The 57671-nt window shown below is 32.8% G+C and carries 47 protein-coding genes and 1 pseudogene (2 of these 48 running past the window's edge); 29 read left to right on the plus strand and 19 right to left on the minus strand.

Annotated elements, in window-relative coordinates; genetic code table 11:
- From IEV77_RS06905 to IEV77_RS06940, 9 genes and pseudogenes are all read left to right on the plus strand, one after another.
- On the plus strand, positions 1 to 460 hold the 3' portion of the coding sequence (locus IEV77_RS06905) for a putative metal-binding motif-containing protein (RefSeq protein WP_188463208.1). 215 nt of this gene lie to the left of the window's left edge; the window shows 460 of its 675 coding nt (coding positions 216-675); the start codon falls outside the window, past its left edge; it ends in the stop codon at positions 458 to 460.
- Between the two features lie 102 nt (positions 461 to 562).
- The gene (locus tag IEV77_RS06910) at positions 563 to 997 is read left to right on the plus strand and encodes a hypothetical protein (protein ID WP_188463210.1); all 435 of its coding nucleotides are present in this window, start codon (positions 563 to 565) and stop codon (positions 995 to 997) included.
- A 62-nt stretch (positions 998 to 1059) separates the two neighbouring features.
- Complete coding sequence (locus IEV77_RS06915; RefSeq protein ID WP_188463212.1) at positions 1060 to 2502, plus strand: LVIVD repeat-containing protein; 1443 nt, start codon at positions 1060 to 1062, stop codon at positions 2500 to 2502.
- A 106-nt stretch (positions 2503 to 2608) separates the two neighbouring features.
- Complete coding sequence (locus IEV77_RS06920) at positions 2609 to 2827, plus strand: hypothetical protein (RefSeq protein ID WP_188463214.1); 219 nt, start codon at positions 2609 to 2611, stop codon at positions 2825 to 2827.
- A 282-nt stretch (positions 2828 to 3109) separates the two neighbouring features.
- A pseudogene (locus IEV77_RS17610) lies at positions 3110 to 3169 on the plus strand (hypothetical protein); the annotation flags it as partial.
- A 36-nt stretch (positions 3170 to 3205) separates the two neighbouring features.
- On the plus strand, positions 3206 to 5866 hold the full coding sequence (locus tag IEV77_RS06925; protein ID WP_229736603.1) for a sensor histidine kinase: 2661 nt from the start codon (positions 3206 to 3208) through the stop codon (positions 5864 to 5866).
- On the plus strand, positions 5863 to 6603 hold the full coding sequence (locus tag IEV77_RS06930) for a LytR/AlgR family response regulator transcription factor (RefSeq protein WP_188463218.1): 741 nt from the start codon (positions 5863 to 5865) through the stop codon (positions 6601 to 6603). The genes IEV77_RS06925 and IEV77_RS06930 overlap by 4 nt, the downstream gene beginning before the upstream one ends.
- A gap of 148 nt (positions 6604 to 6751) precedes the next feature.
- Positions 6752 to 8311, plus strand: a complete 1560-nt coding sequence (locus IEV77_RS06935) for an AsmA family protein (protein WP_229736604.1) — start codon at positions 6752 to 6754, stop codon at positions 8309 to 8311.
- Positions 8312 to 8411: 100 nt separating this feature from the next.
- Complete coding sequence (locus IEV77_RS06940) at positions 8412 to 10772, plus strand: ATP-dependent helicase (protein ID WP_188463220.1); 2361 nt, start codon at positions 8412 to 8414, stop codon at positions 10770 to 10772.
- Between the two features lie 3 nt (positions 10773 to 10775).
- Here IEV77_RS06940 and IEV77_RS06945 read toward each other — a convergent pair whose 3' ends face one another.
- On the minus strand, positions 10776 to 11642 hold the full coding sequence (locus IEV77_RS06945) for an alpha/beta hydrolase (protein ID WP_188463222.1): 867 nt from the start codon (positions 11640 to 11642) through the stop codon (positions 10776 to 10778).
- Positions 11643 to 11696: 54 nt separating this feature from the next.
- Between IEV77_RS06945 and IEV77_RS06950 the strand changes: the two genes are divergently transcribed.
- The gene (locus tag IEV77_RS06950; RefSeq protein ID WP_188463224.1) at positions 11697 to 12317 is read left to right on the plus strand and encodes an L-threonylcarbamoyladenylate synthase; all 621 of its coding nucleotides are present in this window, start codon (positions 11697 to 11699) and stop codon (positions 12315 to 12317) included.
- Between the two features lie 82 nt (positions 12318 to 12399).
- Here IEV77_RS06950 and IEV77_RS06955 read toward each other — a convergent pair whose 3' ends face one another.
- The 3 genes from IEV77_RS06955 to IEV77_RS06965 all read right to left on the minus strand — a co-directional run bounded on the left by IEV77_RS06955 (position 12400) and on the right by IEV77_RS06965 (position 14766).
- A complete protein-coding gene (locus tag IEV77_RS06955) occupies positions 12400 to 13239 on the minus strand; it encodes an OmpA/MotB family protein (protein WP_188463226.1) in 840 nt (279 codons plus the stop codon).
- A 94-nt stretch (positions 13240 to 13333) separates the two neighbouring features.
- Positions 13334 to 14323: a glycosyltransferase family 2 protein gene (locus tag IEV77_RS06960; RefSeq protein ID WP_188463228.1), complete on the minus strand. Its 990-nt coding sequence runs from the start codon at positions 14321 to 14323 to the stop codon at positions 13334 to 13336.
- Positions 14320 to 14766: a type I restriction enzyme HsdR N-terminal domain-containing protein gene (locus IEV77_RS06965; RefSeq protein ID WP_188463229.1), complete on the minus strand. Its 447-nt coding sequence runs from the start codon at positions 14764 to 14766 to the stop codon at positions 14320 to 14322. The genes IEV77_RS06960 and IEV77_RS06965 overlap by 4 nt, the downstream gene beginning before the upstream one ends.
- Before the next feature lie 123 nt (positions 14767 to 14889).
- Here IEV77_RS06965 and holA point away from each other — a divergent pair, with 123 nt between their 5' ends.
- Both holA and IEV77_RS06975 read left to right on the plus strand, forming a co-directional pair.
- Complete coding sequence (gene holA, locus IEV77_RS06970; protein WP_188463231.1) at positions 14890 to 15894, plus strand: DNA polymerase III subunit delta; 1005 nt, start codon at positions 14890 to 14892, stop codon at positions 15892 to 15894.
- Positions 15894 to 16259, plus strand: coding sequence for a cupin domain-containing protein (locus IEV77_RS06975; RefSeq protein WP_188463233.1), 366 nt, complete (start codon positions 15894 to 15896; stop codon positions 16257 to 16259). Before holA ends, IEV77_RS06975 begins: the two co-directional genes overlap by 1 nt.
- A 1-nt stretch (position 16260) precedes the next feature.
- Here the strand turns inward: IEV77_RS06975 and IEV77_RS06980 are convergent, their stop codons facing one another.
- The 10 genes from IEV77_RS06980 to uvrA form a co-directional block, all read right to left on the minus strand.
- On the minus strand, positions 16261 to 16737 hold the full coding sequence (locus tag IEV77_RS06980) for a hypothetical protein (protein WP_188463235.1): 477 nt from the start codon (positions 16735 to 16737) through the stop codon (positions 16261 to 16263).
- A 2-nt stretch (positions 16738 to 16739) separates the two neighbouring features.
- Positions 16740 to 18173, minus strand: coding sequence for a hypothetical protein (locus IEV77_RS06985; protein WP_188463237.1), 1434 nt, complete (start codon positions 18171 to 18173; stop codon positions 16740 to 16742).
- A 74-nt stretch (positions 18174 to 18247) separates the two neighbouring features.
- Complete coding sequence (locus IEV77_RS06990) at positions 18248 to 18625, minus strand: DoxX family protein (RefSeq protein ID WP_188463239.1); 378 nt, start codon at positions 18623 to 18625, stop codon at positions 18248 to 18250.
- Between the two features lie 10 nt (positions 18626 to 18635).
- Positions 18636 to 20240 (minus strand): class I SAM-dependent methyltransferase, encoded by a 1605-nt coding sequence (locus tag IEV77_RS06995; protein ID WP_188463241.1) that lies wholly within the window; start codon positions 20238 to 20240, stop codon positions 18636 to 18638.
- Positions 20241 to 20333: 93 nt separating this feature from the next.
- The gene (locus IEV77_RS07000) at positions 20334 to 22745 is read right to left on the minus strand and encodes an alpha-ketoacid dehydrogenase subunit alpha/beta (protein ID WP_188463243.1); all 2412 of its coding nucleotides are present in this window, start codon (positions 22743 to 22745) and stop codon (positions 20334 to 20336) included.
- A 217-nt stretch (positions 22746 to 22962) separates the two neighbouring features.
- Entirely contained in the window at positions 22963 to 25701 is a 2739-nt protein-coding gene (locus IEV77_RS07005; RefSeq protein WP_229736605.1) for a metalloprotease, read from the minus strand.
- 93 nt (positions 25702 to 25794) lie between these two features.
- Positions 25795 to 26976 carry a T9SS type A sorting domain-containing protein gene (locus tag IEV77_RS07010; RefSeq protein WP_188463246.1) on the minus strand — a complete coding sequence of 394 codons (1182 nt, stop codon included), beginning with the start codon at positions 26974 to 26976 and terminating at the stop codon, positions 25795 to 25797.
- A gap of 105 nt (positions 26977 to 27081) precedes the next feature.
- On the minus strand, positions 27082 to 27771 hold the full coding sequence (locus IEV77_RS07015) for an LOG family protein (RefSeq protein WP_188463248.1): 690 nt from the start codon (positions 27769 to 27771) through the stop codon (positions 27082 to 27084).
- A 254-nt stretch (positions 27772 to 28025) separates the two neighbouring features.
- Positions 28026 to 28196 (minus strand): lmo0937 family membrane protein, encoded by a 171-nt coding sequence (locus IEV77_RS07020; RefSeq protein WP_188463251.1) that lies wholly within the window; start codon positions 28194 to 28196, stop codon positions 28026 to 28028.
- A gap of 55 nt (positions 28197 to 28251) precedes the next feature.
- The gene (uvrA, locus tag IEV77_RS07025) at positions 28252 to 31086 is read right to left on the minus strand and encodes an excinuclease ABC subunit UvrA (RefSeq protein ID WP_188463253.1); all 2835 of its coding nucleotides are present in this window, start codon (positions 31084 to 31086) and stop codon (positions 28252 to 28254) included.
- A 232-nt stretch (positions 31087 to 31318) separates the two neighbouring features.
- On the opposite strand from uvrA, the gene IEV77_RS07030 reads away from it, so the two are divergent.
- From IEV77_RS07030 to IEV77_RS07055, 6 genes are all read left to right on the plus strand, one after another.
- Complete coding sequence (locus IEV77_RS07030) at positions 31319 to 32044, plus strand: lipocalin family protein (protein WP_188463255.1); 726 nt, start codon at positions 31319 to 31321, stop codon at positions 32042 to 32044.
- A 517-nt stretch (positions 32045 to 32561) separates the two neighbouring features.
- Positions 32562 to 33992 (plus strand): SDR family oxidoreductase, encoded by a 1431-nt coding sequence (locus tag IEV77_RS07035; RefSeq protein ID WP_188463257.1) that lies wholly within the window; start codon positions 32562 to 32564, stop codon positions 33990 to 33992.
- 171 nt (positions 33993 to 34163) lie between these two features.
- A complete protein-coding gene (locus tag IEV77_RS07040; protein WP_188463259.1) occupies positions 34164 to 34970 on the plus strand; it encodes an alpha/beta fold hydrolase in 807 nt (268 codons plus the stop codon).
- A gap of 10 nt (positions 34971 to 34980) precedes the next feature.
- The gene (locus IEV77_RS07045; RefSeq protein WP_373282345.1) at positions 34981 to 36189 is read left to right on the plus strand and encodes an ATP-binding protein; all 1209 of its coding nucleotides are present in this window, start codon (positions 34981 to 34983) and stop codon (positions 36187 to 36189) included.
- A gap of 31 nt (positions 36190 to 36220) precedes the next feature.
- The gene (locus IEV77_RS07050) at positions 36221 to 37525 is read left to right on the plus strand and encodes an amidohydrolase family protein (RefSeq protein WP_188463263.1); all 1305 of its coding nucleotides are present in this window, start codon (positions 36221 to 36223) and stop codon (positions 37523 to 37525) included.
- 69 nt (positions 37526 to 37594) lie between these two features.
- Entirely contained in the window at positions 37595 to 38776 is a 1182-nt protein-coding gene (locus IEV77_RS07055) for a serine hydrolase domain-containing protein (RefSeq protein WP_188463265.1), read from the plus strand.
- A 77-nt stretch (positions 38777 to 38853) separates the two neighbouring features.
- Here the strand turns inward: IEV77_RS07055 and IEV77_RS07060 are convergent, their stop codons facing one another.
- On the minus strand, positions 38854 to 39531 hold the full coding sequence (locus tag IEV77_RS07060; RefSeq protein ID WP_188463267.1) for a class I SAM-dependent methyltransferase: 678 nt from the start codon (positions 39529 to 39531) through the stop codon (positions 38854 to 38856).
- A gap of 271 nt (positions 39532 to 39802) precedes the next feature.
- On the opposite strand from IEV77_RS07060, the gene IEV77_RS07065 reads away from it, so the two are divergent.
- Complete coding sequence (locus IEV77_RS07065; RefSeq protein WP_188463269.1) at positions 39803 to 40324, plus strand: DUF8685 domain-containing protein; 522 nt, start codon at positions 39803 to 39805, stop codon at positions 40322 to 40324.
- A gap of 97 nt (positions 40325 to 40421) precedes the next feature.
- Here the strand turns inward: IEV77_RS07065 and IEV77_RS07070 are convergent, their stop codons facing one another.
- Together IEV77_RS07070 and IEV77_RS07075 are read right to left on the minus strand one after the other, a co-directional pair.
- Positions 40422 to 41144, minus strand: a complete 723-nt coding sequence (locus tag IEV77_RS07070; protein WP_188463271.1) for a hypothetical protein — start codon at positions 41142 to 41144, stop codon at positions 40422 to 40424.
- A 105-nt stretch (positions 41145 to 41249) separates the two neighbouring features.
- A complete protein-coding gene (locus IEV77_RS07075; protein WP_188463273.1) occupies positions 41250 to 41858 on the minus strand; it encodes an acyl carrier protein phosphodiesterase in 609 nt (202 codons plus the stop codon).
- An 87-nt stretch (positions 41859 to 41945) separates the two neighbouring features.
- Between IEV77_RS07075 and glmM the strand changes: the two genes are divergently transcribed.
- Positions 41946 to 43331, plus strand: coding sequence for a phosphoglucosamine mutase (gene glmM / locus IEV77_RS07080; protein WP_188463275.1), 1386 nt, complete (start codon positions 41946 to 41948; stop codon positions 43329 to 43331).
- Positions 43332 to 43653: 322 nt separating this feature from the next.
- Here glmM and IEV77_RS07085 read toward each other — a convergent pair whose 3' ends face one another.
- Positions 43654 to 44544, minus strand: a complete 891-nt coding sequence (locus IEV77_RS07085; RefSeq protein WP_188463277.1) for a lysophospholipid acyltransferase family protein — start codon at positions 44542 to 44544, stop codon at positions 43654 to 43656.
- Between the two features lie 62 nt (positions 44545 to 44606).
- Here IEV77_RS07085 and IEV77_RS07090 point away from each other — a divergent pair, with 62 nt between their 5' ends.
- On the plus strand, positions 44607 to 45257 hold the full coding sequence (locus tag IEV77_RS07090) for a rhomboid family intramembrane serine protease (RefSeq protein ID WP_188463279.1): 651 nt from the start codon (positions 44607 to 44609) through the stop codon (positions 45255 to 45257).
- A gap of 52 nt (positions 45258 to 45309) precedes the next feature.
- Here the strand turns inward: IEV77_RS07090 and IEV77_RS07095 are convergent, their stop codons facing one another.
- Positions 45310 to 46437 (minus strand): TlpA disulfide reductase family protein, encoded by a 1128-nt coding sequence (locus IEV77_RS07095; RefSeq protein ID WP_188463281.1) that lies wholly within the window; start codon positions 46435 to 46437, stop codon positions 45310 to 45312.
- A 117-nt stretch (positions 46438 to 46554) separates the two neighbouring features.
- Here IEV77_RS07095 and mnmE point away from each other — a divergent pair, with 117 nt between their 5' ends.
- The 8 genes from mnmE to IEV77_RS07135 all read left to right on the plus strand — a co-directional run.
- Entirely contained in the window at positions 46555 to 47943 is a 1389-nt protein-coding gene (mnmE, locus tag IEV77_RS07100) for a tRNA uridine-5-carboxymethylaminomethyl(34) synthesis GTPase MnmE (RefSeq protein WP_188463283.1), read from the plus strand.
- A 68-nt stretch (positions 47944 to 48011) separates the two neighbouring features.
- Complete coding sequence (locus tag IEV77_RS07105) at positions 48012 to 48425, plus strand: HYC_CC_PP family protein (RefSeq protein ID WP_188463285.1); 414 nt, start codon at positions 48012 to 48014, stop codon at positions 48423 to 48425.
- Positions 48426 to 48696: 271 nt separating this feature from the next.
- On the plus strand, positions 48697 to 52608 hold the full coding sequence (locus IEV77_RS07110; protein ID WP_188463287.1) for an efflux RND transporter permease subunit: 3912 nt from the start codon (positions 48697 to 48699) through the stop codon (positions 52606 to 52608).
- Between the two features lie 2 nt (positions 52609 to 52610).
- On the plus strand, positions 52611 to 53852 hold the full coding sequence (locus tag IEV77_RS07115; RefSeq protein ID WP_188463289.1) for a TolC family protein: 1242 nt from the start codon (positions 52611 to 52613) through the stop codon (positions 53850 to 53852).
- Between the two features lie 28 nt (positions 53853 to 53880).
- Positions 53881 to 56238, plus strand: coding sequence for a multicopper oxidase domain-containing protein (locus IEV77_RS07120; protein ID WP_188463291.1), 2358 nt, complete (start codon positions 53881 to 53883; stop codon positions 56236 to 56238).
- Between the two features lie 37 nt (positions 56239 to 56275).
- Positions 56276 to 56905 carry a DUF3347 domain-containing protein gene (locus IEV77_RS07125; RefSeq protein WP_188463293.1) on the plus strand — a complete coding sequence of 210 codons (630 nt, stop codon included), beginning with the start codon at positions 56276 to 56278 and terminating at the stop codon, positions 56903 to 56905.
- A gap of 66 nt (positions 56906 to 56971) precedes the next feature.
- The gene (locus tag IEV77_RS07130; protein ID WP_188463295.1) at positions 56972 to 57430 is read left to right on the plus strand and encodes a heme-binding domain-containing protein; all 459 of its coding nucleotides are present in this window, start codon (positions 56972 to 56974) and stop codon (positions 57428 to 57430) included.
- Positions 57431 to 57513: 83 nt separating this feature from the next.
- Positions 57514 to 57671, plus strand: the 5' portion of a protein-coding gene (locus tag IEV77_RS07135) for a helix-turn-helix domain-containing protein (protein WP_188463297.1). It continues 400 nt past the right edge of the window; the window shows 158 of its 558 coding nt (coding positions 1-158); its start codon is at positions 57514 to 57516; its stop codon lies off the right edge, out of view.

Below are 57671 nucleotides of genomic sequence, written 5' to 3' on the forward strand. Positions count from 1 at the left end.
TATTTATCCGAATGCCATAGAAATTCCAGATAACGACATTGACGAAAACTGTAACGGACTTTTCGGAATTACTTTTTATAAAGATTCTGATAATGATGGTTTCGGAGACCCAAATTCTGGTTCTTTTCATGAGATCAATTTTGGAGATGAAGCTCCAGATGGTATGGTCTATAATAGTGCGGATTGTGATGATACCAATGATATGATAAATCCTTTAGCAGATGAGATTGTTGGTAATAATATAGATGATAATTGCGATGGAGATGTAGACATTTTTGAATATTATACAGACGCAGATGGCGATGGTTATGGTTCTGGGTCCGCTTTACCTCCTCCAGCAGTAGGTGTTCATAATAACTTAGACTGTGATGATACAAATCCTGAAGTGCATCCTTATGCTATAGAAGTTGAAAATGGTATTGATGATGATTGTGATGGAATCACTGATGAAATTATCTAAAAAAGCATCATAAAAATAAAAATATCCAATTAAGGGGTAACAATTTCCTAGTTATTTGATATAAGGGAAATACATAAATAATATAAAATCAAATTAATGATTATGAAAACAACTATCAAATCTCTATGTCTACTAGTTTTGACACTAATTTTATTTAACTGCGATAACGACGACGACGTCAATGCAGTCAATGAAGATGTATGTAATTATGCTGGATTTACTTTTTTAGATACATCAGATAATACGCAAACCTTAATTCCTGAAGCAGAATTAACAACAGATTTTTACTATACGTCATCCAATGGCCCTGAAGTAGAAATTTATGAAACAGCAAATCCTAGTGATTTTTGGTTTGTAACATTGGTCGTTGCAGACGGTGCAACAGGAACTGGTCAGTTAAACCTGGGAGGAACTATTCACACTGTTAATGTTGCTTGTCAGCGTACAGGAAATGCTGTGGGTGAAGAAATGCGTTACGATATTACTGCAAGCGGGTTAGAAGCTGAGTTTTGCGTTATAATCGATTTGTACCATTAAAAATAAGTAATGTAATTGTGGTGAAAAATTTTATTTCACAACGATCAAAAAAATAATGTAAAATGAAAAAGAGACATTTAATACTATTTCTAATCACTACAATCTTTTTAGGTTGTAGTGATCAGAATGGTGAAGGAGCCTACCAGGATCATCCTTGTGAGGTTGGAGATCAAGGGGTGTATATAAATGAAAGCGATGAAATAAATGAAGCGAATCTACTTTTTGATGATTCGCGGATGGTTATTCAATACGTAACAGGACACCCAGATGGCGATTATTACCATATGTACAGTATGGGGGTTAGCCCCGTAATGGACTTATATACCTTTGCTATAAATGCAGGAGACACCTCAACTTTAGACCAGAATTTTAATGTTACTGCTGGAAGTTATTTAACGGTAGACGGAACACCTTACCCTCAAAACAATAATGTTGTATTAAATACTATTATTGGCGGGTCTCAAGTAGGGGGCGCTGTTAAAATGGATTTTGAAGGAGATTATGATCCCTGGGATGACGGCGCCTTTCGTGTAGTTGGTGAATTATGTGTTGAAATAGACGAGGTTATTAATTATAATGAATTTGTTTATATCACAGATGGTACAAATCTTAAGGTTGTGGATGTTACAAATCCTATCTCTCCTTCTTTGGCAACTAGCGTAAGTTTGCCCTCTAGTCATTATGTTAAAGTTATTAATAGGAGTGTTGCGGTTGTAGGGCAAACCGCTAGTTCAGAACCTTATGTAAGCACTATAAATATAACCGACCCTGAAAGTAGTTATGTAGCGGCTACAACATCAAAAAGTAGTTCGAATACTATTTTAACAGATGCTATTAAGTTAGATAATAAAGTGATTTTAACAGATTTACATTCTAGAAATAAATTGTTTGTAACGGCTACTAATGATATGGAGGAGATTGGAGATGCTCATGGTGGTTTTTGTATAACAAACCTGAATAATGATCATCTAGTTTTATTGGATGGTTTAGGCGTGTCTACTTATAAAATTGGTTTTAATTTTCAACTTACATTTCCTTTTTTACCAAGCAATGTTTCCCTCCTTTGGACATCTTTGGTTGGAAATAGGTTTGATAAAATTGAAAATGATGGGCAGTATGCTTACGTAGCTAACGTAGAAGGTCAAAAATTAATAAAGCTAGAAGTTAATGCTTCAGCAATTAATCAATTAAGCTCGTTAAATATTGGTGGGCATCCATCTGCTTTAGAAATCTATAATAACTATGCATATGTTACGATGTCTCCAACCTTGACAACGCCATATAATGCGGGTTTTGATGGTATTAAAATGATTGATTTAAACACCATGCAGGTTATTGATAGTGTTATGTTAACAAACGCAAGTGGTGTAGTTGTTAAAGGGATTTACGCTTATGTAACGGATGCAAACGGCTTACACATTTATAATATTAGTTCAGGTAGCTTGAATTTAATTTCAACATTCAATCAAGGATTTGGTAATTATATATCCCTATTAAGCTATTAAGATGAAAATAAAATAAAAGTATGTCGTTTTTTCTATTGGTTTGCTTGTTTTTAGTTGTAAAAATGAAAATAATGCCCAAACAATTGAAAAAGAGTCTAAATCTGAAATGGCTAAAACCTTAACTGAAAAAGAAAGGATAGAAATAGTCACCTATTATCTAATCAACGAAAGAAAATTAGACAAAAAGGATTTTCATGAAATCATTTTTTTAAATGATATAGCAGATGGTGTAAACGTCATTCACTATGAAGGTAAAGATGCTTTTTTTAGTTTTAAGTTTTCTGAAGCATTAAAATTTTATAATTTGAATAAAAAACAGAAATGAACTATCCAGAAAATAGCAATTATATTTGTTCAGATACTTAACTTAAATAGAATATCAAAACCATTACTTTTGTAATAATCAATTCCAATTAATCTATTGAAACAAAAAAAACGCCATATCTCAATTTTATCCAATTTGATATGGTGTTTTTTTTATGTTTCAAAGAATCTTTGGAAGAACAGGCAAGAAAGGGGAAACAGGAAATATCTACTTTATACATTTCTGCTAATAAGTACTACTTCTTTTACTCAACAATTTACTAATTACACCACCAAAGACGGGTTGCCTAGTAACCATATATATAAAACAGCACAAGATAATAAAGGTTTTTTGTGGTTTGCAACAGATAAAGGTCTCGTGAAATACAATGGTAATACCATGAGAACTTTCACCACCAAAGATGGTTTAGCAACTAACGATGTTTGGGGAATTTATCCAACTCCAGATGGTAAATTATGGTATCTTTCTAAAGCTTCAAGACTAGGATATATAGAAAACGACAGTGTTTATGCTTTTGAAAGCGAGGAAAAAGGAGAAATTTTCAACCCTATTTTTTCTAGTCAAATTGGAAATGATGTTGTTTTAACAAGTTCAAATAGATTTCATATTCTAGAAGACAAAAAATGGAAGCTTTTAGCAAATTATAAATCTGGAGGTTTAATTGCAGGCGGTTATGTTAAAAACAATGAGTTTTCAAGGTTTAAAACCAATGAAACCTTCGATACTCTTTTGGTTCAGGATGCAAAGAATAATACTATTAAAACACTGGCTTTTAGTAATGTGCTAGAAAGAGTCCATTCAAGAGGTCAAATTGCAGATAGTTTGTTTTATTGGGTAAATGACAAGCAATACTCTATCATCAATTTAAATACTTTGAAATTTTACAGTAGAAGTTTTCAAGAAGAAATTGGTTTAGAAACATCTAAATATTTAAGAATCAATCTAATTAATAATCAAATACAAATTTCAGGAAGTGGTTTTGTAGGCATTTTAGATAGCGATTTACATATTAAAAATACGTATTATATCCCAGAACATTTGAAAGCTCACTTTGGGTTTATAGACAAATCAGGATCCATTTGGATAAGTACGTTTACAAATGGCATTTATCATTTACCTTTAGAAAAACAGAGCATTCAGTATAGCTTTCCTACAGAAACAGTAACCAATATTAACTTTGTAAACAATAAAATTATTGCTAATGTTTCTAATAAAGGGTTTTATGGCTATGATAATTCTATAAGGGAGTTTGTTCCATTTATAATTGAGGAAGATTACATTTTTAATGCCTCCTATATAAAAGAATTAGATACAGAATATTACTTATCCAAATTAAATGTAAGAACAGTTAAAAACAATGTAATAAGGGAGATAGATCTTTCTAATAATTTATATGGTATTAATGATAGAGCCACTCAACTAGTGCTCTATCACAATTTTTTATACGGTCAATTTTCTTTTGGAATCAATAAAATAAATCCAGAAAACTTTAAAATTGAAAGCGAGTATATTCAGCACGGAATTAACCAATTATTAAACTTTAATAATCAGTTATTGGTAGCAACGTCCAACGGATTAAAAGAATTTAAAGATGAAGAATTCGAAAGCTTTAGGTTTGACAATACAGAATTTAATAAACCTATTTTAAGCATTGTTAAACTCTCAGATATAGAGGTTTTAATAAATACAGATGGCTTTGGTACTTATATTTCAGATTTAAAAACGATTAGGCAATTACCAAAGTCTGAATTTTTAATAGTAAATAATGGGTTTGTAGATGGTACTTCTATTTGGTTAGCGACTGAATCTGGTGTTTTAAAATACGCTAAGTTGAAGGATGATTATGTTCTTCAGATGCATTTAGATGTGAGTAATGGTTTGCCCTCCAACAACGTGAATGATTTGCTTGTTCATCAAAATCAGCTCATGGTTTGTACTAATAATGGTATTGCAATTATACCAAAAGACTTAAAAATTAAATCTCAATTATTAGATATTTATTTTGATAAAGCCAGTTATAACAATCAAAATATTACTGCTAATAATTCAATTTTTAGTTATCAAAACAACAACAATTTAAGTTTCACGGTAACTAGCATAGATTTTTCAGAACAACTTACTAACTTATCTTATAATTACAAACTATTCCCATTAGATAAAAACTGGACGGCTACAACTACAAAAAACTTCAACATTAATAATCTTAAACCAGGAAGCTATACTTTCTTTATAGAGTCCAATGGTATAGAAAAGTCATTAGATTTTGTAATAAAACCTCTGTGGTGGCAAAAAATTTGGTTTAAAGCTTTCATGATATTGTTAGGAATTGTTTTTGTGACCTTAGTTTCAAGATATTTTGTAAGACAATCGCAGTTTAAGAAGAATCAAAAAATTTTTCAGGACAAACGTTTGTCAGAATTACAACTAAAAGCATTGCGTTCTCAAATGAATCCTCATTTTGTATTCAATTCTTTGTCTGCTATACAGTATTATATTGGTGAAAATAATTTTGAAACCTCTGAGTTATATTTGGTGAAATTTTCAAAACTCATTCGTCAATTCTTTGAACTTTCTAAAGAAAATGAAATCTCATTATCAAGAGAAGTGAGTTTGCTTAATGGCTATTTGGAAATCGAAAAACTTCGTTTTAAGGAAAAATTAAATTTTAATATTTATGTAGATCCAAAATTAGATACAAAAACCACCAAAATACCAACCATGTTATTACAACCCATTGTCGAAAATGCAGTAAACCATGGTGTTTTTAATAAATTAGAGAATGGATTTATTACCTTAAATTTCGTCTATTTGGATCATCAAACCTTTAAAGTGGAAATTATAGATGATGGAGTAGGTTTTGTAAATACTAAAAAGCGAGAGAATAAAAACGTAAAATCTTCTAATGTTTTAAAAGATAGATTGCATTTTTTAAATTATTCTGAAAAATGGGATATAGATTATAAAACCGAAGAATTAAGTCCTGATTTAGCAGATAGAGGTAATAAAGCGACATTTCTAATTAAGAAAATTCAAAAATGAACAATATAACAGCCATTTTAGTAGACGATGAGATTTCAAACCTAAAAGGCTTACAAAAAAAGATTGTAAGCTTATTTCCTGAAATTCAGATTTTGGGAGCTTACCAAAAACCTGAAGAAGCTATTGTAGCATTAGAGAATCAAGAGGTGAATATCTTGTTTTTAGATATTGAAATGCCGAGAATGAATGGTTTTGAATTACTTTCAAAACTCAAAGAAGTTAATTTTCAGGTCATTTTTGTAACTGCTTACAGTGAATATGCTATAGAAGCCTTTAAAAAATCTGCCATAGATTACATCTTAAAACCAATTGATAATGATGATTTGGTTATTGCCGTAAATAAAGCGGTAGATGTTATTAAGTTAAAGAATGAGAGTGAAAATAATTTAAAATTAGTAAGCATCTTAGAGGAAAGTGTTTCTAAAAACAATAAAATTATTATACCAACCCAAAAGGGAATCTCTTTTATACCAGAAGATGAGGTTTTGCATTTAGAAGGTTATGAAGGCTATACTAAAATTCATATTATAAATAGTGTCACCGTTACTAGCTCTTATAATTTGGGCAAGTTTGAGAAATTGTTGAGTTCTAAATTTTTTAAATGTCATAAATCTCATATTGTTAATTTAGAAAAAGTACGCCATTTTGAAAACGAAGGCTATGTTGTTTTAGATAATGATTATAGAATCCCCATATCAAAAGCTAATAAGAAAGCTTTTCTAAATTTGTTTAATTAGGATCCATATTTATTCTAAATTCATAAGTATTCATATTCAATGCCATCCATTAACTTGCGCTAAAAAAATAAAAACGGTTTTTCATATGTTCGATAAAATGTTGTAAAAATATTTTAAATTTATTTAAAAAATAAGATATCTTTATGACATGGAGAAACAGAAAAAGAAATGGTTAAAGATTGTCGGCATTGTGATTGCCGTTCTCTTTTTAGGGTTTTTTATAACCCAATATGTTGTAAAATCTAAGTTAGAAAATACCTTGTCAACCAAATTACCGGAAACTTTAAAATTGACATACGATGATTTGCATTTTAGTTTGTTACAGGGTCAAGTAACAATAGATAATATAAAACTTACCAGTTTTGGAAAAACGGTTCAAAAACCCAATGCAGAACTTAAACTAGAGCATCTAATTATTAGTGGTTTTGGTTATTGGAATTTTTTAGTCAATAATTTGATTCAAGTTAATGATGTTTATTTTAAAAAACCAGACATTTCTTACTATCACAATGCATCAATTCCAGAGGAAGAGTATCAGGCCTCTCAAAGCAATTCATTCGATAAACGTGTTGAAATTAAACAGTTTAAAATAGATGAAGGTCGAGTTAAAGTTATAAATTCTGAAACAGATTCCTTAAAGCTTCAAACACAAAATATTAATTTAAAGATTAAAAATATTCTTTATAATGAAGAAACAAAAAACCGTAAACTTCCTATTGATTTTGGGAGTTACAGTCTGTTTTTTGATTCGTTCTTCGCGCAAATGGGCGACTATGAGAATGTAACCTTAAAGCAAGCTTCAGTAACAAACAAGACTATAGATTTAACAGAATTTAAATTATATACAAAATATTCAAAAGAAACCTTATCCAAAATTATTCCTTTTCAACGTGATCATTACAATTTAGAGATAGATTCTATTGTTGTAAACCAACCAAAGCTAGATGTTGTAAGAGATTCTGTTTTTAGCTTTGATAGTAATAAGATTGTTGTATATCAGCCCGATTTTAAGGTGTATAGAGATAAGCTTGTTACAGACGATCTACGTTTTAAGCCATTGTTTAGTAGGATGCTTCGCGATTTAAAGTTTGATCTAAATGTGGAAAATCTTATCATTCAGGATGCAGACATAGAGTACTCGGAAAAAGCAAAACTCAATAAAGAAGCCGGAAATATTAATTTTGGAAAACTTAATGCAGATATAAAGCATGTAAGCAACACCTACCAATCGCCCACAAAAACAACCATTCATGTGGAATCTCAATTTATGCAACACGCGCCTTTAAAAGTTGATTGGTCCTTTGATGTGAATGATGAATCTGATCTATTTAAATTTCAAGCGGAAATAGATGATCTGAATGCGAGTTATATGAATCAGTATATGGAACCAAATCTAAATATTCGTTTAGAAGGGGAATTAAATAGAACCTATTTTACAATTTCTGGGACTGATAATTTATCTAGTATAGATTTTAAGGTGAAATTTGAAGAGTTTAATGTAACTGCTCTTAAAGAAGATGGCAATGAAGAAAACCAATTTCTATCTAAGGTTATAAACATATTTGTATCTAAAAATAGTAGTAATAAAAAGAGTGCCTTCAAGGAAGCTACCCGACATGATATAGAACGCCAAAAAACAAAATCGGTGTTTAATTTTATATGGATAAGTACACAAGCAGGTTTATTAAAAGCAATGATTATAGAATAGCTGCTGATTAAAGAACTTTTAAATTGTTTATAATTAATCGTAAATCTTGCCTCGATAAAGTGTAACAATGGTTATTTTTATCCCTTAAAATGAAAGAGATTTGGAGACCTATTTAAGTCAGTTAAACGAAGCACAATTAGCACCTACCATTCAGAAGGATGGCCCCATGATAGTTATTGCTGGAGCAGGTTCTGGAAAAACCAGAGTACTAACCTTTAGAATAGCCTATTTAATGAGTCAGGGTGTGGACTCTTTTAATATTCTAGCTTTAACCTTTACCAATAAAGCCGCTCGTGAAATGAAGGAGCGTATTGCTACTATTGTAGGGACAAGTGAGGCAAAAAATTTGTGGATGGGAACTTTTCACTCAGTTTTTGCTAAAATATTGCGTTTTGAAGCAGATAGATTAGGCTATCCAAGTAATTTTACTATTTACGATACTCAAGATTCAGACAGATTAATTGCCTCTATCATTAAGGAGATGAATTTGGATAAAGAGCTTTATAAATACAAACAGATTCGCTCTAGAATTTCTTCATATAAAAACAATTTAATAACGGTTAAAGCTTATTCACAAAATCCAGAACTAAAGGAAGCAGATGCTATGGCAAGACGTCCAAAAATGGGCGAAATCTATAAAAATTATGTAGACAGATGTTTTAAAGCTGGCGCCATGGATTTTGATGATCTATTATTAAAAACCAACGAGCTCTTAACACGTTTTCCTGAAGTTTTAGCCAAGTATCAAGACAAGTTTCGTTACATTTTAGTGGATGAGTATCAAGATACAAACCATAGTCAGTATTTAATTGTTAGAGCTTTATCAGATCGCTTTCAAAATATTTGTGTGGTTGGAGATGATGCTCAAAGTATTTATGCTTTCCGTGGTGCAAACATTAATAATATTTTGAATTTTCAAAAGGATTATGACGATGTGAAGCTTTTTAGGTTAGAACAAAATTATCGTTCTACAAAAAATATTGTAAATGCCGCCAACTCCATAATTGATAAAAATCAAACAAAATTGGATAAGGTTGTTTGGACAGCCAATGATGATGGAGCAAAAATAAAAGTCAACCGTTCTTTAACAGATGGAGATGAAGGCCGTTTTGTAGCCAGTTCCATTTTTGAGAATAAAATGCAAAATCAATTAAAGAATAGCGATTTTGCCATATTATATAGAACCAATGCACAATCTCGTGCCATGGAGGATGCCTTGAGAAAACGCGATATTCCTTATAGAATTTATGGCGGTTTATCCTTTTATCAACGTAAAGAAATTAAAGATGTCTTGTCCTATTTGCGCTTGGTGATAAATCCAGCCGATGAAGAGGCGTTAAAACGAGTTATTAATTATCCTGCTCGAGGGATTGGTCAAACAACGCTTGATAGATTAATAGTTGCAGCCAATGGTTATGAACGTTCTATTTTTGAGGTTCTTCAGAATATCGATAAGTTAGATCTCAATATCAATTCCGGAACTAAAAATAAATTAAGAGATTTCGTAACTACTATTGAAAGCTTTCAAGTTCTAAATAAAACGGCTAACGCTTTTGAATTAGCAGAACACGTGACTAAGGCCACAGGTTTAATTAGAGAACTCAATAAAGATGGCACGCCAGAAGGCGTTGCTAAAATGGAAAATATTGAGGAGCTTTTAAATGGTATCAAGGATTTTGTTGAAGGACAAAAAGAAATCGTAGATGCTACTGCATCCTTAGCTGAATTTTTAGAAGATGTGGCTCTTGCTACCGATTTAGATGCGGATAAGGGTGATGCAGATCATGTAGCGTTAATGACCATTCACTTAGCAAAAGGATTGGAATTTCCGTATGTATATATTGTTGGTTTGGAGGAAGATTTATTTCCAAGCGCCATGAGTATGAATACAAGAAGTGAGCTAGAGGAGGAGAGACGTTTGTTTTATGTAGCACTTACAAGAGCCGAAAAACAAGCTTATCTTACTTACGCCTTATCACGATACCGTTGGGGGAAATTAATAGATTCCGAACCAAGTCGTTTTATAGAAGAAATTGATGAAGAATTTCTAGATATTATTACGCCTATAGAAGAAAGACGCTTTAACCCAATGTTAGATGCAGATATTTTTGGAGATGATATTTCTGAAATTAAAAGACAGGCAAATGCGAATAAAATTCGATTTAAAAAACCAGTGCAGCCTACTTTTAAGAAAAAAGGAGCGGCAGCCGAGAAGACACCAGAAAAAACAATTATAAGCACGCCAAAAAACCTAAAACCAGTAAGTAAAGCTGGTGGAAACGTTAATTTATTTGATAGCAAGTTGACTGTAGGAAATATAGTAGAACATTTGCGTTTTGGCAAAGGTGAAGTTTTACAAATTGAAGGTGCAGGAAGTGACACCAAAGCGGAAATTAAGTTTGTAAATGGTGGCGTTAAAAAATTATTGTTACGCTTTGCTAAATTAGAAATTATAGGATAAGTTTTAATCGAAATGTGTTTCAATAAAGGCTTTTAGCTTGATGCTTGTATCGAGTAAATCTAATCCAGTCCAACCATGTCCACCGTTTGGATATAGGGTGAATTCATTGGTTACACCCAAAACATCAAGCTTGTCTCTCATGTCGGTTCCTTGAGTTGTAGGAACTAAAGGGTCTAAGGCTCCATAAAACAAAATAGTAGGAGGAGCAGTAGCGGTAACTCTATGATACGGACTTACTTCCTCTAGGTGTTCTGTAGTTGCTTCTATACCATATAAATCCAACATAGCTTGTAACTCTGGGTTGGTGTTATTCAAGTAAGCAGGGTCTGTAAAGTTTGTGGGTCCAACAATACTACAAACCATGTCTATATTGTTTTCGGTATCAAAAGCATAGCTCCATAATAAAGATAAATGTGCACCGGCACTTGCTCCAATAAAACCAAAATCGTCATCAATAATGTAGTAATTTTGATTTGTTTTTAAATAATTTATTACAGACGTAATATCGTTAAGTTGCATTGGGTAAGGCTGATTATCCGGGTTGGCAAGCCTATAATTTATATTTACAATGGCCATATTTGGAAATTCACTTCTAATGAAATCCCGAAAACCGTTCATGTCGGTTTTGTCACCAGCAGACCAACCGCCACCATGAACTAAAATCATTACTTCGGTATCAAAGTTTCTATTAGCAGGGAGATAAATATCGAATCGTTGGTCGTTGTCTGGCCCATAAGACACATTTAATTCTTGGTAGTATTCTGAAGAATCCAAACTAATTACAGATGTGTTGTCATTGTCATCTGTAGAGCAAGAAATAAAAGAAATAATAAGAATAAGTACAAATAAGTAGTGTTTAATGACCTTCATAAAAGATTTAATTAATTACTTTGTATAAGTTAACGAATTTTTAAGAGAAATAGTATGGCTGAGTTTATTAAAATTTACGAAGAGAATCCGAACCCAAAAGAGATAGCGAAGGTTGTCAAGGTTCTGAGAGCGGGAGGGTTGATCATTTATCCTACAGATACTGTTTATGGTTTAGGTTGCGATATTAACAATCTAAAAGCTTTAGAACGTGTTGCTAGAATTAAAAATGTGAAATTGGAACAGTCTAATTTCTCATTTATTTGTGAAGATTTAAGTAATTTAAGTGATTATGTTAAACAAATTGACACAACTACTTTCAAAATATTGAAAAGAGCACTTCCTGGTCCGTATACTTTTATTCTTCCTGGAGCAAAATCCTTACCACATCCATTTAAAAAGAAGAAAACCGTAGGTATCCGTGTTCCAAACAATAGCATTGCTATAGAAATAGTGAAGCAATTAGGGAATCCAATAATTTCCACATCTATTCGTGATGAAGATGAGGTTCTGGAGTATACTACAGATCCTGAACTTATTTATGAAAAATGGCAAAACCTAGTAGAATTGGTTATTGATGCTGGTTATGGCGATAATCTGGCTTCAACCATTATTGATCTTTCTGAAGAAGAGCCTATTATTGTTAGAGAAGGAAAAGGAAGCTTGGAGATTTTCTAATTAATTAACTGCCTAAAATAAATCATAAAAAAAAAGCTCAATCGTAAGATTGAGCTTTTTTAATATATGGACTTAAAACTGATTATTTACCACCAGCTTCAAGGTTCTTCATTTCTTTTTCAATCATGTCGTAGAATTGATCGATTTTAGGAAGTACAACAATACGTGTACGTCTGTTTGTCGCTCTATTTTCCGCAGTATCATTAGGTACTAAAGGAGAATAGTGACTACGTCCAGCAGCTATCAACTGAGCAGGATTAACATTTAAATCAATTAAAACTCTTACAATAGAAGTTGCACGTTTAACACTTAAATCCCAGTTGTCAATTAATGGTGGTTTGTTGTAAGGTACATCATCTGTATATCCTTCAACCATACATTCAAAATCAGGTTTGCTATTTACAACCTTAGCTACTTTTGCAAGAACTTCTTTTGCTCTAGTAGTTACGTCGTAGCTACCACTTTTAAATAATAATTTATCTGCGATAGAAATAAATACAACACCTTTTTCAACATTAATTTCAATGTCTGGATCGTTAATACCTACTTCACGTTTTAAACTTGTAACCAATGCAAGGGTTACACTGTCTTTTTGAGTTAACGCATCTTGTAAACGGTTGATTTTTAATTCTTTTTCTTTAATACTTTCTAATGTTTTTTCAACATTACTAGCACCTTTCGAAGATAAAATAGTTAAGTTATCATTGTTTTTACGCAAATCTGCTACTTGTTCTTCTAAAGCTTTAGATCTAGCTGTTGCAGATGCTTTTTCTTCTAAACAAGAGTTTAATTTAACTGTTGCAGTGTTTAATAAATCTTGTGTGCTTTTTTGTTTAGCTTCTAAGTCGGTATATTCTTTTTTAGAGACACACGAACCTAATAAAAATAAGGCGAATACGCCTAATATCATTGTTTTTTTCATAATGTTTTCAGTTTTTAGATGTTCTTAATTAACAGTCCAAAATTATACAAAAGAAAGTAAGATTAAACATGTATTAACAAAAATTTTAACAGTTTTATAAACAATTGAACTTCTTATAGTTATTTACATAGTAAGACCAAACAATAGACCTTTTATTATAGTAGTTTTCGAGTTGTTTTAACTGGCTTCGTTGTTTTAAAAGTCTAGGTAATGAGGCATAAAAGCTTATATGAGCTTTAAGAATGGCCAAGACATATAATGGTTTTAATTCGAAAAGAAATTTTATGCTTGCTACGCCATCTAATAAAAGTCTAATTAATAACAAAAAGAACACATGACCACCAGCATTTTTAACCAAGGTAAACAAGCTATTCCTAAAGTTTAAATAGGTTTTTTTCGGATTTGTATTTTGCAGTGTAGCACCACCAACGTGATATATGGTTGAACTGCCGACATAAGTTGTTTTATAACCTAGATTGAAAGCTCTCCAACACAGATCAATTTCTTCCATGTGAGCAAAAAAAGCTTCATCAAAACCGTTTAAGGCTGTAAAAACATCTTTTCTTATAAAGAAACAGGCTCCTGAAGCCCAGAATATTTCGGCCTTGTCATTATATTGATCAAGGTCCTTTTCTATAGTATCAAAAATACGACCTCTGCAATATGGGTAACCAAATTTATCTATAAAACCACCTGCAGCGCCAGCATATTCAAAAGAATTCTTGTTTTTGTAATCTAATATTTTTGGTTGAATGATGGCTGTTTCTTTATTGTTTTCAAATGTCTCTAATATAGATGTTAGCCAGTTTTTAGTAACTTCCACATCGCTATTTAATAAACAATAAATGTCTTCATCTACCTGTTTTAAAGCATCGTTATAACCTTTGGCGTAACCTCCATTTTCTTTATTCTGAATAATTTTGACACTTGGAAAGTTTTCAATTATATAAGAAACTGAATCGTCTGTCGACGCATTATCTGCTACATATATAATAGCATCCGAAGAATATGCCATAACAGAAGGCAAGAATTGTTCTAGCAAAGCTTTTCCATTCCAATTTAATATAATGATAGCTATTTTCATTTGCTGTATTCTGGTAATTCTTTTAAAAAGTGATAACGTTCGTCCTTAAAATCCATCTGACAATAATAATGATTTAATCCATTAGTAACCATCAAATAAGTTGCCTTTAAAGCTAAATTGTATTGTGCAATTTGATCGAAAGTACTTTGACCGATTGGTATTTGCGGTGCTTTGCATTCTACTATAATATGAATAGAACCATCTGAATTAAAAACTACAATATCATATCGTTTTTTTAAACCATTCACTTTTAACTCTTTTTCAACATTAATTAAAGAAATCGGATAGTTCATTTCCAAAATCAAATATTGAATGCAATGTTGACGTACCCATTCTTCCGGTTGTAAAATCACGAATTTTTTACGAATACAATCGAAAATAGATATTTTATTTTCGCTATTTTTGAATCGAAATGGAAACTTTGGAAAATGGAGCTCTTGCATTAAGGCAAATAGATTTTTTTCAAAGTTAATCTACTATAATCAATTACCAAACACCATGAGTGATTTTTGGATTTTGGTATTTTAATTTGCCTGCCTGACGGTAGGCAGGGAATTTAATTTATTTTGGACGAAGTCAAACAAATAGTATTAGATATTAAGAACAGAAAGTTCCGACCTATTTATTTTTTAATGGGAGAGGAGCCATATTATGTCGATAATATTTCGAAATATATTGAAAACAATGTCCTTTCTGAAGAAGAAAAAGGCTTTAATCAGATGGTGTTGTATGGTCGCGATGTGACTATAGAAGATGTTGTTGGGCAAGCCAAGCGTTATCCAATGATGTCCGAATATCAAGTGGTTATTGTAAAAGAAGCTCAGGATTTAGCTAGAACTATAGAAAAATTAGTAGATTATGCGGAAAATCCACAGCCTTCCACCATATTGGTTTTAAATTACAAGTACAAAACCATTGATAAACGTAAAAAACTATACAAGACTCTAAAGAAATCTGGGGTTGTTTTTGAAAGTAAAAAACTATATGATAACCAAATCGGGGATTGGATTAGTCGTGTTTTGTCAGGACAGAATTATACCATTGCCCCAAAAGCATCTCAAATGCTTGCTGAATTTTTAGGAACAGATTTAAGTAAAATTTCCAACGAGTTGGATAAACTTAAAATAATCCTTCCTAAAGGAACTCAAATTACACCTGAGCATATTGAGTTAAATATTGGGATTAGTAAAGATTACAACAATTTCGAATTGCAAAAAGCTGTAGGAGCAAGAGATTTTTTAAAAGCAAATCAGATTATTAAATATTTTGGTGAGAACCCAAAAGACAATCCAATGGTTGTTACCGTATCCTTATTATTTAGCTTCTTTTCTAAGGTGTTACATTTACATGGTTTGAATGATAAATCGCCAAGGAGCGTCAGTACAGCTTTAAAAATTAATCCGTATTTCGCTAATGAATATATTGCAACTTCTAGAAATTATCCCATGAGAAAAGTAAGTGGTATAATTGCTACGTTAAGGGAGTTTGATGTAAAAAGCAAAGGTGTTGGATCTAATGCTGTGAAACAAGGAGATTTGTTGAAAGAAATGATTGTAAGAATAATGAACTAATGAAGAAATTACTATTTATATTTATTTGTGTGTCTTTTTTTTCCTGTAAACAGGAATCTAAACTTCCAGACCCTTTAGAGGCTGGATGGGAAGGAGAAAGCGTGTGCGAGGTTATTCATGAAGATGATAAAACCCGGATTTTAAAATGTACTTTTCCGCCAGGAGTAGGTCATGAAAAACACGAACACCAACCACATTTTGGTTATACCTTGCAAGGAGGGACTTTTAAAATTACAGATTCAAAGGGTACAAAAACAATAAACGTAAAAACAGGAACTACGTGGCATAAAGATGTTGTGAGTGAACATGAAGTTTTAAATGTTGGTGATAGTACGTCTGTTTATTTAATTATAGAAAGTAAGTAGTTTACTCTTCTAATTCTTCTATAGCTAGATTATAATCATATTGTAAATCTTCATGCAAGGTCCCAACTATTTTTTTAATAGTTAAAATCTGTCTGTCATAAATATTTGTAAGCGTGACATTTCTTTTTATAGAAGGTTTAAAATCTTTCAATTTATTACAGAAATAGAGTAGGAGTTCGACTTCTGTTTCTTTTTTAAGTGAATATCTAGCATATTTTTTTATGATACGTAGAATCTTGCGAACACTCTTTTTAATGTAAAAATAGCTGTCAGTATTAATGGTTTCAAACTGAACATCTATTTCCTGTTTAACAGCTTCGATGTAACCAGATTCGTCATGAGATTCGAATAACAAATAAGTAAGAAGCTCCTTGTTTTCTTTTTTAAAACGAGATAAACGCAAGCATAATTCCACGAGTTCTTCTGTGGAATTATGCTTCAATTCATCCTTAAGCTGTTTAACAGTCGCTGTTTTCATAATTAATTCGCGCAGGCTTTATATTCTTCTAATATTTGATTTAAGTTAATTATTTCTGAAAGATCAAACTCATTGTTTTTAATGTCTTCAGAAAGACTAGCGCAATTTGAAATAAATTCTGATAAAGCTTCAGAAAGTTTTTCGTTATTTCTTGAATCAATCATAAAACCATCTTCTTTATCTGAAAATTTCAAGACATAAGTTCCTGTTTCTCCTGGTTTTGTCAGCAACATGTTCCCGTCTACAGAATTTGAAACTTGATAAAAATAAGCATTGTTAAACCCGAAATTAGTAGCATTTGCAATTTTTTTCATGGCATTACCTTTTGTGGATAAACCATAAAAACATTTTTCTTCGCCATTATCTATTGCGCAAAATGAGATTTTGTCTTTTGCTGTGAATTTTTTAATACGCGAATTACCTTTATCATTTAAATATTTAACACTTACATTTTTACCATAATTATCAATAGATGTGGCATCGTAAACATTCGGTTCTTCTTGATCCGGATTTAATTCCAATTGTTCAAAAACGGCATAAATGGTTCCTTCATACTTCGTGCCATCTTCATCAATTACATAGCCTGAAACACCATATAAATTGACGCTATTTTCTTTAGCTACCTTTACTTTTTCATTGTGTAAAGCGGTATTATGTGCTTTTGCTTCTCGCCCTAATTTATAGCCTTTTATTAATAATTCTTCAACTAATAATTGGGCAAAACTTCTTGAAAACTGACCAGTTAGCATGGTTCTTGAACCATAATCATAAGAAAAGGAATCTCCAGAATAGGTTAAAACGTTAACAGAAGTGACTGTATTAGATGTTTTTTTAGTTTGTGCTACAGTAATTCTATCTAAATCGGTAATGGTGTATACATTGTCATTAAATGAAGCATGGCCAACAATGTTAGTGCTTTGAAAACCACCAAACAAAATGGTTCCATCGTCCTTAACAAACGGATTATAGGTATTCATGATGCTCTTTTTAAGAGCTTCATTTGCATTAGCTTCTGCAATATCTCCAGCATATTTTTCGCTTAAAGATTCTCGGTCTTCCGCAAAGAATGCTTCAACATTTGCTTTGTTAATTCCGTTGGCGTCTATTAAATTATATTTTTCGGAAAGCAAACGTACCATAATGCTTTTTGCGCTGAATGAAACTTTTGTAATTTCATATGGTATTTCTGTTTTAATGCCATCGGTATTAATTAATTCAACCCATTGAAAGCCTTCAATTTTAAATTCTTCTTCCCCATGAAAAATAGCATCAAATGCTTTTTCTCCATTTAAATATGAGAAATTATATGTTTTTGATTTAGAATCAAAGATGGCAACTTCTTGGTCGTCGAATATAATTTTATCTTTTTTGAATTTAATTTTCTGACTAAAACTGACTACTGGTAAAAGGAATAGTATAAATAATATATTTTTCATAAACTGATTTGAGTTGATAATTTAAGGTGCAAAATAACTAAAAATGATGGTATTGTATTGGAAATTGGTAATACTTACTTTTTATTATCCAAGGCAAATTTGCCAGGACCTGCAAGAAAAATAACTAGAAAACCAACAAGATATAATAGTGCTTTTTCTTTGGTACCAAAATCGTCATTTAAATGTACCACAAAGGCAGCAACAAACATGGTAATCATAACAGGAATAGCAGCAAGTTTTGTTTTAAAACCGATAATTATTAAAACAGGAGCTACAACCTCTCCAATTAAAGCTAAGATTAAAGAAAGCGTTGGGCCAACACCAATAGGGTCTCCAAATTCTATGGGACTTGCAAAAAGACGCTCAATCTTTGGAATACCATGCATAAGCATCATGCCTGAAATTGAAATTCTTAAGATAGCTAAGGCTAAATCGGTAAAATTTTTAGTCATATTAAATAATTTAATTATTGGTTCCTTTTAATAAATTGATACTTACTGTTGCCAAATTATTATTTGGGAATTTAGAAAAATAGCGTTCGTCAGGTTCCAATCCCGCTTCCTTTGCAATATTTTTAAAGACATCTACTTCTAGAATGTACTGGTCGCTAAAACCATGAGTAGCATCGTAAGCAGTAGCAGCTGTTTTGCCTAGGTTCTTGGCTGTTAATTCTGGTGTAATACTATGTAATTCTATAATTAATAAGCCGAATCTTTCCACAAATGGTTTCCATTTTTGTAGGTGTTCTAAAAGCGAATCTTCAACCAAATTATTATTTATGCGCTTTCCTTCAAAAGCATAAGCTCCTGTGGAATTACTTACACGGCTAGTTTTGGTTGCTGGTTTCTCCCAAATCCGATTATGATCTAAAAAAGTTCTGACATTGAGTAAATCTTTTAATTCAATATTATAATCTTCTTTTAAGTCTTTGGCTAATAGTTCGGGGCTGCCAATGTCTCCCCAAATAACTTTTGCCCAAATATCCGATTTAATTAAATTGGCCCTGGTAACTTTTAATGCGGCTTGATTAAAATCTGCTCCAACCAGTAATAATGGATGTTCATCAAGCATTTTTCCTCTTAAGGTTTGATGCTCTATCACATCAAAAATGTGCTGAATGAAGGCGCCATTTCCACAACCCATATCTAAAATACCTTTTGGTTGTTCGTCTATGGGTTTGTTAAAAAGCTCAATAACAACTTGATCGATAATTTTAAAATAAGTGGTGTGTGCTCCTCCAGAACCCCAAACATTCATTTCACGATGGACGTGTTTTTCGGTGTCGTTTGGAGATTCTGTTTTTAGAATGAATGGATTACCAAATAACAAGTCGTCTAAAGCTAAAAACGTGGGTAAATACGAAACGGTAACACCATAAGCTGAAGCTCGTTTTGCGAAAAACAAGCCTTCGTCTGTAAACTGATAGGTGTTTTTCTTCTTTTTGAACCAACCTAAATGAGAAAAGAAATCAAGTATTTTTTTAAAGCTTTCAGGGTTTTTATGATATTCTTCAGCAGTAAACGAAGCTTCCATGAAATATTTATGGAACAAGCCATTTACACCAAGTAATACAATTATTGGAGCTACAATACAGCCTTCAATATGTTTTAAAATTTGTAGTTCGACCTCGCTTTTTCCTTCTAACCCGAAGTTGTTTTCATATTTCTTAAAAATACGTTCTAAAACAATAAAGGCATCGCTACCAATTTTTTCTTCATGAAATTTTTCTGAATAGGAGAGTAGTTTTACTGCATCTTCATATAAGGGAATTAGTTGAAAGGCTTCTTTACTGTTTTCATTTATTTCATAAGAAATAGCATCTGAAGCATTATCGATATGTTGTATAAGCCAACCTTGAGAACACAATATTCTTAGCGCCACATTTAAATAGCCTTCGTTGGCATTAAAAACAATAGTTAAATCTTTTAGAGCAACCTTTCTGTTTTTTAATAAGTAGTCTAAAACATCTTTTTTGTAAAGCGAATAGGCCGTAGTTGCAGTTGTTAAGCCGTCTAGATGTCGAAAAATAGTACCACGAAGTTGTTCTTTATCTTGTTTTGTTAGCATGCATGAATTAGTTTGCTTTAAATATATGAAAAAAATGACCTCACAAGTTTTTAAACAGGTGAGGTCTTTGATTTTTATATAAAAGGTGTTTATTTATCTCAATTTTGGAAAATCTGAAGGATTAGCTTCATGCATTACTTTATAAACAGCTTCAAACACATCTTCCACAGAAGGTTTAGAGAAATAATCTCCATCTGTGCCATAAGCAGGTCTGTGTTGTTGTGCCGTTAAAGTTTGTGGTCTACTATCTAAATGTTTGTATGCGTTTTGTGTGTTTAAAACTTCATTTAAAATAAATGCAGAGGCTCCACCCGGAACGTCTTCATCAATGACCATTAAGCGATTTGTTTTTGCAACACTTTTTACAATATCGTGATTTATATCGAATGGCAAGAGCGATTGAATATCAATAATTTCAGCATCAATACCTACTTCTTGTAATTCTTTAGCTGCTTGTTCAATAATTCTTAAAGTTGAACCATAAGAAACTAATGTAATATCGTTTCCTTCTCTAATGGTTTCAACAACACCAAGAGGTGTTTTAAATTCGCCAATATTAGAAGGCATTTTTTCTTTTAATCTATACCCATTTAAGCACTCCACAATTAAAGCAGGTTCGTCTCCTTCAAGCAACGTGTTGTAAAAACCAGCTGCCTTCGTCATGTTTCTAGGAACTAAAACGTGAATTCCACGAATTAGGTTAATAACACCTCCCATTTGAGAGCCAGAATGCCAGATACCTTCTAATCTATGACCACGAGTTCTAATAATTAATGGTGCTTTTTGACGTCCCATTGTTCTATATTGAAGGGTAGCCAAATCGTCACTCATAATTTGAAGCGCGTATAAAATATAGTCTAAATACTGAATTTCTGCAATTGGGCGTAAGCCTCTTAAAGCCATTCCAATACCTTGGCCAAGAATGGTAGCCTCACGAATTCCAACATCTGAAACACGAAGTTCGCCATACTTTTCTTGCATGCCTTCCAGGCCTTGATTTACATCTCCAATATGTCCAGCATCTTCACCAAAAACCAATGCCTCTGGGTATTTGCTAAAAATAGCATCGAAATTATCTCTTATCACTAATCTAGCATCGACATCTACGCTATCTTCATTGTAAGTTGGCTTAATTTCTTTAATCTTTAAAGCCGATTTAGGCGATTCGCTATATAAATGCGAACTATATTTAGATTGAATATTTTCGGAGTACGAATTAATCCAATTTATTAATTGTGTTTTTTCAGTTGAAGTTTCGCTAACTACATAACGCAATACTTTTCTAGCAGTAGAAAGAATGTCTTTTCTAATAGGTTCTTTAATCTCTGCTAAATCGTTTGAAAGTTTGCTTATAAATACTTTATTATCACTTGAATTTGCAACGTTTTCTAATACGCCTAGAAGTTCTTGTTGTTCATCTTTTAAAGGTTGTGAAAATGCTGTCCAAGCGGCTTTTTTACCTTCACGAACTTCTTTTTTGATGGCACCTTCAATATTTCTTAATTCCTCTTCTGTAGCCATGCCATTGGAAATCATCCATTCGCGAAGCTTCGTATTGCAATCAAATTTAACTTCCCAAGCCAAACGATTTTTATCTTTATAACGTTCGTGAGATCCTGAAGTTGAATGTCCTTGTGGTTGTGTTAACTCCTTCACATGAATTAAAACAGGTACATGCTCTTCTCTCGCTATTTTTGAAGCCGTTTGATAAGTTTCAACTAATGCGGGATAATCCCAACCGTTAACACGGAGAATTTCGTAACCTTTATTGTCTTCATCACGTTGAAACCCTTTTAAGATTTCAGAGATGTTTTCTTTTGTTGTTTGATGTCTTGCATGTACAGAAATTCCGTATTCGTCATCCCAAACACTCATAACCATTGGTACTTGTAAAACACCGGCCGCATTGATGGTTTCGAAAAATAGACCTTCACTAGTACTGGCGTTACCAATAGTTCCCCAAGCGACTTCATTTCCTTTATCAGAAAAATTAGTGGTATCAATTCCTTTTACTTGTCTGTATATTTTAGATGCTTGTGCTAATCCTAACAATCTAGGCATTTGCCCAGCAGTAGGAGAGATGTCTGCACTAGAATTTTTCTGTTTTGTTAGATCTTTCCAATCACCATTTTCGTCTAAACTATGAGTTGCAAAGTGGCCTCCCATTTGTCTTCCTGCAGACATTGGATCATGTTCTATATCTGGATGACCATATAAACCAGCAAAAAATTGTTGGATGTTTAGTTCTCCAATAGCCATCATAAAGGTTTGATCTCTGTAATAACCAGAACGGAAATCGCCGTTTTTAAAGGCTTTAGCTAAGGCTAATTGTGGCACTTCTTTTCCATCCCCAAAAATTCCAAACTTTGCTTTTCCAGTAAGAACTTCACGACGCCCAAGAAGACTGCACTCACGAGAAGTAACAGCAATTTTGTAATCGTTTAAAACTTCAACTTTAAAGTCTTCAAAAGAAAGGTCATTTTTTACGTCTGGATTTGTCTGCATAGTTGTTATTTTATGGTTGCAAATTTAGTCAAATTTTGTGTGCTTTGCAATTTGAAACGTAGTTAAAGGTTTAACAAATTATCAGTGTTTTGGGCAATACACATTAAAAAGCTGAAAGATTGTTAGTTATTTTCGAAATTGTTAGAAATATGTTATAGGAAAGGTGTTGTGAAATACTTTGTAATTATTGGGGTTTTAGAAGAAGAGATGTGATGTATTAATACCAACGTCGCGTAAACAATCCAAAAAGTGTTTTTAAATCTAGAGTTACAATAAATCGAATTTTTTCAGCATATTGAGCTTGTGCAACTTCCCATCCTAAATTAGAATACACCGGGAAATACAGTTCAAAATAATCTGGAATCAAACTCACTCGAATTCCCGTATCATAAACAAATTCGAATTTGTCCCCATGGTTCTTTAAGAGTCCAATATCCCCATAAGCTAAAATATATTTCCAGATGGTTGCACTACCATTAATGGTGCTTATCCATTGGTTAGCATAGGGTGTGTCTAATTTCGATTTAAAACCCCCTTCAGCAATTATTAACTGCTGACTGAATAGTCCTGTGTCTTCAGATCGACCATAGTAATTATAGTCGAATAGATAATCTGTTGGTCTATCTAGGGCATAACTAAAATAATCGGAGGTTTCATAAGATTTATTATAAAGGAAAATTCCTGTAAAAAATCTTAAATTATACTGTCTGTTATTTTCTGTTAATTTTCTGTATTCATAATTGAATGCTAACTTCCCAAAATCTTTCCCAAATTGTACATCGGTAAACCAAGCTGTGTAATCCTTTAGCCCTTTATTGATATTGTTATATCGAAGGTCTAGAACACTGTAATTTGGTTCTGTAGCGTCTTGAGTTACATCTGGATTATCATCTCTATGGATATCCACATACCTAGCGGTGATATATTGTTTTTTATTAGAACGTAAGTTCGATTTATCTCGAAACTGCATGGATACTCCAGGTGTTATTTTTCTAACAAACAGATCTTCGGCATAACTGGAATAACTACCAGAAGCACCATAGCTAATACTAAATAAATCGGATGTATTTTCAATGTATTGAGTATAACCTAAAGAAATAGATCCTGTTAAGGAGTTTGATTTGGTTCCGTACTGTGGGGAAATTTTGTAATTAAAAGCTTTTTTAAGGACCGTTTTATTATAGGCTTTAATCCCAAGCACAATCCCATCGTAAATGTTATCGAATTCTATAATTGGCATAAAAAACACTTGATTGTAGGCCGGATCTTCAATATCTTTTAAAAGTCTAAATTGTACAGGTCTGTTGAATAAAGAATTTGTTAAGGACTTCGTATTGTCTCTCAAATCGAATTCTGGAATAATTAAATCCTGATTTAAAACCACTCTAGTACCAGTCCCTTTTGGAATGGTAATTGTTTTAGTATCTATAACATCAGCTACCCAAGTTTTAGAAATGACTTCATCTTTATCAAGCACAAATACCGAGATAGGGACATTAGCTTTTGTCTTATTCTTGATGGTTACTTTTACTGAGTCCCGAGATTCTTCAAAATCTGAAATGGTAAAATCGATATGTTTTTTAGTTTGTAAATAATCTGTAAAAAACCAGTTGATATCTTTGTCTGAATTAGCTTTTAAAATCCTTTCAAAATCTGATGTATTGCTTTCTATAAAGGTGTATTCTGTAATGTATTCCTTGATGGAGCTTTCTACAACTGCTTCATCTATATAATAATCCAAATAACGCAATCCAACCCCAGCTTTGTATTTGTTGGCAATGTTTAAATTAAACTTTAAAAGCGAATCTTTTGCCATTAACAAGGGTTGGTCTATGTTTTCCCTAGCCATGTGCATGTATAAAAAAGGATATTGATCGTTAAAAGCTAATTGTGAAGCATGAAAAGATTTAATACCCCAAATTTTGGATAAAGTTCCAGATATTTTCATATCTGGATAGTACTCTTCAACATACTTCATTAAATAGTAGGTTTGCAATCCGTCGATAATCCACTGATCTTTCCTAGGGTTAAGAAATAATATGTTTTCTAAATAATTGTTAACGGCTGTTTTTAAGATTTTTAATTCGTATTGAAATTTATCTGGAAAGGGTCTAATAAAATCAGGTAACAGGTTTAAACCATAAATAGGATTTTTTTTATAATCAATTCGGGTGATCAATAATTTTTCGTGTGGATAAGGTTTCAGATTTTCTGTTAGAAAAGCTGAAATCTGATCTATGGCTACCATGTTGTCGATGAGATTTAAATTCTCTTCATCAACACTAGAAACCATTGTAAAATAATCCGTTTGAATCTGGTTGAAACGTTTTTCTTTGGTTAAGAATAGTTTGTTGTTTACTCTGTTTTTTCCTTCCAGCTTTACTGTTGTCATACTATCTTTTTGAAAGCTGTCAACCTGATTTAATTCAGATGTAATTTGAAAGGTGCTTGGTACATTTAATTCTAAGCTAATATCGGCTGGAGGAATAAACATATCATCCAGATTTTTATTGCTAGAATACTGCCATTCGCCATTATAAACGGCAGGCGTCATGTACCAATATCGTAAGTTGAAATCGCCGTCGTTAGAAACGCCATATCTGGTAAATTTATCGCTTGGTACTTGAACTATATAATTAAGATGAATGGTATAGCTTTGTTTTGGTTTTAGAGGTGTTTCTAGATCTACTCTTACCACATCAATATGGTCTTTAACTCTATCAAATTCTAAATTATTTCCGTTTTGATCGATAGACGTGATAACAGAATAACCTCTATCATCATTTTGAGCAAAATGGAATTCATTGCTATATTCTTCTTCAAAGCGTTTGGCTAAAGGTGTAGTTTTAGTTGCGAAACTTTGGTTCCAATCGTTTAAATAAATAACATCTAAAGTATCATCTGTGTTATTGAAATAGGTAATGGTTTGAGAAATTTTAATCTGATTTTTTTCCACATAAAAAGTCGCCTTTAGGTCTATTTTATTTTGACCTAAAACAAATAAAGGAAGGCACAGAATTATGAAATGGATTAAAAATCTTTTTTTCAACTACTTTATAAACTTTAAGGGTTGCACATTCATGTTTGGGATGCTCAAATAATACATGCCACTATTTAAACCTGAAACATCTATTCGTAAATTATTAGAAGTTTCCAGGGGAATCACTTTTACTATTTGACCTAAGGTGTTAAATATATAAAGTTTTTTGGTTCTAAGTGCTTGTCTGTTGATTTTAACTTCTAAAGTGTTTTCAACCAAATTCGAACCAATAAGTTGTATAGATTCTGGTTGATGGGTTGGAACACTTAATAAGGTTTCGTTGGTTTCTAACTGCAAGGTTACGGGGAGGTGGTCACTAAAATAATAAAGAGCTTCGCGAATGGCTGCAGAATAATCTGTTCCAGCACAATCGACATCCTTTATTTCGCTGTTGTAACAATTGATATTATCGTTGTTTCCAAATGTTTTATAGCTGTCCGGCACATAATAAATATCTTGATTGGAAAGCATGTTCGAGGTTGTTAAGATAAAATCGAATCGATCATCAAAACCACCTGTAGATCCACCCATTCCTGTTTGAGTTCGGGTAGATTGTGTAAACATATCTAAAAAATTGGTATTGTTGTGCCAATTCCCCATTCTATTGGCAGGATCTACAAAAACAATGTTATTGGTTTCGTCTATTAATTCTTGAAAAGCAGGCTCTGAATTTGAATATACATTAAAATCTCCGGCTAACATAACATTACTGTCAGCAGGAAAGGAATTTAAATATTTTGTTAAATCTTCAGTCATTTGTAATCTATACGCTTGGTTATCTGCGCCACTTGAGGCTTTTAAATGACAAACAATAACGTTTAAATATACAGGATTACTAACTTGATTGGTAGAATTTAACTTTAATTTATAATGATTGAAGTCACGATAAATAGTCGTGACAATATGCTGACTTTCTAAAATGAACTTCGAGCTATTATAAAACAGCAAATTTTGAAGATCGTTTTGATTGCCTATATTGTTATCCGACGTGTTTAAAGTAAACGTAGCACTTCTAAAATCGGCGCTCACATTGTCTTGAAGGACGCCCAAAATACTATTTGCTCCTTCAGCATTATTCAACTCGCAAACCATAAATAAATCTGGTTGGAAGGTGTCTAAGGTCTGATCCAAATATTGAATACGATTGGATACATTGGCTTCTAATGGAAAATTAAGCAAATTGTAAAACATGACCTTGAAATTTTCTTGCGAAAACAGGCCATGTGATATCAAAATGCAAAGCATAGATAGTACAAGAAATTTCTTATTTATCGTATTTTTTAGAATCAATTAGAATTAGAAGTTAGGACTTAAACGGTATTCTTTATAGAAGACATCTAAGATATCAATAACTTCTTCAGGAGTATCAACCAAATGGATTAAGTCTAAATCTGTAGCACTAACATTATTGAACTTGCTAAGTAACACTTCTTTTACCCAATCAATTAAGCCACCCCAAAATTCGGTTCCAACTAAAATTATAGGGAATTTCTCAATTTTATTTGTTTGGATAAGGGTAATGGCTTCAAACAATTCGTCTAAAGTTCCAAAACCTCCAGGCATTACTACAAACCCTTGAGAATATTTAACAAACATCACTTTTCTCACAAAGAAATAATCGAAATCTAAGCTTTTATCAGAATCGATATACGGATTATCATGTTGTTCAAAAGGTAATTCAATGTTTAAACCAACTGAAGTTCCTCCAGCAATATGAGCACCTTTATTACCAGCTTCCATAATTCCTGGTCCACCACCAGTAATCACACCATAGCCGTGATCCACAATTTTGGCAGCCACTTCTTCAGCTAATTTGTAATATTTATTATCTGGTTTGGTTCTTGCAGATCCAAAGATGGAAACACATGGTCCAATTTTACTTAGTTTTTCGTATCCATTTACAAACTCTCCCATGATTTTGAAAATAGCCCATGAATCGTTTGTTTTAATTTGATTCCAACGTTTGTGATGTTGTTCGTCTCTCATTTATATATGTTTTTTTTATCTCTATATTTTTTTGGGAATATAACTTAACTAATTCTAGTTTGTTAAATTAAATCCAAAAGCAAATTTAAGAGAAATATAGAGATTTTAAGCGCTTTATTAAAATGATTTTAAATAAGCACTATAAAAGTGATTTTTAGTTTGATGTATTTGAAATATTAAGGCATAAAAAAGACAAACCGTTTATGCGATTTGTCTTTTTCATATTAAGATGCGAAACTAAATTTATTATCTTACTACTTTAATGGACCTCGACCAGAAATAATATTATACAAGATAACGATTATTGCAATCACTAACAAAATGTGAATTAAATTGTTGGTTCCAAGTCCTGGAACAACTCCTAAAAAACCTAATAGCCAAATTACTATACATATAACTGCTACTAGCCAAAGTAAACTTCTCATAATATGATTTTTTTAATGGTTAAGAAACTAATTTAGTAAAAATTTATTTAAAATTTTATAAATTTAATTCTTTTTTAAGAAAATGTGCTGTATAACTTGATTTGTGCTTAGCTACTTCTTCAGGAGTTCCTTCAACAATAACTTCGCCACCATTTTTACCACCTTCATAACCAATATCAATAATATGATCGACCATTTTAATAACGTCCAGATTATGCTCTATAATTAAAACTGTATTGCCTTTGTCTGCTAATTTGTTTAACACAATCATTAGCACGCGAATGTCTTCAAAATGTAGTCCAGTTGTAGGTTCATCTAATATATAAAAGGTGTTTCCAGTATCGCGTTTGCTTAGCTCGGTAGCTAGTTTAATACGTTGGGCTTCACCACCAGAAAGGGTTGTGCTTTGTTGTCCTAGAGTAATATATCCTAATCCAACGTCTTTAATGGTTCTTAGCTTTTTATGAATTTTCGGTATGTGTTCAAAAAAAGGTACGGCATCATTAATAGTCATATCTAGAACATCGCTAATGGATTTTCCTTTATAGCGTATTTCTAATGTTTCTCTGTTAAAACGCTTTCCTTGGCATGTTTCACATTCTACATAAACGTCTGGAAGGAAATTCATTTCAATCACTCGTAAACCACCACCTTGACAGGTCTCGCAACGTCCGCCTTTTACATTAAAACTAAAACGCCCAGGTTTATAGCCACGAATCATAGCTTCCGGAAGTTTTGCAAACAGACTTCGTATTTCGCTAAAAGTACCAGTGTAAGTTGCAGGATTAGATCTTGGCGTTCTTCCAATTGGCGATTGGTTGATGTCGATAACTTTATCAATATGCTCCAATCCTTTTATGCTTTTGTACGGCATTGGCACTTTTACTCCATTAAAATAGTGTGCATTCATAATAGGGTAGAGGGTTTCGTTTATTAAAGTCGATTTTCCACTTCCTGAAACGCCTGTTACGCCAATCATTTTTCCTAAGGGAAATTTTACCGAAACATTTTTTAAGTTATTTCCTGTACAGCCTTTTAATTCTATAAAGTTTCCATTGCCTTTTCTGCGTGTTTTTGGGACTTCTATTTGTTTGGTACCATTAAGATAATCGGCGGTTAGTGTATGATGTGTTTTTAGTTCGGCTGGTGTGCCGATACTAATAATTTCTCCACCATATTTTCCGGCTTTTGGTCCGATGTCAATTACATAATCGGCATGTTCTATCATGTCCTTATCATGTTCTACCACAATAACCGAATTACCAATATCTCTTAAAGCGACTAAAGATTTTATCAGTTTTTCATTGTCACGTTGATGAAGTCCAATGCTAGGTTCATCTAAAATATAAAGCACACCAACCAGTTGAGACCCAATTTGTGTAGCTAGACGAATTCGTTGAGCTTCGCCACCAGAAAGTGATTTCGAACTTCGGTTTAAGGATAAATATTCCAAACCAACATCCAATAAAAACTGAAGTCTGGTTTTAATTTCTTTGATGACTTCTTCAGCAATTTTTAATTGTTTGTCTGATAAATGATTTTCTAAGTCGTTAAACCAAGCAGCTAAATCAACTATGTCTTTATTGGCTAGATCAGCTATGTTTTTGTCGTTTATTTTAAAATATAAAGATTCCTGTCTTAAGCGTGAACCATTGCATTCGCTACAGGTAACCTTATCCATATATTCTTTTGCCCAACGTTTTAAAGACGTTGTTTCTGCATTGACAAATTGGCTTTCGATAAAATTAGATACGCCTTCAAAATCTATTTTATAATCACGAGTTACTCCAAGAGTTTTACTTTCAACTGAAAACTTTTCGTTTCCGCCATAAAGAATCATCTCTTTGGCTTCTTCAGGAATACTTTTATATGGATCGTTTAATGAGAAGCTAAAACGATGCGCAATAGTTTCAAACTGCTTAAAAATCCACGAGTTTTTTTGAGGACCGTGAGGTGCCAGAGCTCCAGCTGCAATAGATAATTTAGAATCTGGAATAATTTTATGTTCGTTTACCTGATACAAAGATCCGATACCATTACACTTTGGGCAAGCTCCTTTAGGGGAGTTGAATGAAAAGTTATTTGGCTCTGGATTTGGATATGAAATCCCAGAACTAGGACACATTAAATTCCGGCTAAAATATCTGGTTTCTTGTGTGTCTTGATCTAGAACCATTAAGACATCTTCGCCGTGATACATGGCTGTATTGATGGTTTCAGTAAGACGTTTATCATTATCAATAGAATCTTCTATTTTTAAACGATCGATCACAATTTCTATGTCGTGATTTTTGTAACGATCCAGTTTCATTCCTTTTACAAGGTCTAGAATCTCTCCATCGGCTCTTACTTTTACAAAACCTTGTTTGGCAATTTGCTCAAATAATTCTCTGTAATGACCTTTTCTAGATCGTACAACAGGAGCTAGAATATTGATGCGTTTACCTTTAAAGCTTTCAAAAATAAGTTCTTTAATCTGCTTGTCGTTATAGCTCACCATTTTTTCGCCAGAATTGTAGCTATACGCATCACTAGCACGAGCAAAAAGAAGTCTTAAAAAATCGTAAATCTCTGTAATGGTACCAACGGTAGAACGTGGCGACTTGCTTGTTGTTTTTTGTTCAATGGCAATTACAGGCGAAAGTCCGTCAATTTTATCCACATCTGGACGTTCTAATCCTCCAAGAAACTGTCTGGCATAAGCCGAAAAAGTTTCTATATATCTACGTTGACCTTCGGCATAAATGGTATCGAAAGCCAAAGACGATTTTCCACTACCAGATAAACCAGTTATAACCACTAGTTTTTCTCTAGGAATAGTGACATCTATATTTTTCAGGTTGTGAACGCGAGCGCCCTGAACCTCTATGTTATCTTCGAATTTACTCATAAAAATAGCTCTTTTGACTTTTAAGAAGACAAAGGTGCAAAGGTACGATTTTAGTAAGTAAAAATAAAGTAATGTGCTAACAGTTACTTGTTAATAACTGAGACCTAATTACGGAGGAATTCTTGTCAGCTATTTGATTGAAATTTATTAAGTTTGGAAGTAGGTATAAAAAAGTTATAAATAGGAGTACCAGTAGTCTATTCTTGTAATCAATTTTAATATAAAAAATAACATGTTCAACCTTAAAAGTATTTTCGCACTATTTTTTGTTTTAACAATCGTCGTTTCTTGTAAGAATGAACATGAGAGTCAAACAAACCAAAAAGAAATTGAACAAGAATCAACATTCAACTCAGATTTTCTTATTGGTTCTTGGGAAGATCAATCGGAAGCCGCTTTGGATTTTAGTTTATTTTTAGATGGCACTGCTAAATCTGATAATATGAAATCGCTTTTATATCAAAATTGGTACGTAAAAAACAACCAGCTTTATTTGACAGCGAAAAGTATGGGGAATGGAAGTTCTTCTCTTGATACCGAAATTTATGATGTACAGGAATTGGATGAAAATCATATGGTACTAAAAGGAGGCGAAATGATTTTCGAATATAAAAAGAGTAGCAAAAGCAATGAGGGAATTCCGGTTGGAGCTGATGAAACATTACCTGAACAAAAATCCAAAATATTAAAAGGAAAATTAACCTTAGGGCACGAAGCTAAAAGTTTTGAACCTTGTGGAAGTGATAAAGTATTTTGGGTTTCAGACAAAACCATGGAATTGGAAAAAGTATACAATGATTTAACGGAAGGTAAAAAACCATATACTCCAATTTTTACAGAAATTGAAGTTATAGATATGGGCAAATCGGTCGATGGTTTCCCAGCTGATTATAACAGCACCTATGAGGTGATAAATATTTTAGAGGCACGAATGGTGTCGGATAAAGATTGTGAATAAAAACGGTATTCATAAGTCGTATTAAACATAGAGCAAAACCCTTGTAATTAAAAACTAATTAGAAATTTCAAATTCCTAATGTCTAAAATAATTATTAGTATTTTGAATTAGTAAATTCAAGGATTGAACGAAAAAAATTGTAAATTGAAATCTTGTAAATCGGAATTTTAGGGTAAATTAGAAGCTCAAACAGAAAGATTTTAAAGAAAAAAAATAATTAAAAATATTAAAATATAAATATCATGGCAAAAAGTCAAGACGCAAAGAAAAACGTAAAAAAAGAATCTGCCAAAACTCCAAAAGAAAAAAAAGCAGAAAAAAGAGATAAGAAAGCTAAGAGAGGTTAGTAGCTCTAATTTGAGTACGTTTCCGAATTTATAATTACAGCGGATTAAAAAATAAATTAGAAAATCTTTAGTTCTGGATTGAAAAAATTCAAAATTTCAATTAAGAACTGAAGGGTAATATGTTGTACAATCAATTTAAACTATAGCTAAATTTGAGAATAAGACATTAAATGAAAATATTATTAACAGGTTCAACAGGATATATTGGAAAGCGACTGCTTCCCGTCCTCATTGAATTGGGTCATGAAGTAGTTTGTTGTGTCAGGGATCCAAAGAGATTCAATCCTCCAGAATCTTTAAAAGAAAACATTACAGTTCTTAAATTAGACTTGTTAGATGAAAAGTCTTTAGAAAATATTCCAGAAGATATTGATGCCGCATATTATTTAGTCCACTCCATGTCATCATCTGGTGATTATGAGTCTATGGAAGAAAATTCAGCCATAAACTTTAGAAAAGCTCTTAAAAGAACCCAAGTCAATCATGTTATTTATTTAAGTGGGATTGTAAATGAAACTGAACTCTCTAAGCATTTATCATCAAGAAAAAATGTGGAATTGGAACTTAGCAAAGGGGACTATAATTTTACAGCATTAAGAGCCGGAATAATTATTGGGTCGGGGAGTGCTTCTTTTGAAATTATAAGAGATTTAGTCGAAAAACTACCTCTCATGGTCACTCCAAAATGGCTAAATACGAAATGCCAACCTATCGGGATTTCAGATGTTATTGCCTTTCTTTCCAAATCATTACTCAACCCGAAAACCTTTAATCAGAATTTTGATATTGGCGGTCCTGATATATTGACTTATAAAAATATGCTCTTGGATTTTGCAGAAGTTCGCAATCTCAAGCGTAAAATTTTTATTGTTCCAATAATGACACCCAAGCTTTCTTCTTATTGGTTATATTTTGTTACTTCCACGTCTTATAAACTTGCCACATCTTTAGTGCATAGTATGAAAATAGAAGTGGTTTGCCGAGATAATCACTTAAATTCTATTCTTGGAGTTACTCCTTTAAGCTATAAAGAATGCTTAAAAAGAGCTTTTAGTAAAATTGAAAGTAATGAAATCCTTTCAAGCTGGAAAGATGCCTATTCCAGTAGTGGTTTGAGTTTTAATATCTCAGATTTTATTGAAGTTCCTACTTTTGGATGTTTTAAAGATAATAGAACGATGCCAATCGAAAATCGAGACTTTACTATTAACAAAATATGGAGTATTGGTGGTACAACTGGTTGGTATTATGGCAACTTTTTGTGGAAAACTAGAGGTTTTATTGATAAATTGTTTGGTGGTGTCGGACTTAGACGAGGAAGAACAAATCCATCTGCTATAAACGTTGGAGATTCTATCGATTTTTGGCGCGTATTATATGCTAATAAGGAAGAAGGTCGTTTGCTTTTATTTGCTGAAATGAAACTGCCAGGAGAAGCTTGGCTAGAATTTAAAGTGGTTGACAAACAGCTTACTCAAACAGCAACTTTTAGACCTTTAGGTTTAGCAGGAAGGTTATATTGGTATGCCGTATTTCCTTTTCATGGGTTTATATTCAAAGGAATGTTAAAACAAATTACAGCAATGCCTAAAGATTATTAAAGTGAATATTATGTAATCCATTTTAACCAGTTTCGTCATGACGTTTTTCTTAATCGGAAAACAGTCATTCAACTATCATATTAAAGTTAAAATAGGATTAATTATTTTTTTTGTTGCATACTACCAAAATGTATATTTTTGTAATAGGACCTTAGTCTCTAAAAAAAAACGATGCAGGATATTATTAAACGAAACAATATTACCATTAAAGGCAAAGGTGAAAAAACGATGCTTTTTGCACATGGATTTGGATGCGACCAAAACATGTGGCGGTTTATAACTTCTGATTTTGAAGAAAATTACAAGATGGTACTTTTTGATTATGTTGGTTGTGGAAAATCAGATCTTGCTGCTTACAATTTTGAAAGATATTCCAACTTGCAAGGATATGCACAGGACATACTAGAAATTTGCTCGGCTCTTGAACTAAAAGAGGTCATATTTGTTGGTCATAGCGTTAGTTCTATGATTGGTCTTTTGGCAGCCATAGAACAACCCAATATATTTTCAAGTATGATTTTTATTGGTCCTTCTGCACGGTACGTAAATGATTCTGATTATATAGGAGGTTTTTCTACTGAAGATCTAGAAGGCTTATTAGAGGTCATGGATAACAATTATATAGGTTGGTCCAATTTTTTTGCCCCTGTGGTGATGAAAAATGAAGACAAACCGGAATTGACAAAAGAACTCGAAGAAAGTTTTTGCTCCACAGATCCTGTTATTACACGCAGGTTTGCCGAAGTCACATTTTTTTCTGATAACCGCGACGATCTTCCAAACCTTTCTCAACCCTGTTTAATATTGCAATGTTCGGAAGATTCGATTGCGTCCGATGAAGTTGGACTATATGTTCACAAGCAAATTCAAAATAGTACCTTTAAAAAAATGAAAGCGACCGGACATTGTCCACAAATGAGCCATCCTCAAGAAACCATAGAACTGATTCAAAATTTTTTAAAACAGCAATCTTATTAAGGACGATTCGATAAACCAGAATTCAGGGCACAATTTTTACGATGCTATTCCATGTTTTTTATTTTCATTTTCGGAATCTGGAAAAATTATAAAAATGAATGCCGAAATGCGCTCGAAATTGGGTTTGGAGCCAAAGCAAGCCCTTGGTTTACAATTGGAAGATTTATTGACTGTTGGAAGCAAAATATTTTATCAAACTCATTTTTATCCCATGATAAAAATGCAAAATACCGCTCGCGAAATCTATCTCTCCTTTAAAGGAATCCATGGCGCCATTCCTGTTTTATTAAATGTCGAAGTACAACATTTGGCTGGCGAGATAGAAATTATTTGTGGAGGAATGGAAATCTCCAATCGGAACCGTTATGAAAAGGAATTAATTGAAGCAAAAAAAGAAGCCGAGGTTGCCTTAAACGAAAATGCCGAACTTAAGAAAGTTAAAAATGCATTGGTAGAACAACAGCAAATTTTAGAATCTCAATTTAGAAAACTAAAATCTCTAAAACAACAACAACAGGAAGTATTCAAATTAATTGCACACGACCTGCAAGAACCGCTACGCAAGTCCATTTTCTTTAGTGATTATATTCTGACTAAAATTAAAGGATTGCCAAAAGATGCTATGGCGCGTTTGGAGAAAATTAGTGGCTTTAGTTCCCAGATGAGTGACATGTTACTTACCTTGTTGCGATATAAAGAAATTGAAGATGTAACATTAAACTATCGTAAAATAGATTTGCCGGTATTAATTAAAAATGCCATCGAGGAGTTGAATATTCAAAACGATAAGAAAATATCGGTGACGTATCCTTCCACAAGTCCTGAATTCTATGGAGATAATCGTATGATTACGCGCCTTATTGTTGAACTGTTGAAAAATTCACGAAGCGATAAAAACCCAGAAAACAAATTACTAACGATTCAGATTTCTGCTATAGAAACTTTAAAAAACAGTTTTTTAGAAGTTTCAGATAAGTATCAATATGATAAATTTATAAAAATCACTTATGTAGACAATGGTTTGGGTTTTCGGTCCAATTTTTCTGAAATTATTAAAGAATCTGAGCACTTTAATAAAATAAATATTGGTCTTGCCTATTGCAAACAAATTGTAGAAAAACATTCAGGAACTATTGTTGCGACATCTAAAAAAGGAGCAGGAGTCAATTATACCATCTTACTTCCCATACTAGATTCTAGTGAGGTTTCAAAACCTTAATTTAATTATTACCAATTAATTAATAAATAAGATGAACCATAAAACATTTATATTAGGCTTTTTAACTGTCGTGTTTACTTCTTTAACTATCAATGCACAGTTTCATTTTGAAACCTATGCCTTGCAAAATGTGAACATCATTGATGTAAATACTCAACAAATACTTTCTGATTATACCATAGTCATTCATAAAGATTTAATAAGTAATATTCTTCCTTCAAAAGATTATGTTTCTAATGATTCTATTCAATCCATAAATACAGTAAAAGGAAAATTTGTTGTTCCAGGATTAATAGATGCACATGTTCATTTCGCCACAGATCCAACGGCAGAGCGAAGAGATGAGGCTGAAAAAGTACTTCAAGAAATGTTATTATCAGGTATTACCTCTGTGCGAGATATGGCGGGAGATACTAGAGCTTTATCAAGTCTGTCAAGAGATGCTTGGGTAGGCGATATTGATGCGCCAAATATTTATTATTCTTCCTTAATGGCAGGAACAACGTTTTTTGCAGATCCAAGAACTATAGCCTCAGCACAAGGAGGTAAAAGTGGCGAAATGCCTTATATGAAAGCTATTGATGATAATTCAAACATAAGTTTAGAAGTAGCACAAGCAATAGGAACTGGAGCCCATGGCATTAAGTTATATGCTAATTTAACTCCAAAGCAAATCAATAAAATAGTTGAAGAAGCTAAAAAGCAACATATTCCTGTTTGGTCGCATGCGGCTCATAACCCAACAAAACCTTCAGAGATTATTCCAAGTGGTGTGATTTCAGTTTCTCATGCTAATTTATTGCTTTATGAGAATGTTATGGAGAATAAAGAATTGGTAAACTCTTGGAAAGCACATGAAGCAACTGAAAATGACGCCTTGTATTGGGATGAAGAATTTAATGCATTAGATTTTTCAAATATATACAACCTCATGATTAAATACGATGTGGTTTTTGACCCAACACTTACTGTGTTTGAAAGATATAATGAAAAACAAGAAACAAAATGGCTTTATCAGATTAGTAAAAGAATGATAAAGCAGGCGCATGAAGCTGGTGTTAAAGTTGCAGCAGGTAGTGATTCCGATCAAGCAACTTTTGTGCAATATGAAATGAAATTATTAGTAAATGAAAGCGATTTCAGTCCGATGGATGCCTTAGTGTCTGCAACAAAATATGCGGCCATGGCTACTGGAATTTTAAAAGATGAAGGAACCATTGAAAAAGGAAAAAAAGCAAATTTACTTTTCCTTAATTCCAATCCAATTGATAATGTGGATCATATTGATACCGTTTATTTGGTTATTAAAAATGGAAAACTATATAACTCAAACTAAAGTTCTGTTTAACTAACTGAACTTTTTTTAATTATAATATGAGTCAAGACTAAAGAATTATAGCTGTAAATGAATAAACTTTTAACTTACATATTAATTTTTCTTCCATCCTTCATCTTTTCTCAAAAAGTAAATGATTCCTTGACCAAAGAATTGACGGAATTATCTCTTAAAAATTCAATTATTGGATTTTCTGTAGCCATTGTTAATCAAGACCGTATTTTATATGCAAAAGGGTTTGGTTATTCTAACAAAGAAAAAAAGCAACCTTATACAAAAAATACGGTGCAACCCATTGCTTCCATTTCTAAAACACTGGTAGGTGTTGCGTTAATGAAAGCTCAAGAATTGGGAAAGCTAAATTTAGATGATGATATCAACGATTATTTACCATTTAAAATTATCAATCCTTATTTTCCACAAAGCAAAATAACCATTCGTAACCTTGCAACACATTCTTCTGGGTTGAAAGATTCGCGCAATTATTCTAAAACAATGCTTGTTAAAGAATATTCTAATCTGTCCAAAGAAACAAGAAGATACCTATCAAATAATTGGTGTAGAAAATGTGAAGAAAACACAAAGTTGTCGATGGATGATTTTATCAAAAACATTTATAATACGCAGGGAGAATGGTATAAGCAAACACATTTTTTAGAAGAACCTACAGGCACTTATTATCATTATTGCAATAATAATGCAACTATTGCCGCAATTATAATCGAACAAGCTACTGGAGAAAGCTATTCTGATTTTGTAGAAAAACAGATTACCAAACCTTTAAATATGACAAACTCAAATTGGGTTTTTCAAGGGCCAATTTCTGATGATGTGGCTATGCTTTATGCTAAAAAGGTTCCCTTGCCAGAAATGGAAGATATCACCTATCCAGATGGTAGTTTTGTAACCAATGTTGTCGATTTTGGAAATTACATGTCAACAATGATTAGTGGCTATTCTGGAGAAGACAATATTTTAAATGCAGAGAGTTACAAGGAAATGATGACCCAACAAATAAACACAGAATTTGAGTCCGGAATTTTTTGGGAAGTAACCACTAAATGGATTGGACATAGTGGCGGACACGCCGGAACTTCAACTTATGCTTATTTTGACAAAGAAAATTTAGTAGGTTTTATTCTCTTTGGGAATACTACTGATACTAAAAGTATTGATGATGAAGACCTAGAAATTGTTAGAGTGCTGCAAAGATATGCAACTAAGGAAACTCAGTTTTTGTCAAATAATTGAATTATGAAAATAGATGTATATGCCAAATTTATTTGTTTTAAAAAACTTAAGTATATCAAATGAAGAATAAAAGCTGTTTAAAATAGTTGATACATCGTCGTTACTATTAACCCTTTGTTTTCTTCCAAAACAACAGATACTAATTCTTTTTCTTCCTTTACTTTAAAATTAAAAGGAGCTGCTAAAATATTTAAACCACTTTGTTTTTTTAATCTAATTCCTTGTCCTGAAATAATATCCTGATTGGGAGTGAAATTTCCTTCAGGCAAATGCTCTGTTAAAATAATATATTTAAAAGGAGTTAATTTAGTTAGAACACTTTGTACTTCGGCATTGGATAGATGTTGTAGCACTTGTCTTAATAAAACACAATCTCCAGAAGGGAAATGGTCTACAGCAATATCTAAACAGTGGAATTCTAAATTTTCTTTTTTAAATGTCTCTCTATTATAATTAATAAGGTCGGTTACAATATCAACAGCCACATACTTTTTTGTATGCTTCACCAATTGTTTTCCTATATTAAAATCGCCACAACCTAAATCGCAAACCACTAAAGGACTGTCGAAAGATGTTAAAAAGCTAGTTAAAGCGTCTATATACGGATATACTAAATCTGGATGATGAGATCCAGCTCCTGAATAAAAATCAGCATCGTTGCTACCCCAAAGTTTCATTTCGTAAACCTGTTCCATAGCCTTCTTAGTTGGCCATGGCTTCTTTAAATTTTTATTACCCTTTTCTATCTTTTTCATAAACATGCCATGAACCATACAGACCATATAAGCCTTAAAATATATTCAAAATCCTCTATTAAAACAAACGTACAAATTATAGGGTTTAGTCCATTGCATAATATGGATAACTCTTAAATAAAAACAAATTACAGCGGGTAAGTCTATTTTTAGGTAGCTAATTGAAGGTATCATGTTTTATGAAAAAATGGGTTTCAATACAAACAGATTTATTATAATTGTATTTAAATAATAAATTGCCACTTAGGTGGGAAAGACTAAAGTTATAAAGATGCAAATACTAGGAATAAGTTCAAGAATCAATCATCCAGAATTTGGAAAAGGGGTAGTGACTAATGTCACCTCAAAACATTATTGGGTAACTTTTATAGACAGTGGATTAGAAACTATAGAAATAGATTCTCAATTTGAAATCATTGAAGCTGCGGAAAATGATGTGGATGCAGTAAGTTTTGCAGACGTGGAAAGTAGTTTGGTTCAAATATTAAAACGTTGGAGCGATGTTACGGAAGTCGTTCATATTGCTGATAAATGGAAAGGCGGGAAACTAATTTTAGCCCCGGGAGACAGTAACTTAAAGTCAACCGAAATACCAATAGATACTTTCTTTCATAAAATAACCATGGTTCGTGATAGACTGCGTGTTATGGAACAAAAAATAAATTCTAGTAACTTAAGTGAACAAGAAAAAATAGACTTGCAGCAATATCTTACCAGAAGTTATGGAAGTTTAACCACATTTAATGTGTTGTTTAAACTGAAAGAGCAACAGTTTGTTGGGCAGAGAAGTTAAGTAAACAGTCTTAGTCTCAGTTTACAGTCGGTCATTTTGTGAGTAGAACACTGAACACTGAACACTGAACACTGAGATTGAGACTGAGACTGAAAACTCATTCCGTACCTTTAATATTATCCATCTCTAAACCAAAGAGAAGCATTTTATGAAATGTTGGCAGTTGTGCCCCGCTTTCGGTTTTTGTCCAATTGGACCAGGAAGCTTCAAGGCCACCAATGGGTAAAATATCGACCCACATTCTGAAACTTTTAGGTTTACCATTTTCTTTAAGCAACCATAAATAGGAATCGCCAGGAGTGGAACCACCAGAAGTATAAGTTATTAAAAGCGCTTGTTCGCCATCTTTGGTAGTAACTAAACGTCTTTCCGTGTCTTTGTCGAAAACTTTATAAGGAGCAACTAGCCAAAAAGAATCGTTATTGAAATAAATTGTTGCTTGATCTATAAGTTCTTGAGCTTGTTGATCATGCACTCTAAAACTGTGAATAAATGCTTTACTTTCGGAAGGATTGTTTAGTTGTAGTTCTACTTTATAATCTTTCCAGAATACTGTACAGATGTTTTTATCCTTTTGCCATTCGTAATGATGTCTTTTTTTAAAAGTCCATTCCAGGTAGTTCGTGTTTTTATAAGCCTCATAATCTAGAGATTCTAGCATTTTAGTTGCAAGTGCATCCGCTTGTTCTCCTTGAATCCCTGTTGGAAGATCTTCATTGTATTTAAAATAAACAAACCCAAAGAATACTAAAGTAGGAAGTGTTAGGAACACAATAACGCCTAAAACTATTTTAAGAATGCGTTTCGTTTTTTTTGCCATATTTCTGGGGTGTTGGTTTAGCTAATTAGTAAATATATTAAGTCTAAAGTTATCATGCAATAGATATTCTTAGATACCTTTTTACTTTTTAGACATACCTTGGTTTTACAAATTATTTTGATATTGTAACGAAATTGTTTTTAGCTTTTCTTTTGAAAAAATAATGAGTTCTTCAAAAAACAAGGTGAATTCATTTTCAAATTCACTGTAAAATTCTACAAGTTCTTTGGTGGCTTTGTTCATTCCAGACACATATTTTGTGCGTCGATTCATTCCTTCTAATACAAGTTGAATACCATCAATAGAGGCATAACTAAGGAGCCAATTGTCAGCTATCATAAAAGGCATCATCTTTTGAGTTCTTAATGGCAGGACTTCAAAATGGGTTTCGAGGTTTGCATAGAAATTTTCTATATACTCCTCCAAAGGAACTTCAGAATATTTTGCCCAATTTTTAGCTAGAAAATGATCGTATAAAATATCGACAATCACGCCACTATAATGACTGTAATTTTTGTGAAGCCTTTTCGTGCTTTGTCTTACTATGGGGTGAGCATCTGTAAACGTATCTATTTCGCGATGGAGAAGAATACCAATTTGTACCTGATTAGGATATTTGTGGTATTTATTACCTCGAATGCCATCAGCCATAAAATTCCCTATGGTTATAAGTTCGTTATTTCCGGAAAGATAAATGTGTGCAAGAAAATTCATTCTGTGAATTTACACATTACTGACTAAAATTTGCCATTTGATTTACATTTTGTAATTGTATCTTTGTTGAAATAAAACAAACTATTTATGACATTAATAAAATCTATATCAGGAATTCGTGGAACCATTGGAGGTGAAGTAGGAGAAAATTTAACACCTATTGACGCTGTTAAGTTTGCTTCGGCTTATGGTATTTGGTTAAAACAACAACGCAACAAAGAACATTACAGAGTTGTGGTTGGTCGTGATGCCAGGATTTCAGGAGAAATGATACAGAATTTGGTAATGAATACGCTTGTTGGTTTGGGAATTCATGTTATTGATTTAGGTTTGTCTACCACACCAACGGTTGAAATTGCTGTACCTATGGAACATGCAGATGGTGGGATTATTTTAACGGCAAGCCATAATCCGAAACAATGGAATGCTTTAAAGTTACTAAATGAAAAAGGAGAGTTTCTAAATGGAGAAGAAGGGGCAAAGATTTTAGAGATTGCTGAAAGTGATAGCATGTCTTTTTCTGATGTGGATAGCTTAGGGAAAATAACTAAAAACCAAGCTTATATTGATTTACATATAGATGAAGTATTAAAATTAAAACTAGTAAATAAAAAAGCCATAGAAGCAGCAGATTTTAAGGTGGTTGTCGATGGTGTGAATTCTACAGGAGGTATTGCCATTCCATTATTGTTAGAACGTTTGGGAGTACATACCGTTAAATTGTATTGTGAACCTAATGGCCATTTTCCGCATAATCCAGAACCTTTAAAAGAGCATTTAACAGATTTATCTGAAGCCGTTGTAAAAGAAAGAGCAGATTTTGGGATTGTAGTGGATCCAGATGTAGATAGATTGGCTTTTATGGACGAAAAAGGGGAGATGTTTGGTGAAGAATATACCTTAGTGGCTTGTGCGGATTATGTATTAAGTAAAACGCCAGGAAATACGGTAAGCAATATGAGTTCTACAAGAGCTCTTAGAGATGTTACCGAAAAACATGGAGGAAACTATGAAGCCAGTGCTGTTGGCGAAGTAAACGTCGTTGAGCTTATGAAAAAGAATAACGCTGTTATTGGAGGCGAAGGGAATGGAGGTATTATCTATCCAGAATCTCATTATGGACGTGATGCTTTGGTTGGTGTGGCTTTGTTTTTGAGTTTGTTGGCTGAAAAACGTATGAAAGTAAGTGAACTAAGAGCTAGTTATCCGAGTTATTTTATGAGTAAAAAGAAGATAGAGCTAACACCCGAATTGGATGTGGATGCGATTCTTAAAAAAATGGAAGCTAAATATGCCCATGAAACCTTAACGACTGTTGATGGAGTTAAAATAGATTTCGCTACTAGTTGGGTACATCTACGTAAAAGTAACACAGAGCCTATTATTAGAGTATATACAGAGGCTCCTTCTCAACAAGAGGCAGATGCATTAGCAAAAAAGATTATTTCGGAAATAAATAGTATTTCAAAATAATGTATCCTTACCATAATAAAATTAAACAACGAATTAGTAATAAGGAATTAGTAAGTTATGAATATGTAGAAAAGTATAAAAAAATGGAACCTTGTTTGCTTTTATATTTTAATACAGAACCAAAAATAAGGCCGATTAGAGAACATCGTTTTGAAGAATACGAAGCTTTTTTTAAGAATCTGTAGTTTTATTTAAATATGTTACATTACAACGGAATCTTGAGTTGTTTCATGAAATTTAACGAAGCTTCACTTAACAAAATAGAGAGTTGCCTTTAAAATTTAACGACAATCAACTTAACAGCAAACAACTTAAAAACATACTATGTATAGTTCTCAGGAACTTTGTCTCTGTGTTTCCAACGTTTATGTGTCCATAGGTAATACTCAGGAGCTTCGTAGATTTGTTCTTCCACCAATTTTAGAAATTGATCTGTAATTTCATAGTCTGGATAATCCATCGGATTATAAGCAAGGGTTTTGAAGGTGGTTTCATAAAAACCACGCTTTAACTTTTTAACGCCAAAAAATACGACAGACATATCTGTTTTTTTAGCTATCATTTCGGCACCTGTATGTACTGGGACAGTTATTCCCATAAACTTAGTCCAATGAAAAGCTTTGTCGTGCTTTGGAGATTGGTCTGACGCAAAACCACAAACGCTAACTTCACCTTTTTCTTTAGCATCCATTAGAACAGAAATAGTCTCTTTGGTTGTAATTAGATGGCTGTTGTATTTCGCACGAATACGTTTTACTAATCGGTCAAAATATTTATTGGCAAGACGCTTATAAATAGCATAACCTTTGACATTCATATAAGTTTGAAGAATAAAAATCCATTCCCAACTTCCGTAATGTGCACACATTAGCGCGATACTTCTATTTTCTTTTTCAAGTTGTTGAATTAATTCAATATTAGAAAAGGTAAAGTGTTTCTTCATTTCAGCTTCCGAAATAGTCATCGATTTAATAGATTCCACAACCATATCACATAAATGATGGTAGAATTTTTTAGTGATGGTTTTAATTTCTTTTTCAGATTTATCAGGAAATACCAGATGTAAATTCTCATTGACAGTTTTCCTTCTATAGCCTATAATATGGTAGATTAGCACATAAATCCCATCAGAAAAAAGATATAGTAATTTAAAAGGTAAGATGGAAATTAACCATAAAATCGGATAAATTAAAATGTAAGCAAGAAATTGCATGAAATAATTTTAGATTTGCAAAAACAAATATAGTTATAATTAAAAAATAACGATTAGAATATATGGGCAATTTAAGTATAGTGTTATTAGTGATTATAGCGGCAAATGCAATTATCTCTTTTAAAGGGTTTAGCGATTTTGCGTTTTTCGAGAAATATAAGTTTAGTGTTGGAGGTATTCTTAGAGGAGAAAAGTTTAGAATGTTTAGTTCTGGGTTTCTACATGTAGATATGGGGCATTTGTTTTTTAACATGTTTACCTTATATATTTTTGCAGATATTGTAGTGTCTTACCTAGGGAACTTACATTTTTTAATTGTTTACATAGGAAGTCTTTTGTTAGGAAGTTTATTATCTTTTTATTTTCATAAAAATGAATATCATTATAGTGCGGTAGGAGCTAGTGGGGCTGTTATGGGAATTGTGTATTCAGCTATTCTTTTACAGCCAAATATGAGTTTGTATTTGTTTTTTATACCTATCCCAATTCCTGCATATATTTTTGGAATTGGTTACCTATTGTATTCTATGTATGGCATGAAAAAACAATTAGGAAACATTGGTCACGATGCCCATTTTGGTGGAGCCATTGGAGGTTATGTTATTACCTTAATGTTAGCCTCTTGGTTATTTAAAGAGCATTTATTAATGATAGTTTTATTAGCTATTCCAATTGTGTTATTATTTGTTTTGAAAAAACTTGGTAAGATATAAAACAAAAAAGCCTTTCAAATTTGAAAGGCTTTTTTTATAAAATCTTTTTTAATTAATTCAATAATTCTGCAATTTTAGCATCAAGAGCTTCACCTCTTAAATTTTTAGCAACAATTCTGCCTTCACTATCCAATATAAAGGTGGCAGGAATAGATTGAATGTTATATTGTTTAGCAATAGGGTCATTAAAATAAGCCAAGTTAGATACTTGGTGCCAAGTTAACTTATCTTTTTCAATAGCTTGAACCCATAATGCTTTAGCATCTTTTTGGTTAGGAGCTCCATCTAAAGACACACCAATAATTTCAAGACCTTTGTCGTGATACTTTTCATATACTTTAACCACATTCGGGTTTTCTTTTCTACAAGGTCCACACCAAGCCGCCCAAAAATCGATGATGGTAACTTTGCCTTTTATTTCTGATAATGATACAGCAGTTCCATCAGGATTTGGAGCAGTAAAATCTGGAGCTAAGCCACCAACTTCTGTTGCACCTCTTGATATGTTTAAACTTACAAGCTCTCCAAAATTACTTGAAACCACTTCGCTAGAAAATGTGTTGAATATTGCTTCTGCATCAGCTACACTAATGCCTTGACTTACCATTATATTCCCTAAAATGGCTGCGCTTGTTACTAAATCAGTATTATTTTTTACCAATTCTAGGTTTCTAGCATTGGATGCTTCCATCATATTTTTAAAATCCAATCTAATTTGATCAATCTCTACATTATTCATTTCGTTTTTTGCAATTCTGTAACGGTGACTAAACTCTGTGTTTTTCATGTTTAAAAACTCAGATTCTTTCTGGTATAATTTTAAAAGATCATTTTCCTTGCTACCAGTAGTTACAGATTTTGGAAGACTGTCCTTGTAAAAAGTTATAGCCATTTTTTTATTTTCAACCATAATCGGAAAAACATCTTTAACTCCATCAATTGTTATATAATACATATCAGGAGAATCAATTGAACCTTTAAAAACTATTTTACCGTTTTCTACTGTAGTGGAATCTAAAATAATTTCTTTTTCTTTATAAAAACTAATTAATTTTGCTTCACGGTTATTGATTTCAGCATCTATTTGGCCTTCAATCAAGAAACCGTTTAAGGGTTGTTCTTCCTTGCATGAAAATAAGGTTAAAAGCAGTAATAAAAATGAGATCGTGTTTCTTAACATGGGTAATATAGTTTAAATTATTTTTTGCAAATATAATATGATTTTGAAACTTAACTTGTTAAGAATAGCTTAATAAATAGTCCTTTTTTTGTGCTAGTATTTTAGTATTTTTGCAAGATGAATCAAAACGACACTATTATTGCTTTAGCTACAGCTTCTGGAGCAGGAGCAATTGCTATTATTCGTTTATCTGGAAATGATGCGATATCTATTGCTTCGAAATTATTTAAATCGATTCACCAAAAAGATTTAACCAAACAAGTAACACATAGCATTCATCTCGGACATATCATGGATGGCAATAGGACTATTGACGAGGTTTTAGTGTCTTTGTTTAAAAATCCAAAATCTTATACTGGGGAAAATGTAGTCGAAATAAGTTGTCATGGCTCTGTCTATATTCAACAAGAAATTTTGCAATTGTTTTTAAGAAATGGTTGTCGCATGGCTGATGCAGGGGAATTTACGCTACGTGCTTTTCTAAATGGAAAGCTGGATTTAAGTCAAGCAGAAGCTGTAGCCGATTTAATTTCTAGTGATAATGAAGCGTCTCATCAAATTGCTATGCAACAAATGCGTGGTGGTTTTTCTAGTGAAATAGCCAAGCTACGAGAAGAACTCTTAAACTTTGCATCCTTAATTGAGCTAGAACTGGATTTCGCAGAAGAAGATGTTGAATTTGCCGATAGAACCCAATTTAGAGATTTAGTGGAACGCATTAGTTTTGTTTTAAAACGCTTAATAGATTCTTTTGCTGTTGGAAATGTCATTAAAAATGGAATTCCGGTGGCTATTGTTGGTGAACCCAACGTTGGAAAATCCACTTTATTAAATGCTTTGTTAAACGAAGAGCGTGCTATTGTTTCAGAAATTGCAGGTACTACAAGAGATACCATTGAAGACGAAATTTCTATTGGAGGCATTGGTTTCCGTTTTATTGATACGGCAGGAATACGAGATACAAAGGATGTTGTTGAAAGTATAGGAATTAAAAAAACCTTCGAAAAAATTGAGCAGGCACAAGTGGTAATTTATTTGTTTAGCTCCGAAGAATTTAAGGTTCAAAGCTCCAAGTTTAAAGTGGAGTTGGAGAAAATTAAAAACAAGTACCCATTAAAACCACTTATCGTAATTGCTAATAAAATTGATAAAGTTGACGATGTGCTTCTTGCTAATATGCAAAAGGAGATCCCTGATATTCATTTATTATCTGCAAAAACAGGTCTAGGTGTTGAAGAACTAACTAATAAACTTCTTAATTTAATCAATACGGGTGCGCTTAGAAATAACGAAACCATTATTACAAATACAAGACATTACGATGCTTTGCTAAAAGCTTTAGAAGAAATCCAGAAAGTGAAATATGGGTTAGATTCTGGAATCTCTGGAGATTTGATGGCTATTGATATTAGAGAAGCCCTATATCAGTTTGGGTTAATAACTGGGAATGTCACTAACGACGAGCTTTTAGGGAATATTTTTGCCAATTTTTGTATTGGTAAATAATTTCACATTTTATAAAAATGTGTTAAAAATAACATGCATTATTAAAATTTCATACCTTTGTTACTTATATGAAAAAAGTATTCCATAAAATCATGTCTTTGTCAATGGCTTTTGTAGTGTTATTCTCTACGATGTCGTTTACAATTGATATGCATTATTGTGGAGGTACTTTAATGGATACTGCTATTTTCCAAAAAATAGAAACCTGCGGTATGGAAATGGAAAAACCTTTAGGTGAAGGTTGTTCTATTTCTAAAAAGAATTGTTGTAATGATGAACAAGTTATTGTTGCTGGTCAAGACCAATTGCAATTACATGTTGACAGCATTTCTTTTGAGCAACAGGTATTTATAGCTTCATTTGTATACACATATATCAACCTTTTTGAAGGTTTAGATGCTAATGTCTCTACTTTCGAAGAATATGACCCACCACTCGTCAGAAAACAAATCTACAAGTTTGACGAGACTTATTTAATTTGATTTTTAAACAATAGACTGTGTTATCCTATAATTGTTATGTTATACGGATGATTTCTTGTATTCGGTATTTTCATATATCGAATGAATTTTAAAATGATTGATAGTGAATTTGAATTATATTTTCTTTAGATAAAATAGAAAATATAAACATAGCCATAGTTACGGTTCTATTTTATCTTGAAATATAAAGGAAATAGAAACTAATTCAATCGATTATTTTGAAGTTTATTAGGTATTCCACCCATGTCTAACTGTTTAATAATCAAACTTCATGCTAAATAAAAGCATTAAATTTTTAATAGAGAATAAAATCGTAGCTGTTTTATTACTTGTCCTTTTTGTAGGATGGGGAACTGTAAACGCACCTTTTAATTGGAATACTGGTTTTTTACCAAGTGACCCTGTAGCTGTAGATGCCATACCAGATATTGGTGAAAATCAACAAATTGTATTCACAAAGTGGGATGGTCGTTCGCCACAAGATATCGAAGACCAAATTACTTATCCTTTAACCACTTCTTTACTTGGAATTCCTGGAGTAAAAACCATTCGTAGTTCCTCTATGTTTGGCTTCTCTAGTATTTATATCATTTTTGAAGAGGACATCGAGTTTTATTGGAGCCGAAGTCGGATTTTAGAAAAATTAAATTCACTCCCAAGCGGATTATTACCAGAAGGTGTGAACCCGGCTTTAGGACCAGATGCAACCGGGTTAGGTCAGATTTATTGGTACACTCTAGAAGGAAGAGATAAAGACGGAAACGTTACTGGTGGATGGGATTTACAAGAATTACGAAGCATACAAGATTACTACGTAAAATTTGCCTTATCGTCTGCAAGTGGTGTTTCTGAAGTAGCTTCCATTGGTGGTTATGTTCAGGAATATCAGGTAGATGTGAATCCGGAATTAATGCGCCAATACAATATTGGTTTAAACGAAGTTGTAAAAGCGGTTAAAAGCAGTAATCAAGACATTGGTGCACAAACTTTAGAAATCAATCAAGCAGAATATTTAGTACGTGGTTTAGGATATATAAAATCCGTAGAAGATCTTGAAAATGCAGTAGTAACTTCTAAGGATTTTACAGCTATTAAAATTAAAGACATTGGTAAAGTATCCTTAGGTCCTGCAGCACGACGTGGTTTATTAGATAAAGAAGGCGCAGAAGTTGTTGGTGGTGTTGTAGTTGCTAGATATGGAGCAAATCCTATGGAAGTAATTACAAATGTAAAAGAAAAAATAGCCGAACTAAAAGACGGTTTACCTACTAAAGTTTTGGCCGACGGACGAACATCTCAATTAACAGTTGTTCCTTTTTACGATCGTTCTGAATTAATTGTAGAGACCTTAGACACACTTACCGAAGCATTAACTTTAGAAATATTAATTACCATTTTGGTGATTATTGTAATGGTTTTTAATTTAAGAGCTTCCCTTTTAATTTCTGGCTTGTTGCCGGTTGCTATTTTAATGGTATTTGTGACGATGAAACTATTTAATGTAGATGCAAATATTGTGGCACTTTCTGGTATAGCAATTGCCATTGGCACCATGGTAGATGTGGGCGTTATACTTGCAGAAAATATGATCCGTCATCTTGATGAGGATAAAGTGAAGAGTGAAAAGTTAATAGTGAAAAGTAAAAATGTCCTTCCGACAGAGCAAGGCATGAGCGACGAGCCTGCCTTGCCGTCAGGCAGGGAATCTCATCAACAAAACCTTAATGCAGTTAAAACTGATAAACTTTCAATAAACGAAATTATTTATAACGCTACCGCGGAAGTTTCCGGAGCCATATTAACAGCGGTTTTAACAACCATTATTAGTTTTGTTCCTGTTTTTACGATGGTGGGTGCAGAAGGTAAATTGTTTAGACCTTTGGCTTTTACTAAAACAATGGCATTATCTGCTTCTTTAGTAATTGCTTTGTTTATAATTCCGCCTTTAGCAGCTTTTTTATTCCGTAAAACAACGCTAAAAAATTCATTTAAATACATTGTAAGTGGTGCTTTAATTCTTGCCGGAATTGCAATTGTAATAAGTGGATTTTGGTTAGGTCTTATAGTATTTGCTTTCGGAATTTCGGGCTTATTAGGCATTCTAGGAAAACTAGATAGTAAAAAAGTAAACCTTGTAAATATTATTATTTCTTCTGTAGCTATTGTATTTCTATTAGCTGAATATTGGAGACCTTTAGGTTTTAATCGTAGTATTTTTACCAACTTAATTTTTGTGGCTATTATCTGCTTCGGAATTTTAGGACTATTTTCTATTTTTAGAAAATATTACGGACAAATTTTACAATGGGCTTTAGCGAATAAGATGTTGTTTTTAATGGTTCCAATCACCGTTCTTGTTTCTGGATTTTGGATTATGAAGAACACCGGAAAAGAATTTATGCCTTCATTAAATGAAGGATCTTTTCTACTAATGCCTACTTCTCTTCCGCATTCTGGTGTGGAAGAAAACAAACGTGTGTTACAGCAATTAGATATGGCAGTTGCTACCATTCCTGAAATTGAAACGGTAGTAGGTAAATCCGGTAGAACAGAATCTGCTTTAGATCCTGCTCCTTTAATGATGTACGAAAATATGATTCAGTATAAATCTGAATATATGCGTAATTCCGAAGGAAAAAGACAACGTTATAAAGTAAATGCGGATGGTTTGTTTGAATTGAAAACAAATGTCATTCCGACAGAGCAAGGAACGAGCTACGAGGAATCTTATCAAGAAACTCTTCATGCCGATCAGAATAATAAGTCAAAACGTTTTATTGCCGCAGGAACATCTATAAAAGCGAACCAACTTATCGAAGACAATGATGGTGAATTCTACCGAAACTGGCGACCAGAAATTAAGAATCCAGATGATATTTGGAAAGAAATCATAAAAGTTACCAAGTTACCGGGCGTAACATCTGCTCCCAAATTACAACCTATAGAAACACGCTTAGTCATGCTTCAAACAGGGATGCGTGCACCTATGGGAATTAAAGTAAAAGGGCAAGATTTAAAACAAATTGAAGCTTTTGGATTAGAATTAGAAAGTCTTTTAAAACAAGCGGAAGGTGTTAAAGTAGAAGCTGTTTTTGCCGATAGAATTGTGGGTAAACCGTATTTATTGATTGATATTGATAGAGAAAAAATAGCCCGATATGGAATATCTATAGAAGATGTACAAAGTGTGTTAAAGGTTGCTATTGGTGGAATGGAATTAACCCAAACTGTGGAAGGCCGAGAACGATATGGAGTTCGTGTGCGTTACCCAAGAGAATTACGTGGCAATCCAGAAGACATCAAAGACATTTATATTCCTGTAGAAAAAGGGAGTCCTGTGCCATTAAGTGAATTGGCAACGATTCGTTATGAACAAGGGCCGCAGGTAATAAAAAGTGAAGACACCTTTTTAGTCGGTTATGTATTGTTTGATAAAATAGACGGTTTTGCAGAAGTAGCTGTGGTAGAAAATGCGCAAGCCTTATTTCAGCAGAAAATAGATTCAGGAGAATTAATTGTTCCCAAAGGAATCAGTTATAAGTTCACAGGAACGTATGAGAATCAATTACGTGCAGAAAAAACATTGGCTATTGTAGTTCCTTTGGCGCTGGCTATCATCTTTTTAATCCTGTATTTTCAGTTTAAATCTATAACAACTTCATTAATGGTATTTACCGGAATTGCCGTTGCATTTGCTGGTGGTTTTATTATGATTTGGTTATACGGACAAGATTGGTTCTTCAATTTTAGTTTCTTTGGCGAGAATATGCGGGATCTTTTCAACATGAAAACCATCAATTTAAGTGTGGCTGTTTGGGTTGGTTTTATTGCTTTATTTGGAATAGCAACAGATGATGGTGTTGTAATGGCAACCTATCTTACACAAACTTTTGATCGTGAAAAACCTGCGGATAAAATGAGCATTAGAGCTTCTGCTTTAGAAGCGGCTAAAAAACGTATTCGTCCGTGTTTAATGACAACAGTAACTACCATTTTGGCGTTGTTACCCGTTTTAACATCCACAGGAAAAGGAAGCGATATTATGATTCCGATGGCGATTCCAATTTTTGGAGGTATGGTGATTGATATTACGTCTTACTTTATTGTTCCGGTTTTGTATAGTTGGAGAGAAGAGATGAAACTGAAGAGATTAGAGAGAAAAGAGAATAGACTAAAACAATAATAATGAAAAACTATAATAAATTATACGTATTAAGATCCGTCTTTGTTCTTTGCTCTCTGTTCTTTGTTATTAAAGGAAATTCACAAGAATTGGAAACCCTTATAGATGAAGCTTTAACAAATAATCCGGAGATTCAAAAATTTGATTTACAATATCAGATAGCTTCAGAAAAAGTGAATGAAGTCAATACCTTATCAAATACAGAATTTGGTGTGGGTTATTTTGTAAGCGAACCAGAAACTCGTACAGGAGCACAAAAATTTAAAATAGCAGCTAAACAAATGCTTCCTTGGTTTGGAACCATATCCGCTAGAGAAAACTACGCCACATCAATGGCCGACGCCCAGTATGTTGAAGTAACCATAGCTAAACGTAAGCTTGCCCTTTCTGTATCTCAATTCTATTACTTGCTCTATGAAATTAGGGCAAAGCAGGAAGTGCTCGATGAAAATATAGTGCTTTTAGAGTCCTATGAGCAACTAGCGCTTACGTCCTTGGAAGTTGGTAAGGCATCTGTAGTGGATGTTTTAAGATTACAGATTAGACAAAACGAACTCACTCAGGATAAAGATGTTTTAATTCAGCAAAACGAGGGGATCCAGGCAGCCATGAATAGTTTAATGAACCAAAAGTATGATCAAGCCGTCTCAGTGGTTGCTTTTTTGGAAATCCCAGAAGAAGATCCTTTTTATAGTTATGAGACGTTGACGGTTAATCCAGAATTACTCAAATACGATAAACTCTATGAATCTATTGAACAGTCTGAATTGTTAAACCAAAAAGATAGTAGCCCTATGGTAGGTTTTGGATTGGATTATATCAATGTTGAAAAAAGGCCAGACATGACATTTACTGATAACGGAAAAGATATTGTCATGCCTATGGTAACACTTTCTATTCCTATATTCAATAAAAAGTTTAAGTCTCAAACCATACAAAATCACTTGCGAAAGCAGGAAATACAATCTCAAAAAGAAGAGCGCTTTAATGTGCTTACTTCTGAATTATCGAAAGCTATTTCTCAGCGAAATCAGTCACGGATTAAATTCAATACCCAAGAGAAAAACCTGAGACAAGCTGAAGATGCTGAAGACATCCTCATTCGAAGTTATGAAACGGGAACTATTGATTTTAATGATGTTTTAGATATTCAAGAACTACAATTAAAGTTTCAAATGGGGCAAATAGAATCTGTTAAAACTTATTATACTCAATCAACGATAATTAATTATTTAATAAAATAATAAAGCAACTTTTAATAAACTTTTCAAAATGAAATATTTAAAATTAATATTAATTCTGATTGTAAGTCAACCCATTTTTTCACAATCTGCGGAAGGTAACGTCGATAATTTACCTGTTAGAGAACATACCATTACTTTACGTCAAACAATGATTAATAAAGCAGGGAAAGATGTTATGGGAATGACCGTTAACGGAACAATTCCTGGTCCTACCTTAGAGTTTACAGAAGGAGACTACGCTGTTATTTATGTAAAAAACGAAATGACGGTAGAAACATCTGTCCATTGGCACGGATTATTATTGCCTAATTTTCAAGATGGTGTCCCTTATTTAACTACACCACCAATAATGCCTGGACAAACATATAAATACGAATTCCCTATAAGGCAATCGGGAACCTATTGGTATCATTCGCATACGATGTTGCAAGAACAAAGTGGTGTTTTTGGCTCCATTGTTATCCACCCTAAAATAGAAAACTTGGATTATGATAGAGATTTAGTCTTGATGTTATCTGATTGGACAAATGAAAAACCGATGAGTGTCCTGCGTAATTTAAAGCGAGGTAATGATTGGTATAATATAAAGAAAGGGACAGCAACACCTTTAAATCAGGTAATTGCACAAGGAGCCCTTGGTGCACAATTCAATTTTTGGCGTCAACGCATGGATGGTGTAGATATCGCAGATGTCTATTATCCGGCATTTCTAATTAATGGGGAAGAAAACATTGAATATCCAGAATTTAAACCAGGAGAGAAAGTCCGATTGAGAATCATTGATGGTGGCGCCTCAACGTCATTTTGGATGACTTTTGGAGGTGGAGATCCACTGTTGGTTTCTGCTGACGGTCTTGATGTTGTTCCTGTTAAAAAGAATAAAACTTTTATAGCGATAGCAGAGACTTACGATTTTATAGTAACCATTCCAGAAGAAGGGAAATTAGAATTTAAAATCACAGCACAAGATGGTTCAGGAAGTGCATCTGCTTTTATTGGAAATGGTGAGGTATTACCTGCTATGGATATTCCAAAACCAGATAAGATTGGAATGATGAAAAAAATGGCAAAGATGGATATGAAAATGGGAGCACCTGCTTTAAAATTTAATCCAGGAAAAGATGATCGTTTTAAAATGGAGAAGGAGTACGGAATGCAAATGGACCATATGAAAGGTATGAAAATGGATAAGTCGAAAGACACCATGCAAATGAATCATCCCAACTCTAATGGAATGGATATGCCTAAAGATACCATGATGAATGAAAAGATGGATCATTCCAACCTGCCTGCCGACAAGGTAGGAATGGATATGGCCAAAGATTCAGAGCAGACTTCCGATAAGAAAGACATGGATGGCATGGATATGTTTTCAGAGTATAATTACAACTATTTGAAATCGCCAGAAAAGACTGCTTTTGACAAAAGTATTCCTGTTAAGGAAATATTGTTAAACCTTACCGGAAATATGAGTCGCTATATCTGGAGTATGAATGGTGTGCCGATTTCAGAAACCGATAATATTAAGATAAAAAGTACAGAAGTTACCCGAATCACTTTTAATAACCTGACAATGATGCACCATCCGATGCATTTACATGGCCATTTTTTTAGGGTTATTAATGAAAACGGAGCGTATTCACCCCTTAAACACACCGTTAATGTACCTCCAATGGAAAAAGTTACCATAGAATTTTATGGAAATAATGGTGACGAAGGTGGCGACTGGTTTTTTCATTGTCATATTTTGTATCATATGATGTCTGGTATGGCTAGAGTCATGTCTTATGACACGCCAAGAGATCCAAGAATGGATAAATTTCCAGTTTCTAAAATTATTGATGAAACGAATGAATATTATACTTGGGCAGATGCGAATTTAGCAACAAATATGATTGGATTAAATTTGACATCATCAAACATTCGTAATCAGTTTAATGTATCTGCAGAATATGGATGGAATAAAAATCTTGAAGCAGAAGTTACTTACCAGCGCTATCTGAACGATTATTTTAGTGTTTTTGGAGGTATAAACGTAGAAAATGAAATAGAGGATAGTTTGGATAATCTATCAACCACAGCCATTGTTGGTGTTAGTTTTTTAACTCCTTTTCTCTTTGATCTGAATGTAAGTATGGATAGCAATTTAAGACCTCAAATAAGTATCAGTCGTGAAATATTCATTTTTCCGAGAACAGCCATTTTTGGTAGTTACGAATATCAAGCAGATTTTGGATGGGTAGATAACCTTCCTGCAGGAGACAGTTTTGCAAAGGAAATTGTTTGGAATGTAGGTTTAGAATATCTTTTATCACGAAACTTTTCATTGATAGCAAGCTACGATAATCGCTTTGGAGCAGGTGGAGGACTATCAGTAAAATTCTAAATATGAATAATAATTAATAATACTAAATAATAGAGAAATGAAACATTTAAGAACAGTAACAATTTTATTAGCAGTGGCTTTTGTAGGCCTAACAGTAATATCTTGTAAAGACAGTAAAAAGGAAGATTCGAACGATGCGATGCATTCAAACCTGTCTACCAATGAGGCAGAAATGAATCACGATGAAACTATGGATTCCAACACTATGAATGCATCGAATGATATGATGGATTCTAGCACACAGAATTCCAGTGCCAAACAAGTAGTGTTAGATTATATGGCACTTAAAGATGCTTTAGTAGAAACAAATAAAGATGAAGCTGCACAAGCTGGCAAAAAACTTGAAAGCACATTAAACAGTTTTAATGTAAGCAGTTACACTTCCGAACAACAAAAAGAGTTGAAGGATATTATTGCTGATGCTAAAGAACATGCCGAGCATATTGGCAAAAGCGAAATGGACCACCAACGTGAGCATTTCAAAATATTGAGTAAAGATATTATGGATATGGTTGCAATTACAGGTACAGAAACTACTTTATACCAACAATTTTGCCCAATGTATGATAAAGGTTCTGCTTGGTTAAGTATGGAAAAAGAAGTTAACAACCCATATTATGGTAGTAAAATGCTTCATTGTGGAACAGTACAAAAGGAAATAAATTAATCATAACCTGCAAGGTATTCCCTGCCCTTCAGCAGGGTTCCTTGTAGGTTTTATCAATCCCTTTAAATGAAAAGGATTTTAAAAATCATAGCATTGGTTTTATTTGTAGCTTTTGTGGGCATACAGTTTGTATCCACAAAGCAAAACCAGAGTAACGTAATACCAAAAACCGATTTTTTGTTGGTAAACAATCCGCCAAAAAATATTAAAAAATTATTGCAAGTATCCTGTTATGATTGTCACAGTAACAATACTGAATACCCTTGGTACAATAAAATTCAACCTATCGCTTGGATTTTAGAAGACCATATAAAAGAAGGTAAAGCCGAACTTAATTTTAATGAATGGGATTCCTTTTCCAGTCGAAGAAAGAAAAGTAAATTAAAATCAATTGTCAACCAGATAAAAGATGATGACATGCCATTATTATCGTATAGGTTGGTTCATCAGGATGCCATTTTATCAAAATCTGAAAAAGAATTAGTGATAGGTTATATGAAGCAATTAAAAGACAGTTTAAAATAAAGAACTTATGTGGAAAGGGAATGAATCTTTTCATTGATTGGTTAGTTAAACCCTTCCCAATTTAAGCACCATTAAAATATAATATGAAAACAACCTTATACATAAAAAACATGGTCTGCAACAGATGTAAGTCAACGGTAGCTAGAGAACTTAATGCTTTAGGTTACAATATATATTCACTAGAATTGGGTAAAGTGGTTTTAAATGAAGGCATAAACAAAGAGAATTCTAAATTGGAAGA

The sequence above is a fragment of the Xanthomarina arctica genome (assembly GCF_014638915.1).
GTDB classification, from domain to species: domain Bacteria; phylum Bacteroidota; class Bacteroidia; order Flavobacteriales; family Flavobacteriaceae; genus Xanthomarina; species Xanthomarina arctica.

Coding starts and splice junctions, on each gene's coding strand:
- IEV77_RS06910 (WP_188463210.1), top strand. CDS start 563: ATGAAAACAACTATCAAATCTCTATGTCTACTAGTTTTGACACTAATT.
- IEV77_RS06915 (WP_188463212.1), top strand. CDS start 1,060: ATGAAAAAGAGACATTTAATACTATTTCTAATCACTACAATCTTTTTA.
- IEV77_RS06920 (WP_188463214.1), top strand. CDS start 2,609: ATGGCTAAAACCTTAACTGAAAAAGAAAGGATAGAAATAGTCACCTAT.
- IEV77_RS06925 (WP_229736603.1), top strand. CDS start 3,206: ATGAGAACTTTCACCACCAAAGATGGTTTAGCAACTAACGATGTTTGG.
- IEV77_RS06930 (WP_188463218.1), top strand. CDS start 5,863: ATGAACAATATAACAGCCATTTTAGTAGACGATGAGATTTCAAACCTA.
- IEV77_RS06935 (WP_229736604.1), top strand. CDS start 6,752: ATGGAGAAACAGAAAAAGAAATGGTTAAAGATTGTCGGCATTGTGATT.
- IEV77_RS06945 (WP_188463222.1), bottom strand. CDS start 11,642: ATGAAGGTCATTAAACACTACTTATTTGTACTTATTCTTATTATTTCT.
- IEV77_RS06950 (WP_188463224.1), top strand. CDS start 11,697: ATGGCTGAGTTTATTAAAATTTACGAAGAGAATCCGAACCCAAAAGAG.
- IEV77_RS06955 (WP_188463226.1), bottom strand. CDS start 13,239: ATGAAAAAAACAATGATATTAGGCGTATTCGCCTTATTTTTATTAGGT.
- IEV77_RS06960 (WP_188463228.1), bottom strand. CDS start 14,323: ATGAAAATAGCTATCATTATATTAAATTGGAATGGAAAAGCTTTGCTA.
- IEV77_RS06965 (WP_188463229.1), bottom strand. CDS start 14,766: ATGCAAGAGCTCCATTTTCCAAAGTTTCCATTTCGATTCAAAAATAGC.
- IEV77_RS06975 (WP_188463233.1), top strand. CDS start 15,894: ATGAAGAAATTACTATTTATATTTATTTGTGTGTCTTTTTTTTCCTGT.
- IEV77_RS06980 (WP_188463235.1), bottom strand. CDS start 16,737: ATGAAAACAGCGACTGTTAAACAGCTTAAGGATGAATTGAAGCATAAT.
- IEV77_RS06985 (WP_188463237.1), bottom strand. CDS start 18,173: ATGAAAAATATATTATTTATACTATTCCTTTTACCAGTAGTCAGTTTT.
- IEV77_RS06990 (WP_188463239.1), bottom strand. CDS start 18,625: ATGACTAAAAATTTTACCGATTTAGCCTTAGCTATCTTAAGAATTTCA.
- IEV77_RS06995 (WP_188463241.1), bottom strand. CDS start 20,240: ATGCTAACAAAACAAGATAAAGAACAACTTCGTGGTACTATTTTTCGA.
- IEV77_RS07000 (WP_188463243.1), bottom strand. CDS start 22,745: ATGCAGACAAATCCAGACGTAAAAAATGACCTTTCTTTTGAAGACTTT.
- IEV77_RS07010 (WP_188463246.1), bottom strand. CDS start 26,976: ATGTTTTACAATTTGCTTAATTTTCCATTAGAAGCCAATGTATCCAAT.
- IEV77_RS07015 (WP_188463248.1), bottom strand. CDS start 27,771: ATGAGAGACGAACAACATCACAAACGTTGGAATCAAATTAAAACAAAC.
- IEV77_RS07020 (WP_188463251.1), bottom strand. CDS start 28,196: ATGAGAAGTTTACTTTGGCTAGTAGCAGTTATATGTATAGTAATTTGG.
- uvrA (WP_188463253.1), bottom strand. CDS start 31,086: ATGAGTAAATTCGAAGATAACATAGAGGTTCAGGGCGCTCGCGTTCAC.
- IEV77_RS07030 (WP_188463255.1), top strand. CDS start 31,319: ATGTTCAACCTTAAAAGTATTTTCGCACTATTTTTTGTTTTAACAATC.
- IEV77_RS07035 (WP_188463257.1), top strand. CDS start 32,562: ATGAAAATATTATTAACAGGTTCAACAGGATATATTGGAAAGCGACTG.
- IEV77_RS07040 (WP_188463259.1), top strand. CDS start 34,164: ATGCAGGATATTATTAAACGAAACAATATTACCATTAAAGGCAAAGGT.
- IEV77_RS07050 (WP_188463263.1), top strand. CDS start 36,221: ATGAACCATAAAACATTTATATTAGGCTTTTTAACTGTCGTGTTTACT.
- IEV77_RS07055 (WP_188463265.1), top strand. CDS start 37,595: ATGAATAAACTTTTAACTTACATATTAATTTTTCTTCCATCCTTCATC.
- IEV77_RS07060 (WP_188463267.1), bottom strand. CDS start 39,531: ATGAAAAAGATAGAAAAGGGTAATAAAAATTTAAAGAAGCCATGGCCA.
- IEV77_RS07065 (WP_188463269.1), top strand. CDS start 39,803: ATGCAAATACTAGGAATAAGTTCAAGAATCAATCATCCAGAATTTGGA.
- IEV77_RS07070 (WP_188463271.1), bottom strand. CDS start 41,144: ATGGCAAAAAAAACGAAACGCATTCTTAAAATAGTTTTAGGCGTTATT.
- IEV77_RS07075 (WP_188463273.1), bottom strand. CDS start 41,858: ATGAATTTTCTTGCACACATTTATCTTTCCGGAAATAACGAACTTATA.
- glmM (WP_188463275.1), top strand. CDS start 41,946: ATGACATTAATAAAATCTATATCAGGAATTCGTGGAACCATTGGAGGT.
- IEV77_RS07085 (WP_188463277.1), bottom strand. CDS start 44,544: ATGCAATTTCTTGCTTACATTTTAATTTATCCGATTTTATGGTTAATT.
- IEV77_RS07090 (WP_188463279.1), top strand. CDS start 44,607: ATGGGCAATTTAAGTATAGTGTTATTAGTGATTATAGCGGCAAATGCA.
- IEV77_RS07095 (WP_188463281.1), bottom strand. CDS start 46,437: ATGTTAAGAAACACGATCTCATTTTTATTACTGCTTTTAACCTTATTT.
- mnmE (WP_188463283.1), top strand. CDS start 46,555: ATGAATCAAAACGACACTATTATTGCTTTAGCTACAGCTTCTGGAGCA.
- IEV77_RS07105 (WP_188463285.1), top strand. CDS start 48,012: ATGAAAAAAGTATTCCATAAAATCATGTCTTTGTCAATGGCTTTTGTA.
- IEV77_RS07110 (WP_188463287.1), top strand. CDS start 48,697: ATGCTAAATAAAAGCATTAAATTTTTAATAGAGAATAAAATCGTAGCT.
- IEV77_RS07115 (WP_188463289.1), top strand. CDS start 52,611: ATGAAAAACTATAATAAATTATACGTATTAAGATCCGTCTTTGTTCTT.
- IEV77_RS07120 (WP_188463291.1), top strand. CDS start 53,881: ATGAAATATTTAAAATTAATATTAATTCTGATTGTAAGTCAACCCATT.
- IEV77_RS07125 (WP_188463293.1), top strand. CDS start 56,276: ATGAAACATTTAAGAACAGTAACAATTTTATTAGCAGTGGCTTTTGTA.
- IEV77_RS07130 (WP_188463295.1), top strand. CDS start 56,972: ATGAAAAGGATTTTAAAAATCATAGCATTGGTTTTATTTGTAGCTTTT.